Below are 57,671 nucleotides of genomic sequence, written 5' to 3' on the forward strand. Positions count from 1 at the left end.
CATAAAACAAGATATTCCTGTACTTTTGACTCATTCAACCGAGGCCGAGGCAATTAAGCTATTTGCCAATACTTATTTGGCCATGCGAGTTGCATTCTTTAATGAATTAGATACCTACGCGCAAAGTTTCGGTCTGGATACCAAACAAGTGATTGATGGGGTTTGTCTTGATCCTCGCATTGGTAATCATTATAACAACCCATCTTTTGGTTACGGCGGTTATTGTTTACCCAAGGACACCAAACAACTATTGGCCAATTATAACAATGTACCTAGCAATCTGATTAAAGCGATTGTAGATGCCAATCGAACCCGTAAAGATTTTATTGCCGATTCTGTTCTTGCCAAAAATCCAAGTACAGTCGGTATTTATCGCTTGGTGATGAAAAGCGGTTCAGACAATTATCGTGCCTCTGCGATTCAAGGCGTGATGAAGCGCTTAAAAGCCAAAGGCATTGAAATCATCATTTATGAACCGACCTTCCATGAAGATAGTTTCTTTAAGTCAAAAGTGACCCAAGATTTAAATGAGTTCAAGCAATCGTGCGATGTGATTATTGCCAATCGCCTCTCCAGTGATTTGCTCGATGTACAAGATAAAGTTTATACCCGAGATATTTTTGGAGGCGATGAATGAAAGTTCTAGTCACAGGTGCTGCTGGATTCATCGGCTTTAGTGTTGCAAAAAAACTGCTGGAACGCGGTGATGATGTGGTCGGTTTTGATAATTTTAATAATTATTATGACCCTTCTCTTAAAGAAGCACGTGCTCAGCAATTACAATTATTGGCTGAACGCCAAGATACAGGCAACTTTAGTTTAATCCGTGAAAACCTAGCCAATAAAGCCATTGTTGATCAATGTTTCCAAGATCATAGTTTTGATCGTGTAATTCATTTGGCTGCGCAGGCTGGTGTACGTTATTCACTTGAAAATCCACATAGCTATGTGGAAAGCAATCTGATTGCCTTTACCAATATTTTAGAAGCTTGTCGTTATGCTGAAACAGCGCACTTGACCTATGCCAGTACCAGTAGTGTCTATGGTGCCAATACCACTATGCCATTCAGTGAACAACACGGCGTAGATCATCCATTGCAGTTTTATGCTGCAACCAAACGCGCCAATGAACTCATGGCACATAGCTATAGTCATTTATTTAAATTGCCAACCACAGGTCTACGCTTCTTTACCGTCTACGGTCCTTGGACACGTCCAGATATGGCTCTGTTCAAGTTCACCAAAAATATTTTTGAAGGCAAACCAATTCCAGTATTCAATCACGGTAATCATACCCGTGACTTCACTTATATTGATGATATTGTTGAAGGCATCATTCGTACTAGCGACAAGATTGCGACACCAGACGAGACTTGGGACAGCAACCATCCAAATCCATCCACCAGCAATGCCCCATTTAGAATTTTCAATATTGGGAACAACCGTACAGTCAAACTGATTGAATATATTCAGGCCATAGAAAAAGCCGCAGGTAAAGAAGCGATTTTAGATCTACTTCCTCTGCAGCCTGGTGATGTACCTGATACCTTTGCCGACAGCTCTGCACTAGAAAACTATGTGGACTATAAACCAGCGACTTCAGTGATCGATGGCGTGAAAAACTTTGTTGATTGGTACCGCCAATACCACAATATTTAACAAGACTTAAAGCAAAAAATCAGGCGAAATGCCTGATTTTTTTATTCTACCCACCCCTTCTAAGGATACGTAACGCTTGGATTACTGCCAAGACTCTTTAATCCAGTCCGATGGCAACACATAACGATACCATTTACCACCGCCACCACTGATCGCATCTGGTGGATTAATCTCGCCATGGAAAATAATGATTTTCGCACCTTTCGGTTTTACTGGCGGCTGGAAATAAGCAAAGGGAACTCGACGCAAGCAGTGATATTTATAACTCTTGCACCAATCTTTATCCCAATAGCTCAGCTTGCCTTCTTTATGCACAAACCAAGACAGATACTCTTGTTCATTACGGAACTTTTGACTAATCTGTTTAAAGTTTGCACGAAAATACGGCAAAATGTCAGGGAAAGCTCCCAGTTTAAAACGATAAACTGAACTATTACCGGTGATGCGCCAAGGACGTTTCCAGTCATGAATCACCAAGAATTCTCCTTCCGCTTGGAAGAAGCAGTCAATATTATCAATGATCACTACATCCAGATCGAGGAACAGTGCATTACCTTTTAAGCCATAAAGATCCGGTTCAAACGTTGAAAGCTTATTCCAACCACGTTCAGGACTCCCCGCAGGTAAATCCAACGATGGAATTGGGAAACATTGAATATTGGGATCAATGCCCTCTGTACGATCCGTCAGGCAGACCATCTTAAAAGGCAAAGTCAGATGACGTTTGACCATGTTATACAAACGGTTGACATACTCAGCGCCATATTTGGTTCCCCACTTCATGCATAAAATCACATTGTCTTCAGGAGTTGCCGAATTTTGTTGAATCTCTACCATCTGATAACCTTAAATGCTTGAGATATGACGGCTCACTTTGTCGAAAAAAAACAAAAGTGTTCAATCATATGCACTGAATATATGCTCATCTTAGCATAGACCCTATGACTTTTTTTATTATTAATTCGTCAATAAAAAAGCGAAGCCTAAGCTTCGCCTTCGCACATATTAAACGCTTATTTGATATACGTTAACCAGTGTGCATATTTGTCATTGCGGCCTTGTACCGCATCAAAGAAAGTCTTTTGAATCACAGTGGTAATCGGACCACGTGAACCACAACCAATTTCACGGTCATCATATTCACGGATTGGTGTCACTTCCGCAGCAGTACCAGTAAAGAATGCTTCATCTGCGATGTAGAATTCATCACGGGTAATACGGCGTTCAACCACTTCATAACCCAAGTCTTTGGCAATGGTAATCACGGTTTGACGGGTAATCCCTTCCAATGCACCACCTGCTAAATCTGGGGTATGTAATACACCATCTTTAATCAGGAATACGTTCTCGCCTGCGCCTTGGCAAACAAAACCTTGTGGGTCAAGCAACATCGCTTCGTCATAACCTGAACGTGCCACTTCCTGATGCGCCAAGATCGAAACGGTATAGTTACCACATGCTTTTGCCTTACACATGGTTACGTTTGGATGGTGATGCGTGAATGATGAAGTTTTAACACGAATACCACGCGCCATGGCTTCTTCACCCAGATATGCCCCCCATCCCCATGCAGCCACTGCAGCATGAATAGTGTTGTCTGTTGCGGCAATACCGAGTTTTTCAGAACCAATCCAGATCAGTGGACGTAAATAGCAAGAAGCCAGTTTATTTTCACGCACCACATCGATTTGTGCTTGTTCTAATGTCGCTTGATCAAATGGAACATTCATCTGATAAATTTTTGCTGAATTTAATAAGCGCTTAGTGTGATCTTGCAAACGGAAGATTGCGGTACCCTTCGGGGTTTCATAAGCTCTGACGCCTTCAAAGACACCCATGCTGTAGTGTAGTGTGTGAGTCAAGACGTGAATTTTTGCATCACGCCAATCAACTAATTTTCCATCTTGCCAAATAAAACCATCACGATCAGCCAAACTCATCGCACATACTCCATTTTCTTTTTTACACAATTATTCACTTTCCAATGCTTGCGCAGTTGGATCAATTAATCTTTGCCATAACTTGCAAACGATCTCGCGGGTATCGTGCCAATCCGCAGCATTGACTTGCATAGATTGATTTGCAAGCGCTAGACGGTGGCTCTCAGCTCGTTCACGGAGATAAGCGTGTATTAATGCTGTGGCATCTTCACTGGATAAGCAGCCTGCTTGAGCAGCATCTTCTAGAATTCTTACATTGTCGGAAAAATGGGCGAGATCTGTATTCGTCCCACTCCATGCAAGCACAACATACTGTGCCATAAATTCGATATCAACGATACCACCTGAGTCCTGTTTTAAATGAAAAATCCCATGTTTTTTTTGCTCAGAAGATGATCCCAAATGATCTTTCATCTTTTGGCGCATTTTCAGCACTTCTTCACGTACTTCATTTTCATCACGCACTTGGGTCAGAATCTGACAGCGAATCTGTTCAAATTGCGTGCATAATCCACTATCTCCCGCAATCGAACGGGCACGCACCAAGGCTTGATGCTCCCAGAGCCAGGCACTTTTTTGTTGATATTGCTCATAGGCTTTTAGACTGGTGACCAACATCCCTGCTTCACCTGAAGGTCGCAGACGGGTATCAATCTCATAGACTCGTCCATCTAGTGTTTGCGTGGTCATTAAGGACATAAACTTCTGCGCAACACGAATCGCAAACTCAGCGCCACTGATACGCTTACGACCATCGGTTTCACCTTGCTCTTCAAGTGCATGGATAAACACCAAATCTAAATCGGAACCATAACCGAGTTCAATGCCACCCAATTTGCCATAAGCAATCACCGCAAAACCTTTTTTATCGAGACTGCATCGTTGCCCATCATTGCCGACTGGATAACCATGACGCTGTGCAACCGCTTCATAAGCCAAGCGTAAAGTCGCTTGTACACTCACTTCAGCAATATCCGTGAGCGCATCGGAGACTTTCATCAACGGACTTTCCGCAAGCACATCACTGGCTGCAACTGTCAGCACATTGCTCTTTTTAAATAAGCGCAATACCCGCATCTGATCTTCAACTTGATCAATCTCGATGCGCAACAATTGCTGACGCAAAGAATCTTCCAGATCTTTGCGTTGTGGCAGACCAAAATCCATCGACAGGAATTCATCCAACAGCACAGGATATTGCGCCAGTTCCTCACAGATCCACGGACTGACGGTTGCCATCTTGACCAGTCGCTGCAACGCGCCTCGGCTTTCCATCAACATCACTAAATACACGGTACGGCGTAACACCGACTCGATCAAAGGCATCAAGCGCAACAGTGCCATTTGCGGCTGATCCGACTGTAAAATCGCTTCGACCAAATGCGGCCAGAATTTCTTTAAGCGCTCTAAGGCACTGGCTGGGATTTTACGTAGTGCTTGTCCATGCCAGAAGTTTTGAATCAGGTTCTTGGCATCATCATCCAGTACGGCATTGAGCTTTTGTTCAAGCTGAACAAAATCATCGACCGGCTCAGCAAACTCTTTTTCCTGAATCAACTGTTTAAACTGGACTTTGACCTTGTCACGTTTCTGATTCAATACATCCAAAAATGCAGGCCAATCGGCAAAGCCTAATGTCTCCAGCATACGCTGTCTCAGCTCGGGTTCAGTTGGAAGAGACTGGGTTTGCTGATCATTCAAGGCTTGAATCGCATGTTCGACTCGTCTTAGGAACAGATAGGCATCTTCCAGATCAATCACTGCTTGCTGATCCAGCAATTCGGCTTCACCCAAGTGATGCAGATTCACTAAACATTGACGATCTTGCAGTTCACGCTTCGATCCACCATAGATCAACTGGAATACCTGCACAATAAACTCGATTTCACGAATCCCGCCTGCACCCAGTTTAATATCCTCTTCGATATTACGGCGCATGACCTCACGTTCGATCATGGCTTTCATTTCACGCATGGCAGCAAAAGCGGAATAATCGACATAACGACGGAATACAAACGGACGCGACATATCTAACAATTCTTCACCCGCTTTGCCGCCCGTAATCACCCGTGCCTTAATCCATGCATAACGCTCCCATTCACGCCCATGCTGGCTGAGATACTTTTCCAAACCACTATGACTGATTGCTAAGGCTGAACCATCGCCCCACGGACGCAAACGCATATCGACACGGAATACAAAACCATCTGCAGTAATATGATCGAGCAGATAAATCAGCTTCTGTCCCCACAGAATGCAAAACTGCTGTACATCAATACATTTACGCCCATTGGTCTCACCTTGCTCATCGAAGGCAAAAATCAGGTCAATATCACTGGATAAATTCAGTTCTTGCGCGCCGAGCTTGCCCATGCCAATCACAATCAGATCTTGTAACTGGCCTGAATAACCGATGGGCTCACCGTGTTTGGCTAATAAAGGTGGTAGTGCAAAGGCTTTAGCGGCACAAATACTGGCATCGGCAAAATCGGATAGCTCACGTGTCAGTGTGACGACATTGGTGAGTTGATTGGCATCTTGCCAAATCCAGCGAAACATCAGCTTGGCACGCAAGATACGTAAGGCTTTCATCCACGCCTGTTCGTCTGCGAACTCAGCCACAGCCAGTTGCACTTTTTGATGGATGGTTTCAGTCGACAGCGAGTCCAGAAATTGATCTACGGAATAGTCTTGTTCTAATTCTGCTTGGTATAAATTTAAAACTTGTTCAGCATATTGGCTTGCAACTAAGGTTCTTTGTAGCTGTTGCGCATTCATATAAAAAGGCTCGACTGATGTCAGGTCATCTTGGATTAGTTATATCAGTTACAAGCTTATCTTTAAAATCTCTTTAGACTAATTTCGCTTTGCTTTTTTGTTGATCCGTACATAAATCAACCTGTTCTCGTTCGATTGGCAACAACACTGTAAACACTGTGCCTTCGCCCTCATTGGAGCTGACATTGATTTCACCCAAATTCATTTCCACAAAGCGCTTACATAAACTTAAGCCCAGACCAGCCCCCTTTTCCCCCGCTGTACCTTTATAGCTCATGGTAATCCGCGGCTGGAACAAATTTTTGATTTGCTCTGGGGTCATGCCTAAGCCCGTGTCTTTGACATAGATTTCGACATAGGTGCCTTTATGTTGCGCTTGGATATAGACTTTGCCTGTACCGTCCACATCGGTAAATTTCAGCGCATTGGAGACCAAGTTCTGAATCACCGAGGTGATCATATTCATATCGGCATAGACTTTAAGATTTTCATCTACTTCATTAATCAGCTGAATATTTTTCTTAATGGCCAAAGTTTTAAGAATGTCGGTCACGATATTGGTAATTTGGCGCAACTTGAAGTTGATCGGGTGATAAACAAAGCGCCCACCTTCAGCCATCGACCAATTCAGTAAACTTTCTAATAAGTTATAGGTCGATTGTGAGGTATCGTAAAGATAGTCGGCAATATTCTGAATACTGGATTCGTCTAAGGTTTCACGTTCTTTGGCCAAGATTTCCGAGAAACCAAGCAAGCCATGAAATGGTGCACGTAAGTCATGGGAAATAATCGAAAAGAATTTGGTTTTACTAAAATTCAGTGCGGATTCTTGTTCGTATAATTCTTTGAGTTCATCGTGGTTAAATTTCAATTCCAGCTGTTGCATGAAATTGATGCAATGCTCTTGCAGCAGTTGTTTTTGTAATTCACTAAAGCCTTGTGCAGCTTCATCAAACAGGATGATATAACCGAGTGAAGTTTGGTCTGGATGTCTGAGATGTAGCGCAACAGCAGTTTGAATTTTCTTTTTCAGTGGTGCGAGAAATGCCAATAAGGTTGGGTATTGCGGATGGTCACTATCGACCAGATCTCCATTCACAAATAGCGTATTTAAGCTTTTGGCAATTTTTGCGGAATCAATGGCTTTGAGTTTTTCAGGACAACGATGCCACAGGTAAGGTTCTTGGTGAAATGACAGCAATGCGGTACTGGCTTGCATCAGTTTTCGGTTAAACTGTAAAAATTGCTCAAGCAAGTTCTGCTCTGAAGTTAGCCCCAAAGAAAGAGAGATTTTACAAGCACTTAACTTTTCGGCTTGCTGTAGTTCTAATAATTGAATCGTCATTCCCGCCTCTCGAATATTTTCGTTATACGGTTCTTTACGTTTTATAAAAAAAATGTGAAAACTATCACTTAGTATTAACAAACTTTAACAGAAAAGGCAATTGTTGATTCAATCAATTCGCAACAAAACGTGAAATTTCATTAAATTTTAACTTAAATCTAGTCTAAAATTAACAACAGATGAGCTGTCTCTATTACTTTGTTTATTATGTCGCTGCAACTCTATTGATTATTCAAGAGCAAATTCGACTCGTTCAAATATTTTAATAACACCTACTACCATCTTAACAACAATAGCTTTTAAGCACTAAGGTCAGAATAATATTTATCGAAATAAAATTACTAATATCTTCTTCTATATTCACTGTAGTTTGACACGCTAGATTGGTTTTTAGCATCAAACTCTAATTCTTCATTATTATTCTGTTCAACATAGTTTTCATATGCCTCATAAAACTTCTCTAAAAATTTACTCGTATTTTCCATAGAGAACTTTAAATTGGGAAAAATAAATGCTAAGAAAAATGTTAAAACTCCAAAAATTAAAGAAAATATAAGATCATAAAAACTTTTAGAATTTAAAACCATATAGAAAAAAAACATTGAATAAAAAATTAAAATGCAAAAAGTAATGAAAAATAATTTCTTAGCTAGGCTTCTGCTTTTACTTATTTTCTCTTGATTTATATAGTAGATTTTGGAATTCTTCTTACTGAAATAAAATCTAAAACTCTCGATCACTCGCTCATCTAAACTCTTATTAATATTGGTATTTTTTTCGTACTTTAGGTAACCATATTTGCAACCATCCTTGAAAAGAAACATCATTTCATTGATATCTACTAAATTTCTTTCGTGAAACTCCAAAAGTAAATTAACTAAAAAAGCATCAACATTCTCACTACCAACCAATGATTGGGCTGCTGCATCATTTACATTTTTTGAATACTGCTTATTTTTGCTATTTTTAAAAAAATTTGTATCGTACTCCATACTTGCTTTAAACCTATTAGTAAGTGTTTGTTCATGCAGATTTTTATGCTCTTTTGTTTTGAAATAAAGCATTGGTATTCCAACTATTGCAGAGACAATCAATCCACTGAAAGCAATTAAATTTTTTATATCATCAGGTTGCATAAATTCTTCCTTACTATAGCCAAAAATTTAAAATTTAATGAGTAAACTAAGATTTACTCATTCACATATCTATTTATTTTTTCCAAAACTCTCAGCAAAATTTCTCACTAAGGTCAGCAAAGTTGCATGCTGTGTAGGGTCAACCCTGATCCCAAAGTTTTAACAGCTTTTTTGCATCGTCTGCAAGCAGATCAGGACGAACATGCTCTCCAGTTAATAAAAACCAAATACCCACACTCTCATGATGTAAAGCTTCCAAATCCTCTTGGTTCATGACCCTTTCACTCTTTTCATAGCGAAAAACAGCCATCGTTTTCTTATTAAACAATGCAGAGAAGTTTTTCTGAGAAAGCCCCAGTCTTGGTCTCATGTACACCATTTAGTTCAACATCTGCCTTCCATTTTTATTAGGACGTTGATAAATAGATTTGCTCGTAAATAATTGGTTATGCTTATTTTCTATCTTTAAATATCGGGTCGAAACCGGGCAGAAAGTTATACCCAATATTCCCGCAAAATACCGTAAAAAAGTATAACAGCCAGAAATGAAAAAACCCCAAGCCTTTAATACCAGCTTGTGGTCTTTGAATCTTGGTCCAAGGGTCGGAATCAAATAAACAATATAAACACATGAAAATATTAAAATTAATTATTTTAAATAATTTTCGGGTACCAATAAGGGGGCCATAAAACAAAAACACCTACCAAGAAAAACATCTAACCAATAGAACTAGAGTTAATTCTTTTCAGTTTTAACACCTTCTGGCATCTCATCAAAAAGCAACTTTGGATCAATTTCTAATGCATCAGCTATCTTAAAAATATTTGCTAGTGTTAAGTTACGCTTTCCTCTTTCTACGTCTCCATAAAAAGTACGTTGTAAATTATTTTCGTGAGCAAAGTTTTCCTGTGACAATCCTTTCTTTTCTCTATACTTACGACAATTATTACCAAAAATTGTAAAGCGAAGATCACTAGTATTATTCTTAAGCTCTTTACTCATGAAGTCTACTTTAAAAGCTAAAAAATCATGTTAAGAACAACCTCCCATATACACCACCCTCATAAAAAATACCCTCATATATAGGACAATACTATTTATTAGAGTATTATGACTTATGTTTAGTCAGAAGGAGTGGTAGCCAAGTCAACATATCATCAGATGAACGGTTATCAACAATATGAAATTCTAAAGAAAATTAACTTTATAATTTCTTTTAAACTTGAATTTAAAATTGAGGGGGAATTTATGGCTTTAGTGCCTTGTCCTGAGTGCAACAAAGAAATTAGTGACATCAGTAAAAGTTGTCCTAGTTGTGGCTTTCCAATGAGTGAATACACTAGAAACCAGCTAAATGCCAGCACACCACCACTTTTACCCCCACCCCTACCAAAAGAATATTTAGACTCTAAAAAATCTTCGGGCCAAATGAATAGCTTAACGAAGCAGAATTTTTTTTATCAAAAAATTTTTTGGGGCTCTTTGGCTACAGTAATCATACTTATATGCTTTATCCCTTTTGGAAAAGAAAATACACCAACAGGATCAAGCAAAGAAACGCAAACTAAGGCTGAACCAGTATTAGAAAGCACTACAACCAATGCTGAACCTAAGATCAATTATCTAAAAACAACAGCGACTAAAATGATTAACACCTATAAAAACAATGAAGTCCGAGCTGATAACATATATAAAGACACTTATATTGAAGTCACAGGAATCGTTGGCTCAATTGATAGCGATTTATCAAATGAAGCTGTTATAAATTTAGCTTCTAAAAATGATTATGAGTTTAACTTTGTAATGGCAAGTGGAGATTTCGACTTCCAAAAGAAGGCTACCAATATAAATAAAGGACAAATAATCACGTTAAGATGCATTGGAGGGGGAGAAGTTATTGGAAACCCAATTCTTAATGAATGTACATTTAAATAAATAGATATTGATCATTATCAAGGAGCACCCTATGTCACTACAGCAAGAAATTTTTATAGAACAAAAGGTTTCAAATCAAAAAAAATCTAAAGGTGTAGCATATTTATTATTAATTTTTTTAGGGGGCCTAGGAGCACATAGATTTTATCTAGAGTGTTCTACATCAGGAGTTCTTATTTTACTTGCAACTATTTTTTCCTTTATGTTTTTACCTCTTATTGCAATTACTGTCATTTGGTGTTTTATTGACCTATTCTTAATCCCAAGTTTAGCGGATAAACATACAGATAAATTAAGACAAGAAGCACGTCTAGAAGCTTTAGGTCTTGATAAGAATGGTCCTTTCTCGTAATTAAAAATAAAAACACGGTATTCCACTAAAGGAATCCGTGTTGCTTCATCATTACATTCATGCAACCAATATGCATTGATCGCTTTCTCTAACTTTTCTTTTCCAGTTTTCATACCAATCCACTATTTCCTGATAATCAAAAAATACTGATGCTTGCCTAGTTACACCCTGTTTAAGTGGTTTAGGAAATGAAGGATCATCTTTTAGATATCCTCTAACCATATCCTGACTACAAGCTAACATTTCACACACTTGCTTCATAGTAAGACGTAAAATTACAGTTTCATTTAAATTAGCAATCATTCATTTGCTCCTTATATCAAATTGTTCACAAACCTCTCTTTTCATCAATTTAAAACATGCTTTTTCAATGCTAATAGCCATCTATGTCACTGTACTAAAGAAACCCTTAGTCAAGATCATAAGAGAATTGTTATCATGCTCAAAACATGTTCGCAGTTAATGTTCCGAACTAAATTTACTTACTCATCTCACTTTTTGGCTCCTTTTTAACAAGTGGATCAAGTAAAGCTAAAATTTTACTGACACATTCTTCCAGAAAAGATTCCAGCTCTTTTAAAGAGTCCACTTGTGACAGTAAAATTTCTCTTCGCAACAATCCGTTGATAAGAGCTCTCAAACTAGGATAATGTCCAACATCAACATATCTAATTTTCCCTATATTCTTTTCTAAGGGTTCTTTAGTCACAGCCTTTACACTTCCTATAACTTTTTTCAGTTGTAATGTAAAGTTGTACTCATCCGTTACAATTCGATATGTATCACCTAAATCTAAAATCATATAAAATCCTCATATTAGTAAATGCCAATTGCTTAATCTTATTCACTACCTTAAAGTAAGTTAAATAAAGACTTTGCTTTTCTACATTGTTTTGCTATTTTTTAAGCACATACTCCCCCTATTGTGTAGAAGATATCGTACACACTATTTAAATAGCTAAATTCATATTAAAAACATATCTAGAAGTAACCTGATCAACTCAAGCACTGATATGATTATTTCAAGTTAATTACCCATATTTCTTCTCCTCGTTACATTAAAACTATTCCCCTGCCTAAATCGTTTTGGGAGGAGTTTCTTTTGTTCAGTCTTACACAAATATGAAGCTCTAATAACAGCATCTTCAAAATCAGTGTGCAAATCATGCCAATATAAACTCCTAAAATCACCACAATAAATTTTAGTTTGACGATCTCTTAATTTCAAAAAACCATAGCGAAACTCTCTACCATCCTTAAAACATAATGCACCCTCATATTCGACATAGTCCAACCCCTCTATTCTCGATAAAGCTTTATTAATGATAATCATAATCTCTTTAGCACCATAATCATTGTGTCCAATATCAACTATGACCATTAAATGAATATGATGATAAGGGCGTTGATTACATTCATCTAAAAATGAATCGTCCTCACAAACAATTGATGATATCAGCTTCGTTTCAATACTATAGATTAGTTCCAATACTGGAATTTTTCTCTTTTGATATGAGCTACTTTCTTTCTTTCGTTGCTTTTCCCTCCTATTAACCTCACTAATAAAACGCTCCTTAAAAGTCTGAATAAACCTTTTCGGAAAATTATTAACATCCATAATCTCCACAACAAAATGAAGCATCCTTGGGGATATCATTGTTTCTTTTGCTCTGGTTAAAACAGTTAACATTGATGTTAGATTTTCTGGGTTCATATCCTTGTTAAGTACGAGGTAACCCTTAAACATTGTCTCAGCTATCACAATTCTCCTATATACAAAATTTTGAAACAAAAAAAATGCTTATAGAAACATCCCCTTTAACAAAGAAGAGTTCTATAAGCATTAATTGCTATAAATTCGATTGTCACTTCAAAACCGACTGAACTAACAGTCACCCCTGAAGCTACAGATAATATTGCGCTAAAAAAGGAAGTTGTACATGGAAGCTCTCATCCTTGTCTATGCTTTACAGGACAACAAAAGCAAAGAGTACACCAACCTAAACTTTAAACACTAAAATTATCTGCAAAATCCGATTCATTTACTAATATCTAAAACAAAAACACCTGTCAAGTTCTTTAGAAAAAATAAAGATGAATTGACTAAATATTTAAACTAGTAGATATCAGACTACAAATCGATATAAAACATTATTTTACTTCAATTAACCCACACAAGGAAGTCTTAAAGTCAAAAAACAAGGCTTTTTTACGATTAGTTACATTAGACTGTAATAAAAAAATACTCTCAATCCTCTTTATATTAACCATTAAGTATTTTAATAGTTAAATAAAAACCTAACCTATTTATTCTTTTACTTAGCAAAGAAAATACCCCCATAAAAACTTTTCCCTGTACTTTTTAAAATATCTTAACGAATTAATCATAATCTTGTATTTCTATTTTGTTCAATAAATCATAACCCTAGATTTTTATTTTTAATTCTATTTGCATACTCATAAGGTTTTATATATACATTGGTTTCTATTTCTTCAAGCCAATTACTCCAAACATTCATTATTTTCTCACGCTCCTCTAAATATTCAGCTATATGAGTATATGCACCAACCGTATCATTCCGTTCTTGGTGACTCATCTGCTTCTCTAAAGCATCTCTTGAAAATAAAGACATTTCTCCTAATGCAGATCTGGCTATAGCTCTAAAACCATGAATACAGATATCTTTATTCGTATCATACCCCATACGACGTAGCGCATCATTTGGTGTATTTTCACTAATAAAATTTTGATGATTATTAGGACTTGGAAAGACAAAAGCACAATTACCACTATATTGATGCACTTTCTTTAATACCTCAATAGCCTGAGGGGATAGAGGAACGAGATGACTTTCTTTCATTTTTGCTCCCCTATTAGAATGCTTTATACCAGCAATCAGGTCCCGAACAGGAGGAACAGTCCATTGCTTTCTCTCAAAATCTATTTCATCCCATCTTGCAAACCTGATTTCAGAAGATCTTAAGAATGTATGCAAAGCAACTAGTAGACAAAGCTTTGTTAAAGGATGTCCTGTATCTTCTTTAATGCGCCTTATTAGTTCTGGAACACGATCTAAACTCTTAAACGTAGCTCGGTGGTTCTTTTTAGCTGATAAATCCATATCCTCTAAATCCCGAGCAATATTTGTTTCTAGATAAGTATGCTGTACTGCATATGCGAAGATAAGGATTAAATCAGCTCTTATTCTTTGAGCATTATCAGGTGAATGCTCATATATGGCATTTAAGGCATCCTTCAAGGACCTGAGCGTAATCTGGTCAATTTTTTTATCTTTAAATTTAGGAAATAAATGATTTTCAAACTTACGCAATCGTTTGTGTTTAGTATCATCATCTAATGGTTTTCTAATTGCATAAGCATTCAACCAATCCCTAGCAACCATTTCTAAAGTAAGAATATTATTTGCTTTTACCCTTAGAATTTCAATTTGCTCTTTAGGGTCAAGTCCTTCGGCAAGCATCCTCTCATATTCATGTCTCTTCTCTCTAGCTTTCGCCAAAGTTAATGCTGGATAACTTCCTAATAATATTTTTTCTCGTTTTCCTGATTTTTTACTCTGATATCGATATACCCATGTTTTAGCACCTGTCTCTCTTATTCTAAGATACAGTCCATTTCCATCTTGTAATGTATATTCTCTATCTTTAGGTTTGGCTGCTACGCATTTAGCATCTGTTAAAGGTATTACTGATCTTGCCATAAGAACACAAACTTTAAGCAATTAAAAATATAGGGGACCTATGAGGGTACCTATTTTTAGACATAGTAACAAGGGATATAACGTGATATAACAGATAGGTTTAGAGGTAAACTCTTATTTATTAAAGTTATTTTTTTATAATTCTACATACACCGTTAAGCATATGGTCCCGAGGGTCGGACTCGAACCGACACGTCATCTCTGACAGCGGATTTTGAGTCCGCCGCGTCTACCAATTTCACCACCTCGGGAAGAGTGCGATGCTTTGTGTTGCGTATAATAACCTGTTTGATTTTATTGTCAAACACTAACTCACGCTTATTGCTCACTTTTAAATCACTCAGATATTTTTCTCTCAATAAACACACGAACTCAGCGAGAAAACGCAAAAAAGACTATACTACGCCCAATTTTTGCAATGTTTTAGATGTATGCAACTCTCCGACTTTTCGTTTGATCTCCCCGATGAACTTATTGCTCGCTATCCATTAGACAGCCGTAGCGCATCTCGCCTGCTGCATATCGATGCCCAAGGTCAATATCACGACCATAGCTTCACCGATATCCTCGATCTACTCGAAGACGGTGATTTGCTGGTACTAAATGACACCAAAGTCATGAAGGCACGCTTAAAAGGTAAACGTGCTACAGGCGGAGCTATCGAAGTTCTGGTTGAACGCATGTTGGACACCCACACGGCACATTGCCATATCAAATCAAGCAACTCACCTAAAGTAGGCGCAGAACTGTATATCGGTGAAGATGCTGTGCCTGTCACGGTACAAGGTCGCCATGAAAATCTGTTTGTGGTGAAGTTTTCACAACCAATTCTGTCAGTACTGGATCAATACGGTCAGCTGCCGATTCCACCTTATTTCAATCGTGAAGCCGAAGAGATTGATACCGAACGCTATCAAACCGTCTTCCACGACCCTGAAAAAATTGCCAGCGTTGCTGCGCCGACAGCAAGCCTGCATTTCGACCAAGGCTTATTAGACAAACTAGCCGCTAAAGGCATACAAAAAACCTTTGTCACGCTACATGTCGGTGCAGGAACGTTTATGCCTGTGCGTACCACAGACATCACCAATCATATTATGCACAGTGAATGGTGTGATGTACCGCAAGCCACCATTGATCTGATTTTGGCAACCAAAGCACGCGGTAACAAAGTCATTGCGGTAGGCACTACGGCGACCCGTGCCTTAGAAAGTGCAGCACAAGCCAATCAAGGTAAAATTGCAGCTTGGACAGGCGATACCCAGATCTTTATCTATCCAGGTTATCAGTTCTGTATCGTAGATCGTTTGATTACCAACTTCCATTTACCAGAATCGACCTTACTGATGTTGGTTTCAGCGCTCTCGAATCGGGACAATATCTTGGCTGCTTATACCCATGCAGTAGAACAACGTTATCGCTTCTTTAGTTATGGCGATGCGATGTTGGTGGATAAGCTCGACGCTTAATAATGATCAATCGACTAAACTACGGTTTAGTCGATTTTTTTAAAATGATGATTTAAAAAATTATGCCATTTATATCAAAAAAAATTCAAACAAACTTTCAAAATCAATTTATGCATAATCAGACAACCTTAGAAAATATTGAGGCCATTCGCCAGTTGCTTGCAGAGCAGCCCTCCCCCGACACGCTTATTGATCGCTTAAAACACTGGCAAGCCCAGCAAAACCTATATATCAAGAATTATCTTTACTGGGCGCTGACCACCCTGAGTCTCATTTTTTTATTGGCAGGCCTTTTGTTCTCAGCCTACTATCTGATAGTTAGTGTTGTTCTGTTTAGCCTTGGCATCCGTTATCGTATTCCCACAAGTGAACTGGAAAACTTAAAAGAACAACTCAGAGTTTATATGCTGGAACAGACCTATAAGGTGAAGTTTCAGCAGGATGAACCACCCTTAAATCATGCATTACTGGACCACCCCTTATTTCAATTCGGTGATAAAGACAATATCGTTACAACTTTGCTTGCTGGACAAATAATAGTTAAAGAAAAAACCTATGATTATTCAGTTTTTAAATATCGTTACGCTTATTCTGTCGAAAAAACCGACGAGCAAGGTCAAACTTTCTATGAAACCCACCATTCTAATTTATGGGGTGTGTTGATGGAAAACTTCCCATTTCAGGGCATCAGTATTTCAGCCGCGCATAAAAGTCGTTGTCATCTTGGCATTGAATGGCAATCCAGTGACATTCGCTTTAATCAAAAGTATCAACAAAGTGGTGTCAATGAGTTTGAGTTTGTTAAATTCTTAACACCAGAGCGGTTACTGGCACTTGAGAATATGATGCTGGCTTTTCATAGTGATTTTTATGTTGATCCACACACAGGCTTAATGTGCTGGTTACTCAATGAATCTCCTTTGGCAGAAAATAATTATTTATTTCAGGCGATTACAGTGAATGAATTGGCTGAAAAACTGGAACAACTGCAAATGCCAAAACTGCAACGTTTACAAGATGCATTTGCCAGTTTACTCAAGACGCTATAATTTTATTTAAAATAATTAAAATAGCTTACAAGGCTTCTTAGTTTCTGAAATTTAAAGCATAATTCAGCTCATACAAAGCAATTATAATGAAATAAAACCTCCATGCCGATCGATACAGTACAACAAGCTCTCCACATCCGACGCAAAAAAAATGCGCAGGTGTTCCGTAATATTGCCCGGTTGTGGGAGGCTGGACAAAAATCACATAGCGATCAGGATTTGTTAGATGCACTGCATCCTTGGCGTGAAGATCATAATCTGTGTTTCTTTAATGCCCTTCCCTACCTACTGGGTATCATCAGTATCGGAACGCTGGTGTTTGGCTATTTTATCCATCCATATATTCAATATATCTGGAGCCTGCTCGGGGCATTTCTTACCGGTTTTCTGGCCTATCTGCTCTATGAACCACAGGAACCATTAACACGTGTGATCAACTATCTGGAACAACGTATGACCGTATTACGCTATGGTTTGCAGTTCCAGCAGCTCCCTGCTTATCTCCCCATTCAAGCGCAACCGATTTTGGTGATGAGCAAATTAAAGCAACATTTCCCACTGTTTAACCGCGGCAGTGAGTCCAATGAAATTACCCACTACGCCTCTACGACTTGGCATGATGGCAACACAGAACATCAGGTTCTCCTGTTTCAATATCATTATGTCAGTGAAATGCCGATTCTTCAGGATCAAAACAGTGATAAAAAAATTGTCAAAGAAATGCATAAAGATTTATGGGGTGCTTTTATTTTTCAAATGCCAGCTTTGGGAATTTCCGTCAGCAATCAGCGCTCAGATTTTTTTGAACCATATACCAGTTCTTGGCAAAGCAGCGACATTTTGATTAATCAAGAATTGAATATCTTTGGCTTGAATCAGCATCAACTCGCCAAAGAAGTCAGCCCGAGCCTCACTTTAAAACTGCATGATTTTTTTCAACATTTTACAGGAGATTTAATTTATCATCATCAAGAACAAATCCTGTGTTACGTGGGCGAACAAAATCTTTTCGAAACCGCCAGTAAACGCAACGACATCCATGATATTCCTGCATTGCGTGGCCATTTACGCACCATGACCATGCCGCAATATCAGACGTTTCAACAATGGATGCTGAATTTAATTCGTTAATCATTGAGTAATAACAATAAGGGGAATGGCGATGACTGGTTTACTTATCTTTTTAGGGTTTTTTGTACTCCTGATCGTGTGGGGTATTTCTATCCGCAATACCATCGTACGTTATTTTAATGCCACCAAACGGGCATGGTCAGAAGTGGCCAACTTCGAGCGTCAAAAAGTAAAGACTCTGGAAGCCTTGGAAGCCACACTGGATCAATACACCCAGTTTGAAAAATCGACCTTGGAAAAAGTCACCGAGTTGCGGCAGCAGATTCTCAACCTGAATATGAATGACACTGATATTTCTCAACTACAACAGATCGAGAAAATGAGTAAGGAGCTGATTCGCAGCCTGAATGTGGTGGTCGAGAATTATCCTGAACTGAAAGCCGATGCCTTGTATAGCAAGATGATGGATGATATTCAGGAACAAAACGAAAATGTCGGTGCAGCAATCACCATCTTTAACCGCAATGTGGAATTGTTTAATAACCAGATCGAAGTGTTTCCAAACAACCTGATCAATACCCTGACTTTATCGAAGAAAGCCATTCGCCCATTCAAGGATAATCTGGCGACTGAAAATTTTGACTATAAACCGAATTTTTAGTGCGGTAGTTATAACATTTTAGCGTCTTACAGTTATCTCACTCATTTCAGCAAAAACCTTCGGTTGGAGTTACTTTTGTTTTGGCAAAAGTAACCAAAACCCTTGCACAGCTTTAATCGCTGTTCATAGACTGACGGTACATCCCTGCTACCGCAGTCTAACGCGGCGGCATCCATGCCGCCATCTCGATAGCAAATTCCCTCACAAATTTCGCATTACAAAATGCAAAAACCTTGTTCACTTAAATCAGTATTTGCTCATCAACATTCGAGCAAATATCACCCAAAACTTATCAAACTAAATCTATTTTATCTCTCGCTACATTTAGTAGTAGAACTACACGCCATAATCGGGGAAAATAGCCGCTTTTGATCAGCGAACTGTTTTTTCGCCTTCTTGCGCTGCAATCATAGTAGCACTTCGATCTTGCTCAGGTTATTACATGAAATTTGAAAAATTAGGCCAGTCGGGGCGCGCCCGTCGTGGTCGACTTACTTTAGAACACGGTGTGGTGGAAACCCCGGTGTTTATGCCCGTTGGTACCTACGGTACAGTAAAAGGCATGCTGCCTCGTGATATTGAAGAAATTCAGGCACAGATTATCTTAGGAAATACCTTCCACTTATATTTACGTCCAGGTTTGGAAGTAATTAAAGAGCATGGCGGTCTGCACGAGTTTATCCAATGGGATAAACCGATTTTGACCGACTCTGGTGGTTTCCAGGTCTTCAGCTTGGGCGCAATGCGTAAAATCAAAGAAGAAGGTGTAACCTTCCGCTCTCCGATTGATGGTTCAAAGGTATTCTTGTCTCCAGAAATTTCAATGGAGATTCAACATGTACTGAATTCAGATATCGTGATGATTTTTGATGAATGTACCCCTTACCCTGCCACGCATGAAGAAGCGCAAAAATCATTGCAGCTTTCTTTACGTTGGGCAAAACGTTGTAAAACCCACCATCATGACGCGCTCAAGAATAAAAATGCCTTATTCGGCATCATTCAAGGCGGCATGTATGAAGACCTGCGCGATGAATCACTCAAAGGCTTGTTGGAAGTTGGTTTTGATGGTTATGCGATTGGGGGACTTTCGGTCGGTGAACCGAAAGAAGAAATGATCAAGGTCCTTGATTATTTACCCAACAAAATGCCGCAGGACAAACCACGTTACCTCATGGGTGTGGGTAAACCAGAAGACATCGTGGAAGCGGTTCGCCGTGGTGTCGATATGTTTGACTGTGTGATGCCAACCCGTAATGCCCGTAATGGTCATTATTTTGTGACCGATGGTCTGGTCCGTATCCGTAACAGTAAATATCGTCATGATAAAGGGCCTTTAGACCCACATTGTGATTGCTACACTTGTAAAAACTTTACCCGTGCCTATTTATATCATTTAGAGAAGTGCGGTGAGATGCTGGCATCAATGCTTGGCACGATCCACAACTTGCGTTACTACCAACGTCTGACGCAAGGTATGCGTGATGCATTGGATAACGGCACATTTGATGAGTACGTTCAGGACTTTTATGCCCGTCGTGGCTTAGAAGTTCCAGCATGTCCAGAGGACTAAGCTGAACGATTTGCATCAAGATTTGCGCCTGATCGCAAGACAAGGTACATTGCAAAACGAATTGGAATTTATTATTAATTTTTTGCCTTTTAATTTTAGGAAATCGAAATGAGTTTTTTCATCTCTACTGCTCACGCTGCACCTGCTGCGGCACAAGGTCCAAGCCTTATGGCAAACTTGTTGATGATCGCGGTATTTATCGCAATCTTCTATTTCTTGATCTGGAGACCTCAAGCGAAACGCGCTAAAGAACACCGTTCTTTAATCGAAAGCCTGGGTGTAGGCAGCGAGATCGTGTTTGCTGGTGGTTTAATGGGGAGAATTACCAAACTTGAAGGTGACTTTGCAGTTGTTGAACTCACTCGCGGTGTTGAGGTAAAAATCCAACGTGCGAGTGTCATTTCAGTATTACCTGAAGGCACATTAAATAACCTTTAATCATAAAATAGTCGTGCCTCAGCACGACTTTTTCATTTAAGAAGAAAGCGAATGCGTTACCCTGCATGGAAATATTTACTGATCCTTGTGGTACTTGTGATCAGTACGTTATATGCACTTCCAAGTCTGTATCCAGATGAACCTGCTGTCCAAATTTCGGGGGCAAAAGCAGGCACTAAAATTGATCAGACTATCGTGCAAAAAGCGGAGCAGATTTTAAAAACTGCCAACATTAGCAGCCACGACAATAGCTTCACCAATAACGCGGCATTATTACGTTTAAGCTCTTCTGAAGCACAGTTAAAAGCCAAAGAAGTGTTACGCCGTGATTTAGGTGATGACTATGTCGTTGCGCTCAACCTTGCCCCAACCACCCCTGAGTGGTTGCAAAAGATTGGCGCAAAACCGATGAAACTTGGTTTGGACTTACGTGGTGGCGTACACTTCTTGCTCGAAGTCGACATGGATAAAGCCATTAGTCAGCGTATGGAAACATCTGCGACTGATTTGCGTCGTCAATTCCGTGATAACAAAATCAAATTTAACAACCTTGCGTTAAGTAACAACACCATTACCATCCAGTTTGCCAGCAATGCCGACCGTGATGCAGCGACTGATTTTTTACGTCGTAATGGCAATGAGTTTACTCAACAAGCGGTTGCCACTTCATCTGGTGCAACTTTAAGACTGAATTATACCGATGCACGCCGTCAGGAAATTCAATCTTATGCAGTCAACCAAAACTTAACCACCTTACGTAACCGTATTAATGAACTCGGTGTGGCTGAAGCTCTGGTACAAACACAGGGTAGCAACCGTATTGTGGTTGAATTACCGGGTGTGCAAGATACCGCTGAAGCAAAACGTGTCTTGGGTCGTACTGCGAACTTAGAGTTCCGTTTGGTTGCAGATAGCAATGATCAATATATTGATCCATATACGGGTAAATATAATGGCCAGCCACTTCCTCCTGGGACTGAGGTATTTGCCTATCAGTCTTTAGACAGTGGTCGTCAACTCCTGTTACAACGTAACCGTATCTTGACTGGTGAACGTGTACAAAACGCAAGTTCTGGCTTTAGCCAAGACTCTGGCGGTGCTGAAGTAAATATCACCCTCGATTCTTCGGGTGGTAAGCTGATGGCAGATGCCACGCGTGGTGCAGTTGGCAAACGTATGGCGGTTTTGTTTATCGAGAATAAACAAAAAATCTCTTACGTGGCTGATCCAAATACAGGTGTTCAAACTGAAGTTCGTACTCCATATACCGAATCTGTGGTGATCAACGCTGCAACGATCCAAGCGGTATTGGGTTCGCAATTCCGTATTACCGGTCTAGATTCACCACAAGAAGCAGCAGAACTTGCCTTAATGCTTCGTGCAGGTGCTTTGGCTGCCCCAATGTACTTCGTTGAAGAACGTGTGGTGGGTCCAAGCTTGGGTCAAGAAAACATTGATAAGGGTGTATTATCGACCCAAATCGGTTTCTTACTGGTTGCAATTTGGATGGTGGTGTTCTTCCGTTTATTCGGTTTGATCGCCAACTTTGCCTTGGTGTTCAACCTTGCCATGATCTTAACCGTGATGTCTTGGATTGGGGCTTCCCTCACCCTACCGGGTATTGCGGGTATCGTGATTACCATTGGTATGGCGGTCGATGCCAACGTCCTGATCTGTGAACGAATACGAGAGGAAATGCTCTGGGGTGCCTCGCCCAAACAGGCAATTGTTGCGGGTTATGATCGCGCCTATAACACCATTCTCGACTCGAACTTAACCACGTTCATTGTTGCGTTTATTTTATTCGCGATTGGTACAGGTCCGATCAAAGGCTTCGCGGTGACCTTGATGATTGGTATTATTTGTTCGATGTTTACTGCGATTACAGTAACGCGTGCAATCGTACAGCTCATTTATGGCAAACGCCGTAATTTGAACAAGTTGAGTATTTAAGGAGATTCACATGACTGATCTGACTCAACAAGACTCAAAGCAATACGGTCGCCCAGATGATCTAAAAATCATCCCATTCATGAAGATTGCCACACCTGCGGCCATCTTCTCGATCCTGATTACCATTGCCAGTATCTTCTTTATCGCCACTAAAGGTCTCAATCTTGGTTTGGACTTTACTGGTGGTATTTCGGCTGAATTAAACTACAAGCAAGGGGTTCAACCTGCTCAAGTGATTCAAGCCTTGGATCGTGCAGGCTTCAAAGATGCTGTAGTACAAACTTTGGGGAGTAATACCGACCTGATCGTGCGTATGCCTGTACAAGAAGACCTGAATGTTGAAGACCTGAGCAACAGCATTACTAAAGCAGTTCAATTGCCAAATAACACGGTAGAAGTTCACAAAGTGGACTCTGTCGGTGGTGCGGTAGGTAATGAGCTCTATGTACGCTCTGCGGGCGCAGTCGCACTTGCTTTGATCCTGATGTTGATCTACGTGACCATTCGCTTTGAGTTTAAAATGGCTGTCGGCGCTGTAATGTCATTATTCCATGACATTATCATCATTTTTGGTGCCTTTGCGCTGTTCCAATGGCCATTCGACTTAACCGTATTGGCGGCTGTACTTGCAGTGATTGGTTTCTCACTCAACGATAATATCGTGGTATCGGACCGTATCCGTGAAAACTTCCGTAAAATTCGTGGTGCAAGTCCTCGTGAAATCGTAGACATCGCCTTAACAGAAACTTTACGTCGTACCATTCACACCTCGATGACCTTATTACTCGTGGTTCTGGCCATGATGTTCTTAGGCGGTGATGGCTTACACTGGTTCTCTATGGCGATGTTTGTCGGTATCTTTGTCGGTACTTACTCATCGATCTATATCGGTACCGCATTCGCCTTATGGCGTGGTCTGAACCGTCAGGACTTTATTGTTCAAGTTAAACCTGAATTTGAAGAAGAAGAGATTCCTTAATCTCCCTTCTTTTGATTGAACAACAATGCCAGCGAAATGCTGGCATTGTTGTATGCGTTTTAAGGAAAAGCTGAACTTAAACAGACGCTCATCATCGATATTTTTACACGCAGTTGCGCTTCATTATCCTTTTATTAAGGGATAATCATAATCTCCCCACTTACTGGTTTGAATGCCTAAACCATGCAGGCTTTCAATCAGTTTAACCGCAGCCCGAACCCCATCAATAATCGGAATTCCCAGCTCTAGACTGACCTGATCCGCCATCTCGGCCATGCCGCCACAGCCCAAGACGATCGAGCCAATCCCATCACGCATTTTGGCTTGCTGGCAGCTTGCCAATAATTTTTCATAGGCCGCTTGCTTATCATGTTCCAAAGCCAATACAGGAAGATCAATGCATCGAATCTGTGCACATTTCCGTTCAAAGCCATATTGATGCAATAAATGTTCAGCAATAATTTTGGTTCGGGCTAAGGTGGTGACAATCGAAAATTTTGTCGCCACCAAACTGGCCATATGAAATGCAGCTTCGGCAATGCCAATCACAGGTGCCTGAGCCAACTCTCTTGCCGCATGCAAGGCTGGATCACCAAAGCAGGCGATAATATGCCCATCGACCTGCTGTGCTTTTCCTTGTTGAATTAATTCAAGTACTCCAACAGCAGAAATCGCCTCATCATAATGCCCCTCAATCGATAACAGCCCTTTCTCGGGAGACTGGGCAATAATTTCGGTATCTACCGCGGCCACCTGACGTGCAGCTTCAGCAATCGATGTGGTCATTTCGGCACAGGTATTTGGATTAATGATTTGGATACGAGTCGTGTTTCTCATTTCTGCACATTTTTAATTCAAAAAATAAGAGTGATCATATTTCAATCCAACTGGTCTGAACAGTTAAAATATAAAATTAAATATTTAAACAAATACAATCAATAAATTAACAATAAATTTAAAATAATGAAATGAAGTTGGCTTAATTTCTGCATAACTGGTCTGAACAGTTGTTTGTCTTGAAGACCCGTCATGAGCGATAACCCGAACTATAGTCCTAAACTCTCCAATGAAGATCTCATCCCTGCGCAACAAAATTGGACGTGGTATAACATCTTTTCCTTTTGGATGTCCGATGTACATAGTATGGGTGGCTATGTGGTCGCAGCGAGTTTATTTTCGCTTGGTCTTGCCAGCTGGCAAGTGTTGCTGGCTTTACTGATTGGTATCGTAATTGTCCAAATTGCGGCGAACTTGGTTGCAAAACCTAGTCAAATTTCAGGTGTTCCCTATGCGGTGATTTCTCGCCAAGCCTTTGGGATTTATGGGGCCTATATTCCAGCCTTAATTCGCGGCCTGATTGCGGTTTCATGGTATGGCATTCAAACCTGGCTGGCCTCCAATGCCTTGATGATGATTCTTCTTAAGTTCTATCCAGCCTTACATCCGCTTACACTGACGGAATTTGCGGGTCTAAGCACGATTGGCTGGATCTGTTTTGGTTTGATCTGGGCGATACAAGCACTGGTTTTCTGGAAAGGGATGGACACCATCAAGGTGTTTATCGACTGGGCAGGCCCAATGGTCTATGTGGTGATGTTGACACTGGCATTATGGTTGGTATGGAAAGCAGGCTGGCAGCAGATTTCCTTTAAGCTCAGTGATAAACACCTCAGCGTCAATCAACAGATCATGCAAACCATTATCGCCATCGCATTAGTAGTGTCTTATTTCTCAGGTCCCTTACTCAACTTTGGTGATTTCTCCCGTTATGGCAAAGATATGCAACAGGTCAAAAAAGGTAACTTTTGGGGACTGCCATTTAACTTTCTTTTCTTTGCTGTCATCGTCGTCATGATTATTTCAGGGACGTTTACTGTGTTTGGAAAAATGGTACATGATCCACTCGAAACGGTTGCCATGATCGATAACGGGGTTGTAGTGGTACTCGGTTTATTAACAGTATTAACCGCGACCATTGGCATTAATATTGTGGCGAATTTCGTTTCAGCTGGGTTTGATTTTTCTAATCTTGCCCCACGCTTTCTTAGTTTTCGCAGAGCTGGCATGATTGCCGCGATTGGTTCGATCTTTATCACCCCATGGAATCTATTTAACTCCCCTGAACTGATTCACTATACGCTTGATACTTTAGCGGCATTTATCGGTCCACTATTTGGCATTCTACTCGCTGACTTTTACCTGATTAATAAACAACAAGTGCTGGTCGATGACTTATTTAGCGACCAACCCACAGCAGCATATTACTATCAAAAAGGCATCAATCGAAAAGCCGTCGTGAGCTTAATGGCCGCGGTCAGCATCGGCCTGCTCTTGGTGCTTATTCCAAGTTTTCAGTTTTTGGCGCCCTTCAACTGGTTTATTGGAGTCCTCCTCGGCAGTAGTTTTTACTATCGCCTCTCTCGGGAAAGCGTTGCTTCGAAAACAAGCAATATCCATCATCAGCAAAGCTTGAATATTCCTCAAAACCATCAATGAATGCATGGATGGTTTTTTAATACTGAATGATCTGGATCTGTGGAAACTGGAAACCACGGCAGGACTGCTCTGCCCGCCACGCGACAGTCAATACCATGTTCTGATGAAGAATAAAGTTTTGATAAGCAAAGCTTCCAATCAACGGATGAGAACACATTCCACCCTGATTGGACGGATGTACTTGGGTATTCAGACTATTCAAGTCCAGACGAATACCTAAACCTGATGCTTTTAAAACTGCTTCTTTGGTGGTCCAGACTCTGAACCAGTATTCAGCATCCTGATCCTGCTGTTGCCAGATTCGATATTCCTCGGCATGAAATGCATGTTGAGCCAAGGCATCAAAACGCACTTTACGATCCAGTTCTTCGACATCAATCCCAATATCTTTCACCTGTTCACTCATCGCCAAGGCATAATATTGCTGACTATGCGAATGATTAAAATGTAAGGTATGGGAGCTTAAAAAGGGTTTACCGTGTTCATGCTTGGAAAAACTTAAATCGTCCACCGAGCAAAGCTGTTGATTTGCCAGCAACGTATTTCTATAGGTTCTAATCTGTTCTTTTTTATAGTGATTAAACGATCTTAAATCAGCAAAGTCAGCTTTATTTTTTTGCAGAAGTTGTGCCAATGCCTGAACATGGATTTCGATTTGACCTGCCATCTGATCACTCCCGTTATTGATACAAAAAAGCCCAAAGCAAACTTTGGGCTTTTCGGCATCCAGAATAGCTTAACGCTTAAATTTCTTTTCTGCTTTTTTGAATTTCTGAACATAACGACGTTTACGCGCCGCTACACGCTCATCCACTTGCGATTTGCGCCCTTCAAATGGATTCTCTGACGTTTTAAAATCAATACGGACTGGCGTTCCTTCAAGTTTATACACTCGACGGAATACGTTTTCCAAGTAACGACGATAGTCAGCAGGTGTCTTATCAACCTTGTTCCCGTGGATCACGATAGTCGGTGGATTTTGTCCGCCCATATGCGCATAACGCATTTTAATACGACGACCACTGATCATTGGCGGCTGATGCGCTTCAGTTGCATCACTTAAAATCTGGGTCAGTTTCGCAGGAGAAACTTTTAAATTTGCTGATTCATAAGCACGATGGATCGATGGATAGAGTTCACCCACCCCAGTCCCATGCAATGCAGAAATTAAATGAATTTTCGCCCATGGAATGAAGTCAAAACGGCGTTCAACATCGAGCTTACACTGCTTACGATCATACTCGGTCATGTTGTCCCATTTGTTGATCGCAATCACCATGGCACGACCAGCTTCAAGTGCATAACCAATCAAATGTAAGTCTTGTTCAACAATACCTTCACGTGCATCCACTACCACGACCACCACATGGGCATCTTTCATGGCTTGCAATGTTTTCACGATTGAGAACTTCTCAATCATTTCATCGACTTTACCTTTACGACGCACGCCCGCCGTATCAATTAAAGTATATTGACGACCATCACGCTCATAAGGAATATAAATTGAGTCACGTGTTGTTCCCGGCTGGTCAAATGCAACCACACGTTCTTCGCCCAACAAACGGTTAACCAAAGTCGATTTACCTACGTTTGGACGGCCGATAATCGCTAAACGTAAACCGGTATTTTTGTTGTGTTCATCTGGATTTTCATCTTCTGGGACTTCAGCCAACACTTCTTCCAGCATTTGCTGTACACCACGACCATGACTGGCCGCAACCTGCATTGGTTCACCCATACCGAGCTTATAAAACTCAACCAAAGCCGCTTCAGCATGAACACCATCGACCTTATTGGCAACCAAGTGAACTTTTTTGCCTAGGGTACGAAGCTCACGTGCGATTTGCTCATCGGATGCCAACAGGCCAGCACGCGCATCGACGACAAACACAATAATGTCTGCTTCATGGATCGCGGTCTTCGACTGCTCGGCCATGTATGAATCAATACCGCCCTCATTCTCCCCGATACCCCCCGTATCTACGACAATGAACGATTTATTTTGATAAACCGCATCGCCATATTTGCGGTCACGAGTTAAACCAGCGAAGTCAGCAACCAAAGCATCACGACTTTTGGTGATTTGGTTAAATAGCGTTGATTTTCCGACGTTTGGACGACCAATGAGCGCAATAACGGGTTTCATAAATTAACCTTAATTCAGACGAGCCATCGTTGATGACATCGTATCAGAAACAGTATGGAAGATTTTGGTGATCAAGTAATCACAATAAAAATTCGGGGTTTTGTTTAAACAAATACCCCGATCATTCTTTTATTAGCAATAGCTAATTGCGCATTTTACCACAAGCTAGAACAAAATTAACGATTCTGCCAAATGCTTAATGCACCTTTTCGTGTTGCAACATAAAGTTGATTGTCAATCACGCGCAGTGAACGAACCTCACCGCTGGTTTTGGCACGGCCAATCAACTTACCTGAAGCAGGATTAATCAGATGCAATACGCCATCCAAATCACCCACTACAAGATTTTGCCCTAGCATTACAGGATTACTTAGCTTGCGATTCAGCAATTCTTCATTTTGCCAAACCAGCTCACCTGTCGCCAGGCTATAGGCATTCAGCTTGCCATCCGTCGTCGCAACAAAAACTTTGTCATCCGCAACTTCAGCACTGTTGGTACTGCTGGCATCTTCACTCCACACCACACGTTGTGTCGCGAGATCAGTCACTGTGACTTGACCTTGGAAGCTGGTGGTCACTAAATATTGTCCTGCAACAACAGGATCACCCACGACATCAACTAAACGCTGAATGTCTGAACGGCCTTCGCTGATTGCCACACGACGCTGGAAACGTGGTACACCACTGATAATATCCAAGGCATAAATATAGGCATTTGCAGAGCCAATCAATACCGTCCGCTCATCTAAACGAACGGGTGCAGGTTGACCACGTAAACTAAATTGAACATTTGGCAGCTTATAGGCCCAGACCTGTTGTCCAGTCACCGCATCATGTGCAAATACAGTCCCGTCATTGGCAATAGTAATCACACGACCTGACTGGATCAAAGATGGAGACAAAATGGCACCAGACAATTTCGCTGTCCACTTTTGCTCGCCTGTCGCTTGATCTAAAGCAAATAACTGGCCTTTACGATTGCCACTGACCACAATCCCTTCACCCGCTTCAACACCCGCAGTGAGTTCTTGTTTGGTGATTTTACTTTTCCAAAGACGCTGTTTACCTTTGTAAGCAGAAATCTGACCATCCGGATCAATCGCAAAAATCACACCATTGTCGGTATCTAGCTGCAAGCGCAAAGATTCTGCCGCATTGGTCGACGAAACACTTTGTGAGAACACAAGGTTTAAACTTTGTTCTTGTACGATTTTTGGCAATGGATTCGGTTTTGCTTCTTTTACTTTATTGCTTGAACAACCAACGAGTAAAGCTGAAGCAATGGCAATTGCCAAAGGTAGTTTTAGTTTATTCTGCATTAAGACTCATCCACTTTGGTATCTAAGATCGGGCGCTCAAACTCAGGATCATCTACTAAAACGCCAACACTTTCGAGTTTAATTTGTAAAAGCTGACGTTCCTGTTTGCGCTCGAGCAAGTTATCCCATGCACTTTGATACGCTTTGCGTGCAGATTCATTGTCTTTTTTGGCAACAAAAATATCACCACGAAGTTCATCCGCAGTTGCCTTGAATGCTGGATCTGTCACGCTAGATAGAGTTTTCAAAGCTTCATCATATTTGCTTTGTGCCAGTTGCGAATCTGCTAAACGTAATTTAACAATTTGCAGCAAGCCCGCATCCTTGACTTTTGAAGCTTCAACTTTCTTCAATGCTTTTTCAGCTGCCGCATAGTCCTGCTTGTCATAAGCAAGCTTCGCCATGATAAATTGTGTTTGAATCGCTTGAGCAGAGTCTGCATCGTCTTTGACAATTTTATCTGCTGTTTCTGACAACGTCGCAAAGGCATTCGGCTGACCCGATGCCGCCTTCGCTTCATCCATCAAGTTTTGTACCTTGGCAGTCTGGTTCTGGGATTCGGCAAGATTTTTCTTTTGCCAGTATTCCCATCCGAAAAAGGCAATCAAGGCAATGAGAATTCCGCTAATGATTGCAGAACCATATTTTTTGGCAAACGACTTGAACTGGTCGAGTTGTTCTTCATCACTTAAACTCATGTGATTGTCCTTTTCCTAACTTGTGCAATTTATTGTTTAAATTTTTCGATAAAAAATGGCGCCAGTTCAGTTAAAGCAACTTGTGACTGTTCTGCTGTCGCAAGTTCTTTAACGAGAAGCTGCTGTGATTCCCACTCGCGCTCACCCAAGATCACCGCATAGATTGCGCCAGATTGATCGGCCTTTTTCATTTGGCTTTTCATGCTGCCTTGTGAACCTGTTTTCAGGCGAATTGGACTATTTACTGCCTCTAACTGGTCACGCATCTGCTCTGCCAATACCAAAGCTTTGGCTTGGTACGCTGGCTCAGCCAACAAGAATACTTCACAATCACGTACGTCTTTGGCTTGTGCAACTTGTTCAACCAACAACAGCAAACGTTCCATTCCCATGGCAAAACCAACCGCTGGAACAGACTGATCGGCTTTACCTTTAAGCTGTCCAACCAAGCCATCATAGCGACCACCCGCACACACCGTTCCTTGAGAACCCAACATGGTGGTGGTCCATTCGAATACGGTCTTGTTATAGTAGTCCAAGCCACGCACTAACTTTTGGTTAATCACAAACTCAACACCTGCATCAGTGAGGTATTGCTGTAATTGCTGGAAGTGGTTGATTGAATCTTCTTTAAGAAAATCATGCAACTTCGGTGCATTTTCCAAAATCTTTTGCGTTGATTCAATTTTCGAATCCAGAATACGCAAAGGATTCGTGGTTAAACGGCGTTGTGAATCTTCATCCAAGGCATCTTTGTGTTGGTTTAAGAACGCAACCAAAGCCGCACGATATTCTGCACGCTCATCTGTTTCACCAAGAGTATTGAGCTCTAAGCGAACATTCGCTGCCACACCCATACGTTTCCATAAACGCGCGGTCATTAAAATGAGTTCAGCATCAATATCAGGCGTTGCCACACCAAAAGTTTCAACACCAAATTGATGGAACTGACGATAGCGGCCTTTTTGTGGCTTTTCATAGCGGAACATGGGCCCGAGATACCAGACACGCGGTGTCGCACCACGCAACAGGTTATGCTCTAACATGGCACGTACACAACCCGCCGTCCCCTCAGGACGTAAGGTGAGTGATTCAGGTGGCGTACCTTTGTCGAAAAAGGTATACATTTCTTTTTCAACGATATCGGTCGCATCACCAATTGCACGTTTAAATAAACCGGTTTGCTCAACAATAGGCAAACGGATCTGTTGATAACCATACGCATCCATTAATGATGCAAGTTGTTGTTCCAGACTTCTCCAGGCCGCAGTTTGCGTTGGAAGGATGTCATTAAAACCTTTGATAGCGACGATTGAACTCATGATGAACTACGAATAATTTCTTTAGATTTTGCTTCTTCAAGCTCTTGAACACGTTGACGAACCATTGTTTCAATTTCATCAACCAACTGATTTGTGTCAATTAAATGACTTTTTTCACCATTACGATAGACCAATGAACGCGGTGATGCACCGACAATCCCGATATCCGCCTCTTTGGCTTCACCTGGGCCATTCACCTTACACCCGATCACCGACAAGTCCATCGGCGTACGGATATCCTCTAAACGCTCTTCCAATGCCTGCATCACTTGAATTACATTGAATTCTTGACGTGAACAACTTGGACAAGCAATAAAGTTAATCCCGTTTGAGCGTAAACCCAATGATTTTAAAATATCAAAGCCGATTTTAATTTCATCTTCCGGCTCTGCCGCAAGCGAAATACGCATGGTATCGCCAATGCCTTCCATCAACAGTCCACCCAGTGCAATCGCCGATTTGACTGTACCCGTACGGTAAATCCCAGCTTCAGTCACACCCAAATGCAATGGATTATCAATCTGTTGTGACAGCAAGCGATAAGCATCCATGGTTAAAAACACATTCGATGCTTTTACGCTGACTTTAAACTCGTGGAAATCCAAACGATCCAGAATATCGATGTGACGCATTGCTGACTCAAGTAAAGCCTGCCCTGTCGGTTCACCATATTTGACCTGTAAGTCTTTTTCTAAAGAACCCGCATTGACTCCAATACGAATCGAAATGCCGTGATGTTTTGCTGCTGCAACCACTTCACGTACTTTTTGATCCGAGCCAATATTGCCTGGGTTAATCCGCAGACAGTCTGCGCCATAATCCGCAACAGCCAAAGCAATACGATGATCAAAGTGAATATCCGCCACCAATGGCACAGAAACGCGTTTACGAATTTCTCCAAACGCTTCTGCTGCTTCCATCGACGGTACCGAAACACGCATGATATCTGCGCCAGCATCTGCACAGCGCTGAATTTGCGCCACAGTTGCCTCAACATCGCAAGTTTCAGTATTGGTCATACTTTGAACACTGATCGGGGCATCACCACCGACATACACCGAACCAACACGGATTTTACGTGTTGGGCGGCGTTTAATTGGGTTCACAATCATCGTATAGCTCTACTCTCTGGCATTAACGAGACAAACGGAATTCTGCTTTTCCATTGACCGTATATGGAGACAAGGAAATTTTCTCTTGATTTAAAGTCAATGCTACGGCGGTCGCATCATCTAAACGAATTTGAAATGGTGATTCACCACTTAAAGTCAATGTTGATGCTTGACGACCTGTTGCCAATACTTTACCTGTTGCATCTACGATATGCACAGAGGTTGGTCGATTAAAGTCCAGAACCAATTGGTCACCAGATGTTGCTGTGGTGCTAGTTCCCATTGGTAAAATCTGCACATCCGAATTTTTAATCTTTGGCACATCTTCATCATCTTTATGACTTGATGTCCAGTTCTGAACCGCCATTACAGCTAACCACGCCAATACAGCGACAGCCACCGCGATTGCAATACGCTTTAACCAGATACGATTACGCACACTTTTCGAACCTGATAATTTCCCCATGATTTTAATTGGAGAGTTATTCAGGGCATGGCTGGCTTTAAGTCCAGTATCATTCACATAAATTTCATCAAAACGTTGAATGATCGCACTGGCATCTGCATTTAAATGCTTTGCATACGCACGGTAATAACCTTTAATGAACGTCGCTTCCGGCAAGGATTTATAATCATCCTGCTCTAATGCTGTCAAGGTTTTGACAGGCATATTCAATACGTTTGCAATCTCTTCAATTTCTTTCTTTTGTGCAATACGAATTTGACGCAAATACTCACCAGGTCGTTGAATATTTCCTAACGTTGACGCTGGCGAGGTTGAGCCAGTTGGCTGATGTGAATTTGGATTTATTTCCATACGGCCTCAGTACTGTACTGTAATTGCAAATAACGTTGATATTCTGGACTATCAGGAAATAGCGCACGTAGTTGATTAACCAGTACCTGCATTCCTAATTGATCCGCATTCGCTCGAGCAATGCGTAGACCAATCCAAAGCGCACGAGCACCTTGGTTGTTCTGCCCTACATTACGAACATATTGTTCGTATAGTTGTGACGCATCTCTATTATTTTGTTGCAAATAGAAAATTTCCGCCAACTCTAACATTGAAATGGTTGCGTTTCGATTCGCTTGTAGCGCTTGTTTGAATGATTTTTCAGCATTCGCAACATCGCCCAATTTTAAATAGATTCGTCCTAGGTTTTCCAACGACTGAAATCGTTGATCATAGCCTAGCGTTGCACCCGCACGGGTAAATTGCTCAATCGCTTCATTATAGCGTTGCTGCTGATACAAATATGTACCGTAATTATTACGCGCTTGAGCATTATCAGGTTCTGAGGAAATCGCACGCTTAAAATAAGCCTCTGCTTTTTCCATATTGCTTGCACTGCCTTCTTGTTGCAGCAAGATGCCCATCATCATATTGGCATTGGCATCACGAGAGTCCACTTTTAACGCTTGATCAAGCGAACGTTTGGCCGAATCTAGATCACGGCTACGAATATATTCTGCAGCCAGCTGTGTTCGAACTTGAACTGCTTTTTCTGGATCTTTTTTTAATCCTGTAGAAGGCGATTGACAAGCTGTTAAGCCAAACAAAGTAAACACAACAGCCGTCACAGTAATGGTTTTTGTTCGAGTGGTATTCAACGCCTTTCCCCAAGTATTATCCTTGTGTGCGCAAAATTTCTTGTCGTTGCGCCACTTTCTTTTTCCATTGTTCAGCACGACGAGTACGATCTGCAACCTGTCCTACTAATTGTCCACATGCGGCATCAATATCATCACCACGTGTCTGACGAATCGTACACACAAATCCGGCATCCGACAAAGTTTTTTGGAAGGCAATGATACGGTTACGGCTTGAACGACCATACGGGGCATGCGGGAATGGATTAAATGGAATCAGGTTGATTTTACTTGGTAAGTTTTTCAACAATTTTAAAAGTTGTTGGGCATGCTCAGGTTGGTCATTGACCCCTTCCAACATTACATATTCAATAGTGACATGACGACGTGCACTTTCATTGCCATCTTTGGCTAAATAGCGTTGGCAAGCAGCGATTAATTGTTGTAATGGATATTTTTTATTGATTGGCACAAGTTCATTACGAAGTTCGTCATTTGGTGCATGTAATGAAATCGCCAAAGCAACATCAATGTCCTGCGCCAGCTGATCAATTTTAGGTACAACACCTGAAGTTGATAGCGTCACACGGCGTTTTGACATGCCATAAGCAAAATCATCCAGCATCAATTGCATTGAACTGAGTACAGCATCATAGTTGAGTAACGGTTCGCCCATCCCCATCATGACCACATTGGTCACTGTACGCTCGCGTTCAGCCACAGGCACATCTTCCATATAGGAATAGTTTGCCATCCACAACTGACCAATAATTTCTGCTGGTGTTAGGTCACGCTGGAAACCTTGTTTCCCTGTTGAACAGAATGAACAATCCAGTGCACAACCCACTTGCGATGAAATACACAAGGTCTTACGTGCCCCAGTTTTGTCATCAGCCGGAATCAGTACGGTTTCAACCAGAGAACCTTCACCGTCGCCCACACGGAACACCCACTTACGTGTTCCATCTTTGGAATAATTACGGTGAACCACTTCTGGCGCTTTAATTTCACAAATCTTTTCTAATTTTTCGCGTAATTTTCCTGAGATATTACTCATCACGGCAAAATCAGTCACAAAATATTGATGAATCCACTTCATCACCTGACTGGCACGAAACTTTTTTTCGCCCAAATCTTCAAAGAACTTTTCTAATTCAGTTCGAGACATGCCAAGTAAATTTACTTTTTGCTCGACAGCATGAACGACAGGTGTAGAAACAGACTGTTGTTTTTCATCCAAATTTTCCGATGAAACGACCACTGCAGAACTCATGTATATTTACCTAAACGATATCAGCGCTAGAAAATGCTGTGCATTATTTGCACAACCCAATCTATAAGAAATAAAAAACCAGATAAGTAGTATACCACTTATCTGGCTTGAATACTTTGGATTAACGAGTGCGTGGGCAAATCTCGTTATCAGCAAAGAAGTAAGCGATTTCACGCTCAGCAGAAGCAACTGAGTCAGAACCGTGAGCAGCATTTTCATCGATGCTTACAGCGAAGTCTGCACGAATTGTACCTGGAGCTGCTTCTTTAGGATTCGTCGCACCCAAGATTTCACGGTGAGCAAGAACTGCGTTTTCGCCTTCAAGAACTGAAACAACCACTGGACCAGAAGTCATGAATGCAACGAGGTCAGCAAAGAAACCGCGTTCTTTGTGCTCTGCATAGAAACCTTCAGCATCTGCTTGAGAAAGGTGTTTCATTTTAGTTGCAACAATTTTCAAACCTGATTTTTCGAAACGAGCAAAGATGTCGCCGATGTGGTTTTTAGAAACTGCATCTGGTTTTACGATAGATAAAGTGCGTTCAATCGCCATGATTGACTCCTATTATGGTCTAAACTAAAAAAATTTGCCGCATTATACCGATGTCATCGCCAATAATCAGCTTGAATATGCAAAAGTTCTGCGATTTCTGACGAATTTTTAACGAACTTCATCTAACCATGCCATTTGAATGGCTTCAAGCAAACCTTCCGTCGATTTATTCGGATCATCACTAAAATCAGGCAAGGCACATACCCATGCATGTAGATCAGTAAAACGAATCCATTGAGGATCTACATCTGGATGTGCTTCGGTGAGCTCAATCGCAATATCAATCGTATCCGTCCAACGTAAGCCCATATAACAACCTAAATCAATTTGTATCGTTGAGCGTACTTTAACAAAACACCTGATTTAAGAGATAGTGTTCTGTTGCTAAATTCTTGTTAAAAGACTTATAACGCCATATGAAAGCTCGGTGCGAGTAAAATGATCGCACTGGCAACCGATGCACCAATCATGGCTCCCACAATTACATCACTGGGATAGTGCAGACCTAATATCATGCGAGACAATGCAACCAAAATGCTAAATGGCAGCATTAAAATCAATAACATGGGTTGGATATACCCCAAAGTAATGGTGACCATCACGGCATGTAAAGTATGGCCTGAGGGAAAGCTAAAGTGGTCTAGCGGACGTTCTCCCAAGACAATGACCTGATGCACCTGATAGGGTCTTGGACGGGTGGTTTTATTTTTCAGAAATTTATAAATCAGGGTACCAATAGAACCCGCCCCAACCAGATATAACAGCTGTAGACCATACGCCCAGCCTTGCATTACCCATACTGACAACAACATGGCATACCAAAATGGCCCATCACCCAAACGACTAATCGTTTTAAAAAACAAGGCGACACGTTGTGATTGAGAGAGATGATTCAGGTAGAGACACCCTTTTAAATCCAAATCTAGTATTTTTATTTTTGCATTTTGAAGATTCATACTCTTTCTCCTCTTTATTGAGAATACTTTAAGTCGTGGTCATGGGAGACTCCTCACGACTTGATACAATGCTTGTTCTAATTGTTGTACTGGAAACTGCCAACTGCTCTGCTGGACACTTTCACTTGCGAGTAAACCCATTGCTCTTAATTGCGGCAGCGCGGGTAAATCACAAATTGACTGCATTAAATCTGTTGTATGCCCCAGTGGACTCAACCATCCTGTGACATCATGTTTGACATGCTGATGGGCACAGACATAGTCATAAGCCACTACAGCCAAGCCACTGGCAATCGCCTCTAAAACCACATTACCAAAGGTATCGGCTTGGCTGGCAAAGGCAAATACATCGGCACTGGCGTAGGCTGCCGAAAGCGCTTGCCCACTTAAACTGCCCATAAAGATCACATCATCAGATTGCGCCATTTTTCCAAGCCGCACTCGATCAGGCCCATCACCCACAATCACAAATTTGATATTTCTGCCTTGTCGGGCCTGCAAGGCGTGGAAGCTTTTAATCAGCACATCGACTTCTTTTTCTGGAGATAAGCGCCCCACATAAAGCATGACTCGCGTTTCTGCATCAGCACCCCACTGTTGGCGAAGTTGCTGTGAGCGATGCTGAGGTGAAAATTTTACGGTGTCTACACCGCGACCCACCACTACCAAAGGGCAAGTCACACCAAAACCACGCAAGGCTTGCTCGGTATATTGACTCGGTACACAGGTCACATCGGTGCTGTTATGAAACCACGTTAAATAGCGCTGGATTGGTTTGACTAAAAAAGCCAGATCAAAGAAGCGACTGAAATCATGAAAGGCTGAATGGAAGCCACTCGATACTGCGATTTTTCTCGACTTAGCGGCTTGTAATGCGGTTAAGCCTAACGGGCCTTCAGTTACAATATGCACCACATCTGGCGCAAACTTTTCAAAAGCTTTTGAAACTTTGAGATATTGTGGCCAGCCAAACTGAATACTTGGATATTTAGGAATCGGCTGAGACATGACCAGACATTCCTGTTCTGGATGAAATTCGGTACACACTTCTTTTTGTATCGGGCGTACCAATAAAATTTTATGTCCAAGCTTTTGTAGCCCTTGGCACAATTGCATCATCGACAGAGCCACACCATTAATTTCTGGTGGCCAAGTTTCAGTCACAATGGCAATGCGGAGACGAGGACGAACCAGATCACGCAGTTCAGACAATTCATCTTGTTTATTTTTGAGTTGTTTCCTTTTAAAGTAGAATTTAAAATTTTCAGGAAACTCTTGCTTGAATAGAGATGTAGCGTATGTACTCTGCATATCGCCATCCATTTGTGTCGTTATTTTCATGTTTTCAGCATAAAAATATTTTTTGACACTTTAATGATCAGTCTATGACAGTTTTTTGACAGCCTTAAAATAAAAAATGCCCAATTTCAAGCTGAAAGTGGGCATTTAAAAGAAGTTGATGCGACATCAAGCCAAAGGGTTATCTACTGCAAAAAGCTGCTGATCTTCCAAACGGAATGCCATTAATTGCTGCCCCCAAACACAGCCCCCATCGACATTTTGAATTTGAGCGCTAATGGTCTTGCCTTGTAAAGCCGCCCAATGTCCGAAAATCAATTGATGGCTTTGTGCTGCCTGACTTTCAAACTCAAACCATGGTTGAAAACCTGCTGGCATCGGGGCATCTAAGGCATCTTTAAAATCAAACTCTAAACGCCCTGTTACATCGGTTAAACGCATTCGGGTCAGATAATTGGTAATGCAACGTAAACGCGGCATGCCTGTAAGTTCATCTGACCATAGATCAGGCTGCGAACCATACATCTGTGCAAGAAAACCATCCAATACTGACAAGTCTTCATGCGCAACAACCTGTTGCACTTCCCGCGCCAGCGCAACCGTTTGCTCGGCATTCCAGATACATGGCACACCCGCATGGGTAATTAAGGTGTGTACATTCGGAGATAGACTCAACGGCTGCTTGCGCAACCAGTCAATCAGTTCATCCCCATCAATGGCATCAATCACCTCTTGGGTGTGATCCTTGTCTTTGGCCTTTTTAAAACCACGGGCACAGGCAATCAGAGTTAAATCATGGTTACCCAACACCGTCGCTGCGGCGCCACGATCAGCCAGCTTTTTAATAAAGCGCAATGTACCAACCGAGTTCTCGCCACGTGCAACCAAGTCACCAGCAAACCATAAAAAGTCTTGGTCTGGATCAAAACGGATTTCTTTCAGCAACGCTTTCAATGCTTCGAAACAGCCTTGCACATCACCAATGACGTAGTTATAGCGTTTAGACATCAAGCCACCATCTGATCAGAGAGTGCAACAAAATCTGCCAAACTTAAGGTTTCTGGACGCGCCATTGGATCAACACCTGCTTTTTCAAAGCCATCCTCCACCAACATCCCTTTTAAGCTATTGCGCAAAGTCTTGCGACGCTGGGTAAACACATGACCCACTAAACGCGCCAATGCTTTTTCATTCTTTGCCACAATTGGTTTAACATCATAGGGTTCTAAACGGAAAACCGCCGATGTTACTTTTGGTGGTGGATTAAATGAGCCTGGTGGCACTTCAAACAAGAAGGTTGGCTTACAGTAATACTGGATCATCACCGATAAACGGCCATACTCTTTGGTATTTGGCGTTGCCGTAATACGATCCACCACCTCTTTTTGCAACATGAAATGCATGTCTTTCACTTTGTCGCCAAACTCCAAGAGATGGAACAGCAAGGGTGTTGAAATGTTATAAGGCAAATTCCCAACCACACGCAGTGGACGACCTTCTTGGAACAACTGAGTGAAGTCGTATTTTAAAGCATCGGCTTCAACAATGGTTAAACGTTCAGGATGCGGCACGCGTCCCGGTAAACCCGCTGCCAGATCACGGTCTAGCTCAACCACGGTCAACGCATCACACTCGCCAATTAAAGGTGAGGTCAAGGCCGCCAAACCTGGGCCGATTTCAACAATGTTTTCGCCCGCACGAGGATTTACTGAGCGTACAATTTTGGCAATCACACGTTGATCATGTAAAAAGTTTTGACCAAAACGTTTTCGAGCCTGATGCCCTTCATCTTTAGGGTTTAGGGCATTAATTTGATACATAATAATTCCAACGTGAATAATTTCTTGCCCATCACTGACGGGCTAAATCAAGTGCTAAATCCACTGCAACATGCAAGCTTGATGCTTTTGCCTGTCCAGTGCCTGCAAGAGAAAGTGCTGTACCATGATCGACCGAGGTTCGAATAAATGGCAAGCCTAATGTAATGTTTACTGCTTCACCAAAGCCTTGTGATTTTAGCACAGGTAGACCTTGATCGTGATACATCGCTAAAACAGCATCCGCATCTTTTAGATTTTCTGGGGTAAATAAGGTATCCGCAGGTAGACTGAGACTCATATGCAGCCCCTGTGTACGATACGTTTCCAATACAGGATTGATCACTTCAATTTCTTCATGGCCTAAATAGCCATCCTCACCTGCATGAGGATTTAAACCACAGACTAAAATACGTGGCTGAGCGATTTTAAATTTGGTTTTTAAGTCGTGAATCAGAATATCAATCACTTGATGCAGACGCGCTTTGGTAATCGCATCAGGTACATCCCGTAACGGTAAGTGGGTCGTTGCCAAGGCAACACGCAATGTTTTGGTCGCCAACATCATCACCACACGATCCACACCTGCAAACTCTTGGTAATACTCGGTATGTCCACTAAAAGCGATGCCTGCATCATTGATAATTGACTTTTGCACGGGTGCAGTAGCCACCCCCACACTCTGGCCTGACATGGCATAGTCTGCTGAGCGACGTAACTGTTCCAATACATAAGTAGCATTGGCTGAATCTAGCTGCCCTAAAACAACAGGTCTGGTTAAAGCGACATGTTCTACAAACAGTTGCCCTTTTCGGCTGGATTGTGTCTGCCCCTGATATGGAATCAGTTCAACATCAATCCCTAACTGATTGGCACGTTGTTGCAACATCTGCAAATCGGCCAGAATAACCAATGGTCGTTCATCAACACGCTCGGCCAGACTCAGACAGATATCTGGACCAATGCCCGCAGGTTCACCTGAAGTCACATATAAAGGAAGCATCGATAACGCCCATGTTTTGATTTAAGTCTTAGTGTAACCAAAATCTAAAAGCAGCTACAGCCCTGCGTTTTTATAAATTATTTCCCTTCAGGATTGACTGTTGCTTTGGGTAAGTTTTGTGGCACTAGATTCGAAGGTACAAACTCAACCTTCCGTGTCCATGGATTAATTTTAGGTTGTACTTTTTTCTCTGGCGGTATGCTTGCGACATCGTCCTTTTTCTCGTTAACCACCACAGAACTCGCAGCTTTATCAAGCAGAGGATTACTCACAAGCTCTTTCTTTTCGGCAACTGCCGTCGGCTGTGCTGCCTCTTTTTTCTCCACTGCCACTGTCGCAACCACAGTACCTGCAGGACGCGCATACGGTGCTGCAATTGAGCCTTGCTTGACCACGGTTTGTGTTGTGGGCTGTGGAACCGTATGAGTGGTTGCAGTAGTGCTTTGTCCTTGTAGATTCATTTGATCAACCGGAATTTCAATCGCTTTCATTTCAGCCGTCACCGCCATTGCAGGGTCAATATGATCGTTGCCCCGACTTTCCAGTACCTCCAGTTTACGACTGGTTCCCTCTTTGGGCTGAAACTCGGAGTAGTTCGTTACACTGGTCTGATCTACCCATTTATAGAGTCGTCGTGCATTGGTTTGTGCTGAACAAACGCCGATCAATAATGTGACTACAACAATTTTTGTAGAAAACGACAACTGCATCAAATTCCCCAAGAGAATAGGTAAATACTTCTATTTATTTCAAATGTTTGGTATAAAAATCATAGGGGAAATCCACTCCGCTCACAACACCCAAAATGTTCTCTTCAATTCCGCGTGTGTTAGTTCCCAATTCGGTCACATTGCAGCATATTCTGGCGTCTCAGGCGAATTTTCCTTGTGCACTTTTATAAACTCATGTAGAATTCGGTCTCCTTTTGTTTGGACAGATTTCACCGTCCAAACCAACTATAATAGGTAGTGGTTTAAATGAAAACTCTCAGCGCTAAGCCAGCTGAAGTTCAACATGACTGGTATGTTGTTGATGCTTCTGGCAAAACTTTAGGTCGCCTTGCGACTGAAATCGCTCGTCGTTTACGCGGTAAGCACAAAACTTCTTATACTCCTCACGTTGACACTGGCGACTACATCGTTGTTATCAATGCTGAACACGTTCAAGTGACTGGTAAAAAATCACTTGATAAGAAATATTATCGCCATACTGGTTTCCCTGGTGGTATCCGTGAGACTAACTTCGAGAAGTTAATTGCTCACAAACCTGAAGCAGTTTTAGAAAAAGCTGTTAAAGGTATGTTGCCAAAAGGTCCTCTTGGTTATGCAATGATCAAAAAAATGAAAGTGTACGCTGGTACTGAGCATCCTCATACTGCTCAACAGCCACAAGTTTTGGACATCTAAGGGATACAGCACATGGCTACTAATTATGGTACAGGTCGCCGTAAGACCGCAACTGCACGTGTTTTCTTATCAGCTGGTACAGGTAAACTCGTAATTAACAACCGTACGCTTGAGCAATATTTCGGTCGTGAAACTGCTCGTATGGTTGTGCGTCAGCCTTTAGAGCTTTTAGAAGTTACTGAAAAATTTGACCTTTACATCACTGTTAAAGGTGGTGGTATTGGTGGTCAAGCAGGCGCTATCCGTCACGGTATTACTCGTGCATTGATCGCTGCTGACGAAACTTTAAAACCTGCTCTTCGTCAAGCTGGTTTCGTTACTCGTGATGCTCGTGAAGTTGAACGTAAGAAACTTGGTTTACGTAAAGCACGTAAACGTCCTCAATTCTCTAAACGTTAATCGTTTTACGAGTTGGACAAAAACCTCGGATTTTATCCGGGGTTTTTTTATTGCCTAGTTTTAATTATTACTTTTGAGAACAATCCATCATTGCATCCCCTACACCATCGGCAGCAGCAAATTCCGTGATCATACAGCCATTTTCTTGATAGGTTCTGGTAGTTTTCGAAAATTGATGATCTTCAGGAATTGGCGCATTACACGGCTGCCCCGTTTTTTCATTGACCATTCGAATTGGCCCATCGTTATAAATCGTCACTTTACAAGCTTTGACCAGATACTGTTTTTTGATACCCCCATACTGCGAGTCATCTTGATCAGCTGCCACAGCAATCGCAACATCCGTAGCGGCTCGGCTCTCCGCCGATGTAGCACGATGCACCTGCTTGGAGACAGTCTGCGCGCTTACACAGCCACCCAGTAATAACCCAGTACAAAGTGCGGCCAAGTAATATCCTTTCATTCCCTTGTTCTCTCTTTAAACTTATTGAATCATAAATCTATTCCGTAACAATCATATTATTCAGCTTTAAGTGATTTCCAACGTTAATTTTAGTATTCTAAACAGTCAACCATAATTTTTTGGACTTATGTCTCTAGAAAATCCCCCAAGCCCTGTCCAAGGCATTACGCTTTATAGTCATGCAGATGATTTCCGTTCACACTGGATTCGTTTTTTACTGGCTGAAAAACAAATCAAATATCAGCTCATTCTCACCGACCACGAAGATGAGGATTTAGCGGACCTCAATCCCTATAATCAACTTCCCATGTTGATCGAACAAAATCTAAAACTGTTTTCGGCCAATGTGATTGCCGAATATCTAGATGATCGCTATCGTCAAAATAAGCTCTACGCCGATGCGCCCATGGCTCGTGCAGAGCAGCGTCAATATATCTGGCGTTTTGAACAAGACTGGTTCAAGCTGGCGGATCAGATGCTTAGACATGCAGATACATTAGATCAAAAACAGCAGCAAAACGCACAGAAAGAGTTGAGAGATACCTTAATTTCACTGACTCCGCTATTTCAGCATTTCCCATTTTTCATGTCAGAAACATTTTCCATTCTCGATTGTATGCTGGCCCCGATCTTCCTTCGGCTGAAAAGTATGGGAGTTGAATTGCCAGCACAGCACTGTCGACCTATATTCTTGTATTGTCATCGTATCTTTAGCCGACCATCGTTCATTAAATCAATGACAGCTCAAGAAAAAAACAGCTACAATGAATTGATTTCTACGATTTAATAAGTTTTTCAATTATGTCTGAGCAAATAACTTTTACGCCGACACGTCCCTATCTTGCTCGCGCCATTTATGAATGGATTTGCGATAACCAACTGACGCCCTATTTATTAGTTGATGCAACCCAACCACACACCGATGTGCCTTTGCAATTTGTAAAAGATGGTCAGATTGTCTTAAACCTTGCACCACACGCCATCCATCAACTCCATATTAGCAATGAAGCGATTACCTTCTCTGCTCGTTTTGGCGGTGTCGCAAAAGAAATTTATGTCCCGATTCGTGCGGTACTCGGCATATATGCCAGAGAAAATGGTCAAGGTTTATTTTTTGATCCTTCAGAATATGAAGCACTTACAGATACAGCTGTAGCGCCAGCCGAAGAAGCCAAGCAAGAAACTGAACCAACCAAAAAGAAACCTTCACTAAGAATTCTAGATTAAGCGAGGATAGACACGATGGCATTTGACTTAGTTCAGTATTTTGCTGAACAAATTAAAATTCAAAAACCGCAACTTTTTAGTCAATATTCTCCTAAAGAAAAACATGCCTATATTGACGAAGTGAACGTATTAGCATTGGGACAGCTGATCAGTTTGTGGAAACAAAATCCACAGAAACTCTATCAGGAAGTTCAAACTGCTGATCCGCTTTATATTCAAGAAGTGTCTCGCCATCTGACCACCTCAGCCCATAACCAATCAACGCTTAAAGCAACTGAACTTGAAAGCAGTATTTCTGATGTTCTCACGCTACAATTAGCTGAATTAAAACAGCTCGATGCAACTGGGAGCTTCGGGCAAACAGGATTAACCGAACTGTTACTGGGTCAAATTGAACATTTATCAGGACAAGCTGAAGACTGGGTATGGTCAACCAACCAACTCACAGAATTGCTCGGCTCAAAACCGGTCGTACAGCAAGAAGTCTCTCTTGAAGCAACCATGCAGGAATTTAATCAAATGGTGCATCAAGCTCAGCCCACAATGACAGATCATGAACCAACAGCTGAAATAGAAATGCCTGCCATTCCCACATGGGCCTACATCGTTTCACCTGTGATCGCATTGGTCATTCTGATTTTTTTGTATTGCTCATATTGCCAATTAATTTCAGCTTAATTTACCATCCATGATAGAGTTTTTTTAATTACTTTCTTTATCATGGACTTATTTTAAATTTAATTTTAATTAAAATATTATTTTAATTAATTTAAGCGTTAAATTTACATTTATTTACAATGAAAAAATAATATTAAACCCCAATATTAATGTGAATAAAATCACAATAAAAACCAATTCCAATCCTCAATCAATATTTTAATTTGTTTATTTGACAAAAATTGTCAATTACTAGCACTCCTGTGATTTCAATTATTTTAAAGTATTATTGATTTAATAAAAGAGTTTCCTATAATGAGATTAACTACTTTTGAAAACCAATCAAAAAACAAAAGTGGCCTATATATAAATTCATAAACAAAGATGTATTAGTAGAGATAAGATCATGGCTAAAATTTCATTAGAAAGCTTAACAAATATTGATGGGTTCGTTGCAGCAGCATTAGTCGATACAGAAAGTGGTTTGGCGCTAGCAACTCAAGGTGGTGGGGCACTTGATTTAGAACTGGCAGCAGCAGGTAATACTGAAGTTATTCGCGCAAAACGTCGTGTAGCTAACTCATTGAAACTTAATGATGATATCGAGGATATCTTAATTACACTCGGCAAGGCATACCATTTAATCCGTCCATTAGAAAGCAATGGCAATTTGTTCCTTTATCTCGTATTAGATCGCACTAAGTCTAACCTAGCGATGGCTCGTCACGAACTTAAAACTTTTGAGAAAGAACTCGACTTTGCTTAATTTGCAAGTTCAATATATTTAATATATTAGATCTCTTGTATATATTTCTATTTAACTTATACATAATAAGAAAATAGAAATAATACAAGTGGTCTATTATTAGTCTTTAGCATTAAGACTAATTTTGTGCAGTCCAATATTTTATAAAACATTAAAGTGATACTATGAATGGACATTGCATTAATATCGCAATTTCAGGTATAAGTTTAAAAGTTTCAGATGAATTAAAAATAGAACTTAGAAAAACAATACCGAATGAATTTGGCATTAACTGGATCAACATAGCCGATCCCAATATCGACTTATTATTAATAAATGAAAATTTTTTTGATACCGAAGGTATTCAACGTATTTTAGAACAAAAAAAACTTCCCTGCTTAAAGGTTTCAAAAGGAGAAGGTTCACATCATATTGAAGAACACAATACGCTTTACTTACCTTTTCAGCATACGGATGCATTAAAAAACTGGATTCAGCTGCGCTTACTGAGTTATCTATCTCATCAACAATCACAACAACCTAAAACAGCGACTGTTTCCACACATAATGCCATTAATGAAAAGTATTTAAGTGATATGTTAAATCCAGAGAATGCCCGACTCCATCTATTTGATGATCATGGCACCTTGGCGATTATTGATACGCGTAGCCAGATTGCCTGGCTGGAGCCAACACGCATCCAGACTCAGACCAACCATAGTTTTAAGTACGAATTTGCGACGACATCCAACTTTACCAAAGTCTCTCGAAAAGTTGAGTATAACCTGCAAGATTGGCTCTGGAATCTGTTCTGGCATTCTCTTGAATTCCAGCGGTTGGCGCCGAATGAAAATGACTATTATAAAATTGAATATTGGCCACAGCCTGCGCAAAGCCAAGACCGCAAAACCACCCTATTGCTCTCAGCCTGCTTTATACAAGGAGCCCAACTTTATCAAGTCGCCACACAATTAAAACTTCCTATTCAAACGGTTCAACAATTTATTGCTGCCTGTATGATCTCCAACAATGGTGGCATTATTTCAGCATCAGAAAGTCATTACTTAAAAGCAGAAGTTGCTGAACAAACTTCTGAACAACAAGGTTTTTTAAATAAATTTTTCGGCAAAATCAGACGCCGCTTTGGGCTTTAAGGAATACTATGATTCTCCAACAATATAAAATCGTCTTTGCAGGAAGCATGGGCGCCGGAAAAACCGAAGCGATTAAATCGCTTTCAGAAATTCCCGTGCTTGCGACCGAAGCATTGAATACAGACAGTCAGGCTCATAATAAGATGCAAACTACGGTTGGTATTGATTATGGGGAAATTACCTTAGATGACGGCGTAAAAATCGGGCTGTATGGTACCCCAGGTCAATCACGTTTTGACTTTATCTGGCCAGTGATTTGCCAAGGTGCTTTGGGCGTGATTTTACTTGTCGATCATAACAGTAAAGTGCCTATTGAAGAGCTTGAAAGCTATCTCGACACCTTTAAAGACTATACGCAAAATATTTCGATCGGTATTACCCATGTCGATGAAAATAAAGGACAACCAACAACGATTTACCGAGACTGGTTAATCCAGAATGACTACCACTATCCTTTATTTTTTATCGATGCACGTAAGCAAGAACATATTTTGCTGATGATTGAATCTCTTATCGCAGCACTAGAAGTTAATTTAAAAGCAACAAATTAATCACTTTATAAAGAGAAGATTTATGTTCAGTATTCCTAGTCAGCAACGTACTGCTCCCAAAGAGCTGATCCAGTTTGCAAAAGCTCAAGCCAATGATGTTCTTATGAATATTCGAGGGATCGATTATATTATGCTCTGCTCGACAGATGGCTTTGAGCTCGCTGCAATTTATAAGAAAAATCCCTATAACAGTACTAAATTGGCTGCAGTCAGTAGTTCAATCTTGGCCATGGTGAGCGCTTTCCTTAATGAAATCCAGTTGACTGGGTGTCAAAGCATTACGCTGGATGCCGAGAATGGCAAGGCTATTTTAACCTCAATTCCGGCTCCCCATCATCCAATGGTAATGGTGACCTTAAGTAATAAGGACGTTCTACTCGGCCAACTGCTTTATAGCTTGAAGCAAGCCAGTACAGCAATCGTCGACGCTGACCAAGTCTAATTTCCAGACACAATCAAATCTGACACAGTGCAACACTTGTCAGATTTTCGTCATTAATCATCTTTATACTGAATACATTACTTTTCTATTTTCATTTTTGAACCATCTCTTTTACTACATTTCACTAAATAACCACCCCAATCTGTTTGAAAAATCCAATATCATTCAATAATTCGCAATAAAATATTGTTTTTTAAAAAGATCAGATGAATGGTTAGAAATTTAAATGATTTAGAAATACTTTTTCATTATTATAATTTTCGAACAAATAACAATCACAAAATTTTCATAAATGAATAATTTCAATAAAACGGGATTGTGTTTGTTCAACTATTATTAAGCACTATGGAGAGAAAAGATGAGGCTGAAGAGCTTAAAACTCGGCGCAGGAACTGCACTATTACTCAGCGGTTTTGCCACCCAACAATGTTTGGCAGATTCCTATGTATTTGTAACCAATACCACACCACAAACAGTATCCGTACAAGTCAACCAAACTGGGGCACAATTGCAGCAAGGCAATGAATGGGCTCAGGAAGCGACACAGATTGCACCCTATGAAACCAAACGTGTATTACGTATCAATCGTTATACAGGGATCAAATCAGGTAAAACCTATAACTTTGATACCGTAGTGACCAGTGCCAACTCACAAGTGACCTTCAAACAAACCATGACTGGAACATGGTCGGGTAGTAATATTCAACACGGTATTCAAACAGCAAACACAACTTCCCCGTGGTATTCAGATCGTGATGTACATCGCATCAATACAACCTATGGCGGTTTATCCGCTCAGGCAGCAGTAAAAGCTGAATACACAGGTGGTTATGATGATTTCCACTACACGATTCACCAGAACACGATTCAGGAACCTGTTTCAGCCAGTGCCAATGAATTAAAAGTCCTAACCTATAATATTTATGCCTTGCCGATGGTGGCGAGTAAAATCAGTGAACGTTTGGCCGAATTACCCAACCACTTGAATGGCTATGATGTCATTATGATGCAAGAAGCGTTCGCTTCTTCGCGTACAGGTATGTTGAATCAACTGGCACAACAATATCCCTATCAGACACATATCCCTGTCGGTTCTGGCTATAACCTATTTGATAGCGGTTTGGTCATTGTAAGTCGTTATCCAATCGTCAAAACCGCCCAATTTATTTATCCAGACTGTACAGGAACCGATTGCTTTGCCGATAAAGGCGTGTTGTATGCTGAAATCATTAAAAATGGTAAAGCTTATCATGTCACGTCAACACATACCGCTTCTTTTGATACCGATGCAGCGCGTGCACTGCGCCAGACTCAGTTCAAGCAAATTCGTCAACTGGTAGACCAACAAAATATTCCAGCTTTCGATGCAGTGTTGATGGGGGGAGATTTTAATGTGAACAAGTTACTCTGGCCACAAGACTATCAAAATATGCTGAGCAACTTGAATGCGACTGCGGCATCAAGCAATACGGGGTATACCGCATCAACCTTTGACCCTCGTGTGAATAAATTAGCTGGTGCAGCAGGTTCAGGCGGTTCAACCGTTGAATATCTGGATTATATCGTGGCATCCAATAACCACCGTCAGCCCGTTCAGTCACGTAACGATGTGCGCATCCTGCGTACTACGGCTGATCCACTGTATATGATCTGGGATCTTTCTGATCATTTCCCTGTAATGGGGCAGTTTAATTACACCCCTTAACGGAATATGGTATGAATAAAAGACTATTGCTGACAATTCTAATTGTTGTCGTGGTCTTGGTTGGGATTGTAGTCTGGAAGAGCACTGCCTCTTCCGCTGCAATCCAGCACACCAAATCCACCTCAGCATCTCAAGATTCGTCTCCACAGATGAGCAATGCCAGCATGCCCAATAAAAGCAAGGACGAACTGTTGCAGGATTCACTTTTGCAGCAACTCAAAACCTTACAGCAGCAACCTGGGAATATCACCGAGTTTCTCAATAACTTTAAAGCCAACTGCCCTGTCTCAGATTGTCATGTAGCACTTGCAAAAGCGCTTGCCAACTATCCCGATCAACAGTTTGCACACTTAGTGGAAAACTTGCTGAAACGCATGCCACAATATGAAAAGCAGATGCAAAGCACAGTATTATCCACCGCTTTATCACCGAAACAACGTTTTGATACGCTGTGGAAGCTCAGAGAACAAACTTTGGGACAAGCCGAAGCCATGCTCGGTTTTGGGCAAGAGCGCAATTATGCGGATTATCGCTTTGCTTATAATGACTTGGTGCTAAATCAAAAACTTAGTGCTGAACAACGTTTAACAGCATTTGAAGAGCTACAGCGTCAATATCCTGATGCAAGTCAACAGCAAAATAAAATGGGACTTTATCAACAAGCCGTTGATTTAATTAGCCAAGGGCAACATAGCCCAGCTGAAACTGAACGTTTAAAGCAAAAATTGCAGCAACAGTATTTGACTGAGCAGGAACGTCAACAGGTTCAACAGCGCGAGCACCGTGAAACCCAACAACAGCAGCAAGTTGATCAATATCAACAAGCCGTGCAGCAGTTACAACAAGACATGGAGCCGTTAAAAACTCAACTGCCAAACGAAGAATGGCAAAAGCAATATCAAAGTCGTTTAGAAAACCTGCGTTTAAAGATGTTTCCCTAAAATAAATGAACCATCAATCTTATAGATGTGGATGGTTCAATCATGGCATTCCATTAATCGACAGCAATATTCAATAATTGCTGTCGTTTTTTCACCTGTTGTCCGACTTGGCCAATCAGCTCATGTACGATGCCATCGACATCAGATTTGATTTGCTGCTGAATCTTCATGGCTTCCAGTACCAATAAGGTTTGCCCTTTCACTACCTGATCTCCGACATTCACCAACAGATTCACAATTGCCCCATCCATCGGTGCACGGATTTTACCATCACCCACCACTTCTGCTGCCGCTGGGGCTGCATAAGTAATATTTTCTAGCACGCTATTACCATTGCCTACATCTAAATACAGCTGATTTTGATCAAAGACATAGGCGAGCTTGCGTCGAACACCTTCACAGCTATAAACAACCTGCACATCACTGATGCTTACAATATTGATCGTTACGTGTTGATCACATAACGCAACTTTGACCTGCTGCTGATCATGTTGCACATGTAGCAATATCTGCTGATCGGCGTATTTTAGTTTCAGTGGGAACGGCATGCCAACCCCTGTTTGCCAAGCGACTTGCGGCTGATTTTGCTGGCTAAACAGTGCGGCTGCGACGGCAAGCGTTTCAAGTTTCAAAGTTTGCTGATGCAGACTAATATCATCCTGAAAGTGCTGCTGAATAAAGGCAGTATTGGTCTCCCCAGCGACAATAACTGGATGACGTAATAAGTTGCTTAAGAATTGCTTATTACTGTTCACCCCCAACAACACACAATCATCAACGGCCCGAGCAAGCAGTCGAATCGCATCCTGACGGGTTTTGCCATAGGCGATGACCTTTGCCACCATCGGATCATAGAAGGGACTAATTTCACCTTGTTCTAACATGCCGTGGTCAATACGGACATTGGCTAAACTACCATCAGCGCCTGCAGGCTGCCAACGCAGTACTTTTCCCGTTTGTGGCAAAAAGTCCTGACGTGGATCTTCTGCATATAAGCGAACTTCAATCGCATGTCCATTCAGTGTCAACTCATGTTGTTGTAAAGGCAGGGTTTCGCCATTGGCAACACGCAATTGCCATTCCACCAAATCCAGTCCCGTCACCATTTCTGTCACTGGATGCTCGACTTGTAAACGGGTATTCATTTCCAAGAAATAGAATTCACCGGATTGATCAAGCAAAAACTCGACCGTGCCTGCGCCGACATAATCACAAGCCTTGGCCGCTGCAACTGCCGCTTCGCCCATTTTCTGACGCAGTTCAGCAGTCATCACTGGACAAGGGGCTTCTTCGACCACTTTTTGATGACGGCGTTGGATCGAACAATCCCGTTCAAATAAATACACATAATGGCCATGTGTGTCCCCAAACACCTGAATTTCAACATGGCGTGGGGCAATCACCGCTTTTTCTAAAATCAATTCACCCGAACCAAAGGCATTCTCTGCTTCCGAACGTGCTGTTTTTAATGCGTCCAATACATCAGCAGCGTGTTGGACCAGACGCATCCCTCGCCCACCACCACCTGCCGAAGCTTTGACCATTAAAGGGTAGCCAATCTTCTCAGCTTGTTCAGCCAAATATTCAAGCTTTTGCTGATCACCTTCATAACCAGGCACACATGGCACCCCTGCTTGAATCATGGCAATTTTTGAAAGACGTTTACTGCCCATCAATTCGATCGCAGCAGCCGTCGGCCCAATAAAGGTGATGCCATGATCAAGGCAAGCCTGAGCGAAGTCGGTATTTTCAGACAAGAAACCATAACCAGGATGGACAGCATCTGCCCCTGTCTTTTGGCAGGCTGCAATAATATTGGCAATCGATAAATAGGATTCTGAAACTTTAGATGCGCCGATATAAACCGCTTCATCCGCAAGCTGCACATGACGGGCATTGGCATCCGCATCTGAATAGACAGCCACCGTTTGATAGCCCATTGCTTTGGCTGTTTGCATCACACGAACTGCAATTTCACCACGGTTTGCCACTAATACTTTTGAAAAACTCATTGTTTAATCCCTCAAAACATCGCATTTCAGCAATGCTTGTGCTCTAGAAGATGTCACTCTTCGGCCCAATTTGGCAAACGTTTCTGAATAAAGGCCATGGTTCCCTCTTGCCCTTCCTCCCCAACAACTGCCCGTGCAAATTGCTCGGCTGCATTATCTAAGAGCTGGGTCAAAGGTTCATTTAAAGTCCGATGTAATAACGCTTTGGTGGCACGGGAAGCCAGAGGTGCAGCACGTTTGATCTGCTGAATCGTGTCTGCAAGCTGCTGTTCCAGCTCAGCATCATCTGGTGCAACTTGGTGAACGACACCTAAATCCAAAGCCGTCTTGCCATCAAAACGTAAACCCAATAACGCTAAACGACGGGCTTGGGTCAAACCAATTCGCTTCACCACAAAAGGCGCAATCTGCGCAGGCAAAATACCTAAGCCTGTTTCTGGCAGACCAAACTGGGCACTCTGACGGCTAATGGCAATATCCGAAACACAGGCCAGTCCAAAGCCACCACCGAGTACAGCACCTTCCAAAACAGCCACGACGGTTTGTGGAGCTTGATCCACCTGTTCAATCATGGCACCAAAACGGCGATTAAAATCGACATAAGGTTGCAAACTGCCTATATTCGTAGCTTCAACACGTAAGCTCGCCATATCTTTGATATCGCCGCCTGCACAAAAATGCCCGCCCTTACCACGTAAGATAACCGCACGAATTGATGAATCATCCGCAATCTGGCTAAACACCTGTTGAATAGCAGTGACCATATTTAAGCTCATGGCATTACGGCTCTCAGGACGATTTAGCCATAACGTTAAAATGCCACCTTGTTGTTCTAACTGAATGCTGTCATCTATCGCCAAGCTTGCAAGAGAAGTTGCAACTGTCATGCTCCTGCTCCTATTTTTTCTGTTTCTTCGGCAAAATATCGGTGAGCTTACAAATGATTCCAAGCATAATTTCATCTGCACCGCCGCCAATCGACCCTAAGCGCCCATCACGGAACAGTTGTGATGCAGGGTTATCCCACATAAAGCCATTACCGCCCCAATATTGCAGACAACTATCTGCCACTTCACGGCTTAAACGCCCTGCTTTTAGCTTCGCCATTGACGCCATCAAGGTTGCATCCTCACCAGCAATATGCTGCTCACAGGCTTGATAAGTTAGAGCTTTCAGTGCTGCGACTTCAGTCATCAGCTCAGCAAAACGAAAATGTACATATTGGTTATGAATCAGGGGCTGACCAAAGGTAGTACGCTCTTTGGCATAATCAATGGTTTGCTGAATGACCTTTTCCATCCCTCCCACCGCATTGGCACAGGCCCACATACGTTCCTCTTGGAACTGCATCATTTGCATCATAAAGCCCATGCCTTCCACACCAACTAAATTGCGTTGCGGTACTCGAACATTGTCAAAATAGACTTGTGCAGTAGTGGTTGAACGCATGCCCAATTTATTCAGTGGCTCTGAAAAACTAATCCCTGCTGTCTTGGCTGGGACAATAATCATGGATTTATTGACGTGTGGTTTGTCATCCGAGGTATTTGCCAATAGACAAAAGAAATCGGCTTGCAGTGAGTTGGTAATCCACATTTTGCTGCCGTTAATGACATAATCATCGCCATCTTTTTTTGCTGTAGTCTTAATGGCTGCAACGTCAGAACCCGCATGCACTTCCGAGACTGCAATCGATGCCACATATTCACCACGAATCGCAGGATTTAAAAACTCATCTCGTAGTTCTTTGCTACCAAAACGTGCCAGTGCAGGCGTCGCCATATCGGTTTGCACGCCAATCGCCAGTGGCACCCCACCACACGCTGCACGACCTAACTCTTCTGCCACGACAAGATTGTATGAATAATCGAGTCCTAAACCACCATTCTCCTCAGGCTTACAAATCCCCAATAAGCCCAAATCCCCCATTTTCTTAAATACGTTATGAATTGGAAAACGGCCTGCTTCTTCCCATTCTGGAATAAAAGGGTTTAATTCATTTTCCACAAACTGACGTGTGGTACGGCGTAAAGCTTCATGTTCTGCGGTAAATTTCATTGTTTTTGTTCCTTAAAATTAATCTCCCCTAACCCCTCTTTAATTAAAGAGGAGAACTCCTCCCTTTTTAAAGGGAGGCTGGGAGGGATTATTAAAATCTCGACACACCAAATCGGGTTGGATTTAACTCACGTTGCTGTGCTTCATACATGGTTTGTAATAAGAAAATCAGTACTTTTCGGGTATCTCTCGGATCGATAATGCCGTCGTCATGCAACATTGCGGTATTGAATAAAGCCGTCGACTGCTGTTCCAATTTCATGGCTGTGCTTTGTTCCAAGAAGTCCAGCATCTGCGGATTAGGTTCCATTCCTGAAGCTTTTTGTTTGCCCTCAGCCACGATACGCAAGACTTTGCCCGCTTGTGCTGCACCCATCACTGCAACATGTGAATTGGGCCATGCAAAGATAAATTGTGGCGACAAACTGCGGCCACACATGGCATAGTTGCCTGCGCCATAAGAACCTGCAACCACAATCGAAATCTTGGGTACTGTGGCATTGGCCACAGCCTGGATCAGCTTGGAACCATGTTTGATAATGCCGTTCTGTTCGGCATCGGTTCCGACCATAAAACCAGTGGTATTGTGAAGAAACAAGAGTGGGCGTTGGGTCTGTTCACACAGATGAATAAATTGCGCTGCTTTGGCTGCCCCCTGTGGCGTGATCGGGCCATTATTGGTAATGATGCCGATATGCAGTCCTCCTATTTTTGCCCAGCCACAGACCGTTAAAGCATCATATTCCTGCTTGAATTCCAGAAAATCTGAATCATCAATGATCCGTGCAATGATTTCTTTCATATCAAAAGGTTGCTTTGGATCTTGAGGAATAATGCCTAACAATTCCTCCGCAGCATAACGCGGTTCTTTATAATGCTGATTCAATTGTGCGGTTTGTTCTTTCCAGTTCAGGTGTTCAATAATCTCACGGGCTAAACGAATACCATCAGCATCATTTTCCGCAAGATATTCCGCCACGCCTGAAACTTGGGTATGCATTTCTGCCCCGCCCAGTTCTTCAGCAGTCGCTACTTCGCCTGTTGCTGCCAATAATAATGGTGGACCTGCCAACAACATTTCTGTTTGCTTGCGGACTGCAATCACATAGTCAGACAACCCCGGTTGATAAGCCCCACCAGCGGTCGCATTGCCATGCACCACCGCAACTTGGGGAATCCCTGCCGCAGATAAACGCGCCTGATTGGCAAAGGTCATGCCGCCATAGGTAAATACTTCCGCTGCATAATTCAGGTTAGCTCCGCCACTTTCTGTCAATGTCACCATCGGTAACTTTTGCTCTAATGCGATCTTTTGCAAGCGTAAGGTTTTATGTACGCCCATTGGGGACATGGTGCCACCTTTGATGGCACTATTACTGGCAGAAACCAGCGCACGCACACCACTGACAAAACCAATCCCTGCAATCACACCACCGCCAGCTTCGGAACCATCTTTATCGTCATGCATGTTGTAGCCAACCAAACCACATAACTCGATAAAAGGTGAATCCGCATCTAACAGCAAGCGAATACGCTCATGCGGCAAAATCTTGCCTTTCTTGTCGAATTTAGGTTTTGCTGCATAAGACTTATCAATACTCTTTTGCTGTACGGCACGAACCTCAGCCAGTTGAGCCAGTAAAGCTTCTCGATTCTGCTGATATTGTTCACTCCCGACCGCAATTTCAGATTGGAGAATAGTCATGTTTATTCTCCATCAGTTTTGAATATGTCAGGGATAAAAGCACGATGGAAACCATTAAAGGCTTCATTGTTGATTGCATCAGCCAATGGATACATCCGTGTGCCTTGTGAAGCAGCCCCATCAATGCGGAGGGTGACACCTGATACAAAAGCCGCTGCATCAGAAAGTAGATAACAAATCGCCGAGGAAATTTCTGATTCTGTACCCATACGTTTTAACGGCACATTACTCGCTAAACTTGGAATGATCACTTTTGCAAAATCACCGCTATAATTGTCCATGCCCGAAGAAATAATCCAGCCCGGTGCAACTGCATTGACACGTACTCCAGATTTACCCCATTCCACTGAAGCCGTTTTGGTCAGATTATCTACCCCTGAGCGTGCTGCGCCTGAATGCCCCATGCCCGGCATACCGCCCCACATGTCTGCGGTCATATTCACAATGCTGCCGCCGTGCTTTGTCATCCACTGGTTATAGGCTTCTCGCATCAGGTAAAAAGTTGAGTGCAGGTTATTACGAACCACGGCATCAAAACCATTGGCAGAAATATTCTCT

59 protein-coding genes and 1 tRNA gene (2 of these 60 only partly in view) are annotated in these 57,671 nt (G+C 41.7%); 24 read left to right on the plus strand and 36 right to left on the minus strand.

Translation table 11 applies throughout. The annotated features are described in order from the left end of the window. Together F895_RS01315 and F895_RS01310 are read left to right on the plus strand one after the other, a co-directional pair. Positions 1-637, plus strand: partial view of a nucleotide sugar dehydrogenase gene (locus tag F895_RS01315; protein WP_005244265.1) — the 3' portion only. Its footprint begins 533 nt before the window's first position; only the last 637 of its 1,170 coding nucleotides appear in the window; the start codon falls outside the window, past its left edge; the stop codon is at positions 635-637. Next, positions 634-1,659, plus strand: coding sequence for an NAD-dependent epimerase (locus tag F895_RS01310; protein WP_005244267.1), 1,026 nt, complete (start codon positions 634-636; stop codon positions 1,657-1,659). The genes F895_RS01315 and F895_RS01310 overlap by 4 nt, the downstream gene beginning before the upstream one ends. A gap of 81 nt (positions 1,660-1,740) precedes the next feature. Here the strand turns inward: F895_RS01310 and F895_RS01305 are convergent, their stop codons facing one another. From F895_RS01305 to F895_RS01280, 7 genes are all read right to left on the minus strand, one after another. Beyond that, a complete protein-coding gene (locus tag F895_RS01305) occupies positions 1,741-2,496 on the minus strand; it encodes a hypothetical protein (RefSeq protein WP_005244269.1) in 756 nt (251 codons plus the stop codon). Positions 2,497-2,672: 176 nt separating this feature from the next. Then, positions 2,673-3,599: a branched-chain amino acid transaminase gene (locus F895_RS01300; protein ID WP_005244271.1), complete on the minus strand. Its 927-nt coding sequence runs from the start codon at positions 3,597-3,599 to the stop codon at positions 2,673-2,675. A 30-nt stretch (positions 3,600-3,629) separates the two neighbouring features. Continuing rightward, entirely contained in the window at positions 3,630-6,377 is a 2,748-nt protein-coding gene (gene glnE, locus F895_RS01295; RefSeq protein ID WP_005244273.1) for a bifunctional [glutamate--ammonia ligase]-adenylyl-L-tyrosine phosphorylase/[glutamate--ammonia-ligase] adenylyltransferase, read from the minus strand. Between the two features lie 73 nt (positions 6,378-6,450). Next, positions 6,451-7,722, minus strand: a complete 1,272-nt coding sequence (locus tag F895_RS01290; protein WP_005244275.1) for a sensor histidine kinase — start codon at positions 7,720-7,722, stop codon at positions 6,451-6,453. 341 nt (positions 7,723-8,063) lie between these two features. After that, a complete protein-coding gene (locus F895_RS01285) occupies positions 8,064-8,858 on the minus strand; it encodes a hypothetical protein (RefSeq protein WP_005244277.1) in 795 nt (264 codons plus the stop codon). 139 nt (positions 8,859-8,997) lie between these two features. Further along, positions 8,998-9,132 (minus strand): hypothetical protein, encoded by a 135-nt coding sequence (locus tag F895_RS20410; protein ID WP_005244279.1) that lies wholly within the window; start codon positions 9,130-9,132, stop codon positions 8,998-9,000. 462 nt (positions 9,133-9,594) lie between these two features. Beyond that, positions 9,595-9,861 (minus strand): helix-turn-helix domain-containing protein, encoded by a 267-nt coding sequence (locus F895_RS01280; RefSeq protein WP_005244281.1) that lies wholly within the window; start codon positions 9,859-9,861, stop codon positions 9,595-9,597. Between the two features lie 159 nt (positions 9,862-10,020). Here F895_RS01280 and F895_RS01275 point away from each other — a divergent pair, with 159 nt between their 5' ends. After that, positions 10,021-10,794: an OB-fold protein gene (locus tag F895_RS01275; protein WP_010589790.1), complete on the plus strand. Its 774-nt coding sequence runs from the start codon at positions 10,021-10,023 to the stop codon at positions 10,792-10,794. Positions 10,795-10,825: 31 nt separating this feature from the next. Continuing rightward, a complete protein-coding gene (locus F895_RS01270) occupies positions 10,826-11,146 on the plus strand; it encodes an NINE protein (protein ID WP_005244286.1) in 321 nt (106 codons plus the stop codon). 57 nt (positions 11,147-11,203) lie between these two features. Here F895_RS01270 and F895_RS01265 read toward each other — a convergent pair whose 3' ends face one another. From F895_RS01265 to F895_RS01245, 5 genes are all read right to left on the minus strand, one after another. After that, the gene (locus F895_RS01265) at positions 11,204-11,449 is read right to left on the minus strand and encodes a helix-turn-helix transcriptional regulator (RefSeq protein ID WP_005244289.1); all 246 of its coding nucleotides are present in this window, start codon (positions 11,447-11,449) and stop codon (positions 11,204-11,206) included. A gap of 175 nt (positions 11,450-11,624) precedes the next feature. Beyond that, the gene (locus F895_RS01260; RefSeq protein ID WP_005244290.1) at positions 11,625-11,948 is read right to left on the minus strand and encodes a hypothetical protein; all 324 of its coding nucleotides are present in this window, start codon (positions 11,946-11,948) and stop codon (positions 11,625-11,627) included. 225 nt (positions 11,949-12,173) lie between these two features. Further along, positions 12,174-12,860 (minus strand): hypothetical protein, encoded by a 687-nt coding sequence (locus F895_RS01255; RefSeq protein WP_228128859.1) that lies wholly within the window; start codon positions 12,858-12,860, stop codon positions 12,174-12,176. Positions 12,861-13,563: 703 nt separating this feature from the next. Then, the gene (locus F895_RS01250) at positions 13,564-14,868 is read right to left on the minus strand and encodes a tyrosine-type recombinase/integrase (RefSeq protein ID WP_005244294.1); all 1,305 of its coding nucleotides are present in this window, start codon (positions 14,866-14,868) and stop codon (positions 13,564-13,566) included. Between the two features lie 164 nt (positions 14,869-15,032). Further along, positions 15,033-15,119: transfer RNA gene (locus tag F895_RS01245), tRNA-Leu, on the minus strand. Between the two features lie 180 nt (positions 15,120-15,299). Here F895_RS01245 and queA point away from each other — a divergent pair. From queA to secF, 8 genes are all read left to right on the plus strand, one after another. Further along, positions 15,300-16,337: a tRNA preQ1(34) S-adenosylmethionine ribosyltransferase-isomerase QueA gene (gene queA, locus F895_RS01240; RefSeq protein ID WP_005244296.1), complete on the plus strand. Its 1,038-nt coding sequence runs from the start codon at positions 15,300-15,302 to the stop codon at positions 16,335-16,337. Positions 16,338-16,447: 110 nt separating this feature from the next. Beyond that, positions 16,448-17,386, plus strand: coding sequence for a hypothetical protein (locus F895_RS01235; protein ID WP_005244297.1), 939 nt, complete (start codon positions 16,448-16,450; stop codon positions 17,384-17,386). Positions 17,387-17,488: 102 nt separating this feature from the next. Next, entirely contained in the window at positions 17,489-18,517 is a 1,029-nt protein-coding gene (locus tag F895_RS01230) for a hypothetical protein (protein WP_005244299.1), read from the plus strand. 31 nt (positions 18,518-18,548) lie between these two features. Beyond that, positions 18,549-19,118 carry a LemA family protein gene (locus F895_RS01225; RefSeq protein WP_005244301.1) on the plus strand — a complete coding sequence of 190 codons (570 nt, stop codon included), beginning with the start codon at positions 18,549-18,551 and terminating at the stop codon, positions 19,116-19,118. 442 nt (positions 19,119-19,560) lie between these two features. Next, a complete protein-coding gene (gene tgt / locus F895_RS01220) occupies positions 19,561-20,691 on the plus strand; it encodes a tRNA guanosine(34) transglycosylase Tgt (RefSeq protein ID WP_005244303.1) in 1,131 nt (376 codons plus the stop codon). 108 nt (positions 20,692-20,799) lie between these two features. Beyond that, positions 20,800-21,129 (plus strand): preprotein translocase subunit YajC, encoded by a 330-nt coding sequence (gene yajC / locus F895_RS01215; RefSeq protein ID WP_005206306.1) that lies wholly within the window; start codon positions 20,800-20,802, stop codon positions 21,127-21,129. Positions 21,130-21,180: 51 nt separating this feature from the next. Then, positions 21,181-23,082: a protein translocase subunit SecD gene (gene secD / locus F895_RS01210; protein WP_005244309.1), complete on the plus strand. Its 1,902-nt coding sequence runs from the start codon at positions 21,181-21,183 to the stop codon at positions 23,080-23,082. 10 nt (positions 23,083-23,092) lie between these two features. Continuing rightward, on the plus strand, positions 23,093-24,061 hold the full coding sequence (gene secF, locus F895_RS01205; protein ID WP_005244311.1) for a protein translocase subunit SecF: 969 nt from the start codon (positions 23,093-23,095) through the stop codon (positions 24,059-24,061). Between the two features lie 123 nt (positions 24,062-24,184). Here secF and F895_RS01200 read toward each other — a convergent pair whose 3' ends face one another. Continuing rightward, a complete protein-coding gene (locus tag F895_RS01200; protein WP_005244313.1) occupies positions 24,185-24,898 on the minus strand; it encodes an aspartate/glutamate racemase family protein in 714 nt (237 codons plus the stop codon). 192 nt (positions 24,899-25,090) lie between these two features. Here F895_RS01200 and F895_RS01195 point away from each other — a divergent pair, with 192 nt between their 5' ends. Then, positions 25,091-26,557: an NCS1 family nucleobase:cation symporter-1 gene (locus F895_RS01195; RefSeq protein WP_005244315.1), complete on the plus strand. Its 1,467-nt coding sequence runs from the start codon at positions 25,091-25,093 to the stop codon at positions 26,555-26,557. Between the two features lie 16 nt (positions 26,558-26,573). Here F895_RS01195 and F895_RS01190 read toward each other — a convergent pair whose 3' ends face one another. The 17 genes from F895_RS01190 to F895_RS01110 form a co-directional block, all read right to left on the minus strand. Continuing rightward, positions 26,574-27,224, minus strand: a complete 651-nt coding sequence (locus F895_RS01190) for a 4'-phosphopantetheinyl transferase family protein (protein WP_005244317.1) — start codon at positions 27,222-27,224, stop codon at positions 26,574-26,576. A 69-nt stretch (positions 27,225-27,293) separates the two neighbouring features. Beyond that, positions 27,294-28,703: a ribosome biogenesis GTPase Der gene (gene der / locus F895_RS01185; protein ID WP_004775614.1), complete on the minus strand. Its 1,410-nt coding sequence runs from the start codon at positions 28,701-28,703 to the stop codon at positions 27,294-27,296. A 176-nt stretch (positions 28,704-28,879) separates the two neighbouring features. Continuing rightward, a complete protein-coding gene (bamB, locus tag F895_RS01180) occupies positions 28,880-30,022 on the minus strand; it encodes an outer membrane protein assembly factor BamB (protein WP_005244319.1) in 1,143 nt (380 codons plus the stop codon). Then, entirely contained in the window at positions 30,022-30,720 is a 699-nt protein-coding gene (locus F895_RS01175) for a YfgM family protein (RefSeq protein WP_005244321.1), read from the minus strand. Before F895_RS01175 ends, bamB begins: the two co-directional genes overlap by 1 nt. A gap of 29 nt (positions 30,721-30,749) precedes the next feature. After that, positions 30,750-32,042, minus strand: coding sequence for a histidine--tRNA ligase (gene hisS, locus F895_RS01170; RefSeq protein WP_005244323.1), 1,293 nt, complete (start codon positions 32,040-32,042; stop codon positions 30,750-30,752). Beyond that, complete coding sequence (gene ispG / locus F895_RS01165) at positions 32,039-33,154, minus strand: flavodoxin-dependent (E)-4-hydroxy-3-methylbut-2-enyl-diphosphate synthase (RefSeq protein ID WP_005244326.1); 1,116 nt, start codon at positions 33,152-33,154, stop codon at positions 32,039-32,041. The genes hisS and ispG overlap by 4 nt, the downstream gene beginning before the upstream one ends. Before the next feature lie 22 nt (positions 33,155-33,176). After that, positions 33,177-33,971: a helix-turn-helix domain-containing protein gene (locus tag F895_RS01160; protein ID WP_005244327.1), complete on the minus strand. Its 795-nt coding sequence runs from the start codon at positions 33,969-33,971 to the stop codon at positions 33,177-33,179. Further along, positions 33,962-34,768, minus strand: coding sequence for a type IV pilus biogenesis/stability protein PilW (pilW, locus tag F895_RS01155; RefSeq protein ID WP_005244329.1), 807 nt, complete (start codon positions 34,766-34,768; stop codon positions 33,962-33,964). Before pilW ends, F895_RS01160 begins: the two co-directional genes overlap by 10 nt. 16 nt (positions 34,769-34,784) lie before the next feature. Continuing rightward, positions 34,785-36,020, minus strand: a complete 1,236-nt coding sequence (gene rlmN, locus F895_RS01150; protein ID WP_005244331.1) for a dual-specificity RNA methyltransferase RlmN — start codon at positions 36,018-36,020, stop codon at positions 34,785-34,787. 121 nt (positions 36,021-36,141) lie between these two features. Continuing rightward, complete coding sequence (gene ndk, locus F895_RS01145; RefSeq protein WP_004652531.1) at positions 36,142-36,573, minus strand: nucleoside-diphosphate kinase; 432 nt, start codon at positions 36,571-36,573, stop codon at positions 36,142-36,144. Between the two features lie 108 nt (positions 36,574-36,681). Further along, the gene (gene iscX / locus F895_RS01140; protein ID WP_004652532.1) at positions 36,682-36,882 is read right to left on the minus strand and encodes a Fe-S cluster assembly protein IscX; all 201 of its coding nucleotides are present in this window, start codon (positions 36,880-36,882) and stop codon (positions 36,682-36,684) included. 95 nt (positions 36,883-36,977) lie between these two features. Next, positions 36,978-37,529 carry a phosphatase PAP2 family protein gene (locus F895_RS01135; protein WP_005244340.1) on the minus strand — a complete coding sequence of 184 codons (552 nt, stop codon included), beginning with the start codon at positions 37,527-37,529 and terminating at the stop codon, positions 36,978-36,980. Positions 37,530-37,568: 39 nt separating this feature from the next. Next, entirely contained in the window at positions 37,569-38,840 is a 1,272-nt protein-coding gene (locus F895_RS01130) for a glycosyltransferase family 4 protein (protein ID WP_005244342.1), read from the minus strand. Positions 38,841-38,996: 156 nt separating this feature from the next. After that, positions 38,997-39,836, minus strand: a complete 840-nt coding sequence (locus F895_RS01125) for a symmetrical bis(5'-nucleosyl)-tetraphosphatase (protein WP_005244343.1) — start codon at positions 39,834-39,836, stop codon at positions 38,997-38,999. Beyond that, the gene (gene rsmA / locus F895_RS01120; RefSeq protein WP_005244355.1) at positions 39,836-40,648 is read right to left on the minus strand and encodes a 16S rRNA (adenine(1518)-N(6)/adenine(1519)-N(6))-dimethyltransferase RsmA; all 813 of its coding nucleotides are present in this window, start codon (positions 40,646-40,648) and stop codon (positions 39,836-39,838) included. Before rsmA ends, F895_RS01125 begins: the two co-directional genes overlap by 1 nt. A 31-nt stretch (positions 40,649-40,679) precedes the next feature. After that, complete coding sequence (gene pdxA / locus F895_RS01115; RefSeq protein WP_005244356.1) at positions 40,680-41,648, minus strand: 4-hydroxythreonine-4-phosphate dehydrogenase PdxA; 969 nt, start codon at positions 41,646-41,648, stop codon at positions 40,680-40,682. Between the two features lie 77 nt (positions 41,649-41,725). Further along, the gene (locus F895_RS01110; RefSeq protein ID WP_005244358.1) at positions 41,726-42,358 is read right to left on the minus strand and encodes a hypothetical protein; all 633 of its coding nucleotides are present in this window, start codon (positions 42,356-42,358) and stop codon (positions 41,726-41,728) included. Positions 42,359-42,625: 267 nt separating this feature from the next. Between F895_RS01110 and rplM the strand changes: the two genes are divergently transcribed. Together rplM and rpsI are read left to right on the plus strand one after the other, a co-directional pair. Then, positions 42,626-43,054: a 50S ribosomal protein L13 gene (rplM, locus tag F895_RS01105; protein WP_005244360.1), complete on the plus strand. Its 429-nt coding sequence runs from the start codon at positions 42,626-42,628 to the stop codon at positions 43,052-43,054. A gap of 12 nt (positions 43,055-43,066) precedes the next feature. Continuing rightward, positions 43,067-43,453 carry a 30S ribosomal protein S9 gene (rpsI, locus tag F895_RS01100; RefSeq protein ID WP_004640839.1) on the plus strand — a complete coding sequence of 129 codons (387 nt, stop codon included), beginning with the start codon at positions 43,067-43,069 and terminating at the stop codon, positions 43,451-43,453. A 67-nt stretch (positions 43,454-43,520) separates the two neighbouring features. Here rpsI and F895_RS01095 read toward each other — a convergent pair whose 3' ends face one another. After that, positions 43,521-43,916, minus strand: coding sequence for a hypothetical protein (locus F895_RS01095; RefSeq protein ID WP_005244362.1), 396 nt, complete (start codon positions 43,914-43,916; stop codon positions 43,521-43,523). 127 nt (positions 43,917-44,043) lie between these two features. Between F895_RS01095 and F895_RS01090 the strand changes: the two genes are divergently transcribed. The 9 genes from F895_RS01090 to F895_RS01050 all read left to right on the plus strand — a co-directional run bounded on the left by F895_RS01090 (position 44,044) and on the right by F895_RS01050 (position 51,338). Beyond that, the gene (locus tag F895_RS01090) at positions 44,044-44,703 is read left to right on the plus strand and encodes a glutathione S-transferase N-terminal domain-containing protein (RefSeq protein ID WP_005244364.1); all 660 of its coding nucleotides are present in this window, start codon (positions 44,044-44,046) and stop codon (positions 44,701-44,703) included. A 14-nt stretch (positions 44,704-44,717) separates the two neighbouring features. Then, positions 44,718-45,143: a ClpXP protease specificity-enhancing factor gene (locus F895_RS01085; RefSeq protein ID WP_005244371.1), complete on the plus strand. Its 426-nt coding sequence runs from the start codon at positions 44,718-44,720 to the stop codon at positions 45,141-45,143. Between the two features lie 15 nt (positions 45,144-45,158). Beyond that, the gene (locus F895_RS01080; RefSeq protein ID WP_005244374.1) at positions 45,159-45,821 is read left to right on the plus strand and encodes a hypothetical protein; all 663 of its coding nucleotides are present in this window, start codon (positions 45,159-45,161) and stop codon (positions 45,819-45,821) included. Between the two features lie 385 nt (positions 45,822-46,206). Beyond that, a complete protein-coding gene (locus F895_RS01075; RefSeq protein ID WP_005244375.1) occupies positions 46,207-46,566 on the plus strand; it encodes a roadblock/LC7 domain-containing protein in 360 nt (119 codons plus the stop codon). Between the two features lie 164 nt (positions 46,567-46,730). After that, positions 46,731-47,699 carry a hypothetical protein gene (locus F895_RS01070; protein ID WP_005244381.1) on the plus strand — a complete coding sequence of 323 codons (969 nt, stop codon included), beginning with the start codon at positions 46,731-46,733 and terminating at the stop codon, positions 47,697-47,699. 8 nt (positions 47,700-47,707) lie between these two features. Then, entirely contained in the window at positions 47,708-48,250 is a 543-nt protein-coding gene (locus F895_RS01065; protein ID WP_005244382.1) for a GTP-binding protein, read from the plus strand. Between the two features lie 22 nt (positions 48,251-48,272). Beyond that, the gene (locus F895_RS01060; RefSeq protein ID WP_005244383.1) at positions 48,273-48,692 is read left to right on the plus strand and encodes a roadblock/LC7 domain-containing protein; all 420 of its coding nucleotides are present in this window, start codon (positions 48,273-48,275) and stop codon (positions 48,690-48,692) included. Between the two features lie 358 nt (positions 48,693-49,050). Further along, entirely contained in the window at positions 49,051-50,397 is a 1,347-nt protein-coding gene (locus F895_RS01055) for a sphingomyelin phosphodiesterase (RefSeq protein ID WP_005244384.1), read from the plus strand. 11 nt (positions 50,398-50,408) lie between these two features. Then, positions 50,409-51,338 (plus strand): lipase secretion chaperone, encoded by a 930-nt coding sequence (locus F895_RS01050; RefSeq protein WP_005244385.1) that lies wholly within the window; start codon positions 50,409-50,411, stop codon positions 51,336-51,338. A gap of 53 nt (positions 51,339-51,391) precedes the next feature. On the opposite strand, the gene F895_RS01045 is transcribed toward F895_RS01050, so the two are convergent. The 5 genes from F895_RS01045 to F895_RS01025 all read right to left on the minus strand — a co-directional run. Continuing rightward, positions 51,392-53,350 (minus strand): acetyl/propionyl/methylcrotonyl-CoA carboxylase subunit alpha, encoded by a 1,959-nt coding sequence (locus F895_RS01045; protein WP_005244386.1) that lies wholly within the window; start codon positions 53,348-53,350, stop codon positions 51,392-51,394. A 53-nt stretch (positions 53,351-53,403) separates the two neighbouring features. Continuing rightward, positions 53,404-54,237: an enoyl-CoA hydratase/isomerase family protein gene (locus F895_RS01040; protein WP_005244388.1), complete on the minus strand. Its 834-nt coding sequence runs from the start codon at positions 54,235-54,237 to the stop codon at positions 53,404-53,406. A gap of 10 nt (positions 54,238-54,247) precedes the next feature. Continuing rightward, positions 54,248-55,408 carry an acyl-CoA dehydrogenase family protein gene (locus F895_RS01035; RefSeq protein WP_005244390.1) on the minus strand — a complete coding sequence of 387 codons (1,161 nt, stop codon included), beginning with the start codon at positions 55,406-55,408 and terminating at the stop codon, positions 54,248-54,250. Positions 55,409-55,499: 91 nt separating this feature from the next. Then, positions 55,500-57,113: an acyl-CoA carboxylase subunit beta gene (locus F895_RS01030; protein ID WP_005244392.1), complete on the minus strand. Its 1,614-nt coding sequence runs from the start codon at positions 57,111-57,113 to the stop codon at positions 55,500-55,502. 2 nt (positions 57,114-57,115) lie between these two features. Then, a protein-coding gene (locus F895_RS01025; protein ID WP_005244394.1) for an SDR family oxidoreductase crosses the window boundary here: on the minus strand, positions 57,116-57,671 show its 3' portion. The gene runs 320 nt beyond the window's last position; only the last 556 of its 876 coding nucleotides appear in the window; its start codon lies off the right edge, out of view — the gene reads right to left on this strand; it ends in the stop codon at positions 57,116-57,118.

It is taken from the genome of Acinetobacter sp. CIP 64.2, from assembly GCF_000369645.1.
Taxonomy (GTDB): domain Bacteria; phylum Pseudomonadota; class Gammaproteobacteria; order Pseudomonadales; family Moraxellaceae; genus Acinetobacter.

What these genes read in the sequence shown, in the direction of transcription:
- F895_RS01075 (WP_005244375.1), top strand. Translation starts at nt 46,207, where the DNA reads ATGGCTAAAATTTCATTAGAAAGCTTAACAAATATTGATGGGTTCGTT.
- secF (WP_005244311.1), top strand. Translation starts at nt 23,093, where the DNA reads ATGACTGATCTGACTCAACAAGACTCAAAGCAATACGGTCGCCCAGAT.
- rplM (WP_005244360.1), top strand. Translation starts at nt 42,626, where the DNA reads ATGAAAACTCTCAGCGCTAAGCCAGCTGAAGTTCAACATGACTGGTAT.
- F895_RS01280 (WP_005244281.1), bottom strand. Translation starts at nt 9,861, where the DNA reads ATGAGTAAAGAGCTTAAGAATAATACTAGTGATCTTCGCTTTACAATT.
- F895_RS01260 (WP_005244290.1), bottom strand. Translation starts at nt 11,948, where the DNA reads ATGATTTTAGATTTAGGTGATACATATCGAATTGTAACGGATGAGTAC.
- F895_RS01085 (WP_005244371.1), top strand. Translation starts at nt 44,718, where the DNA reads ATGTCTGAGCAAATAACTTTTACGCCGACACGTCCCTATCTTGCTCGC.
- iscX (WP_004652532.1), bottom strand. Translation starts at nt 36,882, where the DNA reads ATGGGCTTACGTTGGACGGATACGATTGATATTGCGATTGAGCTCACC.
- F895_RS01200 (WP_005244313.1), bottom strand. Translation starts at nt 24,898, where the DNA reads ATGAGAAACACGACTCGTATCCAAATCATTAATCCAAATACCTGTGCC.
- F895_RS01080 (WP_005244374.1), top strand. Translation starts at nt 45,159, where the DNA reads ATGGCATTTGACTTAGTTCAGTATTTTGCTGAACAAATTAAAATTCAA.
- F895_RS01190 (WP_005244317.1), bottom strand. Translation starts at nt 27,224, where the DNA reads ATGGCAGGTCAAATCGAAATCCATGTTCAGGCATTGGCACAACTTCTG.
- F895_RS01065 (WP_005244382.1), top strand. Translation starts at nt 47,708, where the DNA reads ATGATTCTCCAACAATATAAAATCGTCTTTGCAGGAAGCATGGGCGCC.
- hisS (WP_005244323.1), bottom strand. Translation starts at nt 32,042, where the DNA reads ATGAGTTCAATCGTCGCTATCAAAGGTTTTAATGACATCCTTCCAACG.
- tgt (WP_005244303.1), top strand. Translation starts at nt 19,561, where the DNA reads ATGAAATTTGAAAAATTAGGCCAGTCGGGGCGCGCCCGTCGTGGTCGA.
- F895_RS01270 (WP_005244286.1), top strand. Translation starts at nt 10,826, where the DNA reads ATGTCACTACAGCAAGAAATTTTTATAGAACAAAAGGTTTCAAATCAA.
- F895_RS01235 (WP_005244297.1), top strand. Translation starts at nt 16,448, where the DNA reads ATGCATAATCAGACAACCTTAGAAAATATTGAGGCCATTCGCCAGTTG.
- F895_RS01130 (WP_005244342.1), bottom strand. Translation starts at nt 38,840, where the DNA reads ATGCAGAGTACATACGCTACATCTCTATTCAAGCAAGAGTTTCCTGAA.
- F895_RS01110 (WP_005244358.1), bottom strand. Translation starts at nt 42,358, where the DNA reads ATGCAGTTGTCGTTTTCTACAAAAATTGTTGTAGTCACATTATTGATC.
- F895_RS01050 (WP_005244385.1), top strand. Translation starts at nt 50,409, where the DNA reads ATGAATAAAAGACTATTGCTGACAATTCTAATTGTTGTCGTGGTCTTG.
- F895_RS01035 (WP_005244390.1), bottom strand. Translation starts at nt 55,408, where the DNA reads ATGAAATTTACCGCAGAACATGAAGCTTTACGCCGTACCACACGTCAG.
- queA (WP_005244296.1), top strand. Translation starts at nt 15,300, where the DNA reads ATGCAACTCTCCGACTTTTCGTTTGATCTCCCCGATGAACTTATTGCT.
- glnE (WP_005244273.1), bottom strand. Translation starts at nt 6,377, where the DNA reads ATGAATGCGCAACAGCTACAAAGAACCTTAGTTGCAAGCCAATATGCT.
- F895_RS01265 (WP_005244289.1), bottom strand. Translation starts at nt 11,449, where the DNA reads ATGATTGCTAATTTAAATGAAACTGTAATTTTACGTCTTACTATGAAG.
- bamB (WP_005244319.1), bottom strand. Translation starts at nt 30,022, where the DNA reads ATGCAGAATAAACTAAAACTACCTTTGGCAATTGCCATTGCTTCAGCT.
- F895_RS01310 (WP_005244267.1), top strand. Translation starts at nt 634, where the DNA reads ATGAAAGTTCTAGTCACAGGTGCTGCTGGATTCATCGGCTTTAGTGTT.
- der (WP_004775614.1), bottom strand. Translation starts at nt 28,703, where the DNA reads ATGAAACCCGTTATTGCGCTCATTGGTCGTCCAAACGTCGGAAAATCA.
- rsmA (WP_005244355.1), bottom strand. Translation starts at nt 40,648, where the DNA reads ATGTATCAAATTAATGCCCTAAACCCTAAAGATGAAGGGCATCAGGCT.
- yajC (WP_005206306.1), top strand. Translation starts at nt 20,800, where the DNA reads ATGAGTTTTTTCATCTCTACTGCTCACGCTGCACCTGCTGCGGCACAA.
- F895_RS01125 (WP_005244343.1), bottom strand. Translation starts at nt 39,836, where the DNA reads ATGTCTAAACGCTATAACTACGTCATTGGTGATGTGCAAGGCTGTTTC.
- F895_RS01160 (WP_005244327.1), bottom strand. Translation starts at nt 33,971, where the DNA reads ATGGAAATAAATCCAAATTCACATCAGCCAACTGGCTCAACCTCGCCA.
- F895_RS01135 (WP_005244340.1), bottom strand. Translation starts at nt 37,529, where the DNA reads ATGAATCTTCAAAATGCAAAAATAAAAATACTAGATTTGGATTTAAAA.
- rpsI (WP_004640839.1), top strand. Translation starts at nt 43,067, where the DNA reads ATGGCTACTAATTATGGTACAGGTCGCCGTAAGACCGCAACTGCACGT.
- F895_RS01175 (WP_005244321.1), bottom strand. Translation starts at nt 30,720, where the DNA reads ATGAGTTTAAGTGATGAAGAACAACTCGACCAGTTCAAGTCGTTTGCC.
- F895_RS01250 (WP_005244294.1), bottom strand. Translation starts at nt 14,868, where the DNA reads ATGGCAAGATCAGTAATACCTTTAACAGATGCTAAATGCGTAGCAGCC.
- F895_RS01095 (WP_005244362.1), bottom strand. Translation starts at nt 43,916, where the DNA reads ATGAAAGGATATTACTTGGCCGCACTTTGTACTGGGTTATTACTGGGT.
- F895_RS01300 (WP_005244271.1), bottom strand. Translation starts at nt 3,599, where the DNA reads ATGAGTTTGGCTGATCGTGATGGTTTTATTTGGCAAGATGGAAAATTA.
- F895_RS01195 (WP_005244315.1), top strand. Translation starts at nt 25,091, where the DNA reads ATGAGCGATAACCCGAACTATAGTCCTAAACTCTCCAATGAAGATCTC.
- F895_RS01275 (WP_010589790.1), top strand. Translation starts at nt 10,021, where the DNA reads ATGAACGGTTATCAACAATATGAAATTCTAAAGAAAATTAACTTTATA.
- rlmN (WP_005244331.1), bottom strand. Translation starts at nt 36,020, where the DNA reads ATGAGTTCTGCAGTGGTCGTTTCATCGGAAAATTTGGATGAAAAACAA.
- F895_RS01255 (WP_228128859.1), bottom strand. Translation starts at nt 12,860, where the DNA reads ATGAACCCAGAAAATCTAACATCAATGTTAACTGTTTTAACCAGAGCA.
- F895_RS01030 (WP_005244392.1), bottom strand. Translation starts at nt 57,113, where the DNA reads ATGACTATTCTCCAATCTGAAATTGCGGTCGGGAGTGAACAATATCAG.
- F895_RS20410 (WP_005244279.1), bottom strand. Translation starts at nt 9,132, where the DNA reads ATGAACCAAGAGGATTTGGAAGCTTTACATCATGAGAGTGTGGGTATT.
- F895_RS01040 (WP_005244388.1), bottom strand. Translation starts at nt 54,237, where the DNA reads ATGACAGTTGCAACTTCTCTTGCAAGCTTGGCGATAGATGACAGCATT.
- F895_RS01225 (WP_005244301.1), top strand. Translation starts at nt 18,549, where the DNA reads ATGACTGGTTTACTTATCTTTTTAGGGTTTTTTGTACTCCTGATCGTG.
- F895_RS01060 (WP_005244383.1), top strand. Translation starts at nt 48,273, where the DNA reads ATGTTCAGTATTCCTAGTCAGCAACGTACTGCTCCCAAAGAGCTGATC.
- pdxA (WP_005244356.1), bottom strand. Translation starts at nt 41,648, where the DNA reads ATGCTTCCTTTATATGTGACTTCAGGTGAACCTGCGGGCATTGGTCCA.
- secD (WP_005244309.1), top strand. Translation starts at nt 21,181, where the DNA reads ATGCGTTACCCTGCATGGAAATATTTACTGATCCTTGTGGTACTTGTG.
- ispG (WP_005244326.1), bottom strand. Translation starts at nt 33,154, where the DNA reads ATGATTGTGAACCCAATTAAACGCCGCCCAACACGTAAAATCCGTGTT.
- F895_RS01055 (WP_005244384.1), top strand. Translation starts at nt 49,051, where the DNA reads ATGAGGCTGAAGAGCTTAAAACTCGGCGCAGGAACTGCACTATTACTC.
- ndk (WP_004652531.1), bottom strand. Translation starts at nt 36,573, where the DNA reads ATGGCGATTGAACGCACTTTATCTATCGTAAAACCAGATGCAGTTTCT.
- F895_RS01070 (WP_005244381.1), top strand. Translation starts at nt 46,731, where the DNA reads ATGAATGGACATTGCATTAATATCGCAATTTCAGGTATAAGTTTAAAA.
- F895_RS01285 (WP_005244277.1), bottom strand. Translation starts at nt 8,858, where the DNA reads ATGCAACCTGATGATATAAAAAATTTAATTGCTTTCAGTGGATTGATT.
- F895_RS01090 (WP_005244364.1), top strand. Translation starts at nt 44,044, where the DNA reads ATGTCTCTAGAAAATCCCCCAAGCCCTGTCCAAGGCATTACGCTTTAT.
- F895_RS01045 (WP_005244386.1), bottom strand. Translation starts at nt 53,350, where the DNA reads ATGAGTTTTTCAAAAGTATTAGTGGCAAACCGTGGTGAAATTGCAGTT.
- F895_RS01290 (WP_005244275.1), bottom strand. Translation starts at nt 7,722, where the DNA reads ATGACGATTCAATTATTAGAACTACAGCAAGCCGAAAAGTTAAGTGCT.
- F895_RS01305 (WP_005244269.1), bottom strand. Translation starts at nt 2,496, where the DNA reads ATGGTAGAGATTCAACAAAATTCGGCAACTCCTGAAGACAATGTGATT.
- F895_RS01230 (WP_005244299.1), top strand. Translation starts at nt 17,489, where the DNA reads ATGCCGATCGATACAGTACAACAAGCTCTCCACATCCGACGCAAAAAA.